Genomic DNA, 57,457 nt, shown 5'->3' with positions numbered 1-57,457 from the left:
TGGTTTTATGAACTACCCAATCCCCGCCCCCGGCCGACGCCTCCGCAGCCGGAGGCGCCGGGCCGCCGCAATTGCCACCGTTGCGCTGGCCCTCGCCGCCACTATGGCCACCGGCGTGCCCGCATCCTCCGTCGAATCTGAACCCGCCCCGTACACCGAGCAGTACCGGCCCCAGTTCCACTACACGCCGGAGAAGAACTGGATGAATGACCCCAACGGGATGGTGTTCTATGAGGGCGAGTACCACCTCTTCTACCAGCACAACCCGTCGGGCAACCAATGGGGGAACATGTCGTGGGGCCACGCGGTCAGTACGGACATGGTGCACTGGAATGAGCTGCCCGTCGCGATCCCACACGACGACGTTGAGATGGTTTTCTCGGGCAGCGCCGTCATCGACACCAACAACACCAGCGGGTTCGGCACCAAGGACAACCCGGCGATGGTGGCCGTGTACACACGTCTGGACAAGGCAACTGGCATCCAGTCGCAGGCATTGGCCTACAGCACCGACCGCGGGCGCACGTTCACGAAGTACGCCGACAACCCGGTCCTTGACATCGGTTCACGCGACTTCCGGGACCCGAAGGTGTTCTGGTATGAGCAGGGCCAGGAGTGGATCATGAGCGTGGCCCTGAGCGCCGAGCGCAAGGTTGCCTTCTACCGCTCGAGTGACCTGAAGACCTGGGAGCATCTCAGCAACTTCGGTCCGGCCGGCGCCACCGGCGGGGTCTGGGAGTGCCCGGACCTCTTCCCGCTTCCTGTGGACGGCGACAAGAAGAAGAGCAAATGGGTGCTGCTGGTCAACATTGGTTCGGGCGGCATCGCCGGCGGATCGGCTAACCAGTACTTCACCGGAACCTTCGACGGCAAGAACTTCGTCTCGGATGACAAACCATATGTCGCCCCGACCGGAATCGACGTCGGCAGTTTCGACGACGGCACGTACAGCGGATGGGCACCCGACGGCACTGCCTTCGGTACGGCGCCCGCCGCCGGGAACCTGCCCGGTCAGGGCGGCGTCTCCGACTGGGTCGGAGCCGGGCTGGCCAACAGCTTCAACAACTTCGACGGCGGTACCGGCACGCTGACCTCTCCCGAGTTCACTCTCAATGCCGGCTACCTCAACTTCAAAGTGGGCGGTGGCAAGCACCCCTATGTGCCCGGATCAACACTCAGCCCCTCGCCTCCTGCAGGAGAGGTCTTCGCCGACTTCGAGGGTAGCGGGTTCGGCGACGGGTGGGTGGCAACAGGTAACTTCGCCGGAACCGCCCCGGTGAAGGGGACTATCGGTGACCAGCAGCAAGTCACCGGCTACGTCGGCGATCAGCTGGTCAACACCTTCATCGACCACGACACGTCACAGGGAACCATCACATCCCCGGAATTCACCATCGCCAAGAGCCACATCAACCTGCTCGTCGGCGGAGGCAACCACCCCTATACCGCCGGCGAGCCGACCTCCGTTGACCTGCTCATCGACGGCGAGATCGTAAGGTCCGCCACAGGGGCCAACAATGAGGCCCTCAACTGGACGGGCTGGGACGTCTCGGAGTACGCCGGCAAGACTGCCACGATCCAGATCGTCGACAAGAGTTCAGGTGGCTGGGGACACATCAACGTTGACCACATCATGTTCTCCGACGAGGCGGCGGCAGCACGCGCCGTTGATACCTCCGTGCGCCTCGTCGTCGACGGCGAGGTGGTCAGGACGGCCACCGGCTCAGACAGCGAGGCGCTCGACTGGAATGGCTGGGATGTTCGGAACCTTCAAGGCAAGACCGCCCGGATCGTGGTGGCAGACAACAACACCGGTGGCTGGGGGCACATCTTGGCGGACCAGTTCAGCCTCTCGGACATACCAGCACTTTCCAGCGTCCAGCGGGCGCACTGGGTGGACTATGGCAAGGACAATTACGCCGGTGTGACGTTCGACGACGCCCCCTCTGACCGCCGCGTGATGATGGGCTGGATGAACAACTGGGACTACTCCGGCTCGATCCCGACCGACCCGTGGCGCAGTGCGATGACCGTGCCGCGCGAGCTGGGTCTCCGCAGCAGCGCTGAAGGTGTGCATCTGGTACAGCAGCCCGTCGCCGAGCTGCAGGACCTTCGCGGGGAAGCCGTGCTCAACGCCAAGAACCTGGCCGTTCCGGCAGGGTCCGCGCCGCTGCCGGCCACAGGCAAGTCATACGAGCTGACGGCAACGTTCGCAGCTGGTACGGCCAGCGAATTCGGTGTGAAGGTACGCACGGGCAACGGCCAGGAGACCCGGATCGGTTACGACCGGTCAGCCGGAGAGGTTTACGTCGACCGGACCAAATCGGGCGACGTAGGATTCAGCACCGATTTCGCCGGGGTACAACGTGCCCCTATGAAGGTTGGCTCCACCGGCGAGGTGACCCTGCGGGTTCTGGTCGACTGGTCCTCGGTGGAGGTCTTCGGCCAGGACGGCTCGGTGGCTATCACGGACCAGATCTTCCCCGACGCCGGCAGTGAGGGCCTCGAGGCCTTCGCCACTGACGGAGGTGCCGTCATCAAATCAGTGAAGGTAACGCCGCTGCGGTCCGTCTGGACCGAATAGGCGGAGAGCCAAAGAGTGGGGCGTCGGAACGATGTTTTGGCGCCCCCTCTGGAGGCCCCTTGTGGAGTCATCAACCTTGCAGTCCCCCACATGGTTGGCGGCGATGCAGGCCGAAGGCGGCTAATCCTGCAGCTGCCCAGGTTGTGGTCCGCCACTCTGCGTAAACAAGTGAACCACCTAAAAACTGCCCCTACGCCTGGTCCCGGCCGGACGTGCTGATATCAGGCCTGGACTGCAGCTCATAGGCGGCGCGGAGTCCGGCGCGGGCCCTGATAAGCAGTGCTGAGACAGCGTTCGGTTCTATGCCAAGCAGCGGGGCAATGTTTCTGGGCGGTTCGCCCATCACTTCGGCATGCCACAGCACAGTCCGCCACCGCTCAGGCAATGAGCGCATCGCCGCGGCAATGTTCTCATGCTCGAACACTGACAGAATCGTTTCCAAGGCAGGGTCCTCTACCGCCTCGGCATCCAAGTGGCTCAAACAGGAAGTACTCTCCTGCGCACGTTTAGTCCATAGGGAGTTTACGACTGACCGAACGCAGGTGCTCAGGTATGGCCCGAAGGTATCTGTGGGGCCAAACCCGTTCCGGATAGCGCTAACAGCCTTGGTGAAGGCTTCGTGCAGAATGTCCTCCGCATCCTCAGACGAGTTGAGGAGGGATCTGGCGAACTGGAGCCCCTGAACACGATGGCGCTCATAGAGCTGAGCCATTGCCGCAGGCTCCCCGCTCCTCACCCCCATAATCAGGCGGGCCTCGGAAACGCCCGGGATCAGCTTGTCAGTCTGCCTTGGAACCTTCCCGGCGGCGGCGATGACGCTCCCCAAATGAAAACGCGAACGGTCCTGCTGTGGCGCTTCCCAAGGCAGCACGGCCCCATAATTCTGCACAGTCATTCATCCCGTCGTTGGGCCCCAAACCGCTGGAGGCGATGAAGTTGCTTTGCTCTTATACGACCGAAATAGCAATTCCTGACGCTAAATCGGCAAACAGTTTTCTTGCCCTGCCCCCACCTGCCAATCCCCACCCGGAGGGGGCAGGGATTGGCAGGATGAAAACCGCAGTGGGGTGGACTAGTGCCTGGCCCGGTTGCCGGCAGCCCGCTTGCCTTCATGGCGGCGGTTCAGTGCCACGGCCAGAGCGCCGCCGAACATTAGAACGAGAGCGATGGCGACCATCCATGCACGGTCGAAGCCGGTCTCTGCGAGCTGATCTGATGAAGCGCTCTGCAGCGCTCCGGTGGTGGTTGGGGTGGACGATTCGGGTACAGAAGCAACTACCGGAGCCGTCGTGGATGACGTCGGGTCGGCCGATGACGTCGGGCCAACGGTTGCGGCCTGACCCGGACGGGTGACGGTGGGCTCAGGAGTGGACGACGGCGTAACGGTCACCTCAGGCGACGGCGTAACAGTCTCCTCAGGCGACGGTGTCACGGTCACCTCAGGCGACGGCGTAACCGATGCCGACGGTGTCACGGTCACCTCAGGCGACGGCGTAACCGATGCCGACGGTGTCACGGTCACCTCAGGCGACGGCGTAACCGATGCCGACGGTGTCACGGTCACCTCAGGCGACGGCGTAACCGATGCCGACGGCGTAACAGTCACCTCAGGCGACGGTGTCACGGTCACCTCGGTGCAAGCCGCCGCTGCATAGCTCCAGTGGTGGATCTCGCCTGCCGCGGTGATATTGATGCTTTCCGCAAGGATCTGGCCACGAAGCGGGTTGTTGCGGTTGTAGTCCAGCGCAGCGTCAGGGGCCAGCAGCATCCCGCTCATTTCTGTCGCGCCAACAAGGCGCAGGTTTTCCCAGCCCTCGAAGTTCCAAACGACCCAGGGGGCAAAGTATCGGTCCGAAACCGGATCGCCGTTGAACCTCACTCCTCCAACGTCCCTGGAACCGTCGGGTATGACGTTGATAACCAGCCGCGTATCATCGCTGGGAGTGGCTCCGTTGAAGTTCACTGCAGTGACACCAGCCAGACTGGCAGCGCTAACACTCCAGACATTGGTTTCTCCTTCTTGGAGTACCAGCTGGACCTCGCCGCTACCTGTAGTGGAAACCTGCGCGACGTCATCGCCCTCGGTCAGAGCTGCGTACTGAGTCGAGAGAGTGCGCAACCGGTCGAAGTAGTCGGCCGGAAAAGCTTCACTGTACGTCTCGGCGGCTGCCGTGTAGTCGGCGACGCTGCTCTGGCCGGCGCCGAACTGCGATTTCACATAGCGGTTGCCGTCATGCTGCACGAGCCTCCCATCGGCTGTAACACTCAGGCCGCTGGTGTCGGTGATCTTGCCGAATCCTGCATTCAGGTCAAGCTTCTGGCCGCTGCTGTAGTCGATAGTTCCTCCTACCAGGAGTTGGGTCGCAGAACTCCCAATCGTCGGCAGCGCGCCCCCGTCGGAGTTATCCAAAAGGTTGTACAGGCCAAAACTGACGTCGCCGCCAGCTGCCAGGCTTCCCTCGATTTCGCCGCCCGCGCCGGTTGAGCCGAGAGCAGCATTGTCTTCCACAATGACTGTGAAGTTGTGCGTTTTTGCGAGCGGGTTCAGGCAAGTCGGTGATCCTGATGTTGCGGAGGCGGCAACGGCGGATCCAACAGCAACGGCCATCAGGGCAGCGCCTCCCGCGACAACACGGGTGAAGCTTGAAGCGGCCAGGGGTCTCCGGGCGGCAAGGTTTCTAGATCTGAGCATCGTGGAGTGAACTTTCTTTTTGAGCGCGCCAATTCTCGGATGGAGGGCTGGCGGCTGTCTGTAGGGCCCGAATTCACGTTGATCGTGGTCAGGGCTGCCACCAAAAGAACACAGCGGCAATGAGAGGCTACTGACGCGTAACTGTCGAATTGTTCGAATCGACGGTTCCTGACTGGAAAAAGTCCCCTTTTTGAGCGAACCTTGATCGGATGTTGCGCTGGTCGTCACGTGGGGGACATGCAGTCGCAACTTACGTCAGGACGTTGCCGTCGTCCCAGAAACGTTCCCACTGCGAACTGACAAGTGCGAGAACGGTTAAACGCTCCTTGCGTGACTGAGATGCGGCCCATGCCATGATCCAAGAAGATCCAGACATGTACTACCGCCCTGACTGGGCACATCGATGGTTCCGCCTGCCCTTGCCCCTCCGACCAGCTTGGCGCGCGGAACCTGGATTTTGAGCAGAACGACTGCCAATTTGACGGTGCAGCTAGGGGAAGGACGTGACACATTCTCCAAATCCATAGTGAGGGCTGCAGCCGATGCGGAACTGAGGGCAGGGATTCGGCGCCAGTTCATTTGCCCCTTGTGCTTGACGATGCGCGGCAGTTTCAGGACGCACCCAGTGAACGGTTCCGTGACGGAACCCATTGGTTCGACAGTTCAAGATGCCGTCGTAAAGGGGTGCCAAGCAAGCCAGTCCCGTCACAGGGCTGTGAAGCGGGCCTCTGACCTAAAACCTCCAGCGGATGCTTTCGCCTCCCACAAGATGCAGGGACACGCTTGTCAGGCTGTTCCCGGCTTCGTTGAAGACCATAAAACATCCCTCATCTGCTTCCCCGGCAGAGAGCTTCTGGTTGCTGATCTGAGGACAAGGCTGAAGATCGCCACCCAATGGGATGCCCTGCAACGTTTCTCCTCCGGAGGAAACGGCTTCCCATTGGTCGACCGTTATTGGGAACGGTTCCCCTGAATGCAGTGAACCGGATGTGATCTTTGATCTGAACCAAATGTAATGAGGGATCTTATCCTGGTCTTCGGCGGGGATATCAAATCTGTTGAGGTCATCAATGGATCCTGGACGGACACTTGTAACCGCGATTCTGAGAGTCATTTTTTCCGATCCGGCTATCACCTGGACGTCTCGGGGAGTCCCTGCCTGACTTCCCAGGCTGTCCGCTGCCAGGGACTTGATGTAGTAGGCCCCAACCACAAGGATGCCGACCATCAGAGGTATCAGAACCAGCAAGCGCACCACCGCCGCCCTGTTGAGGGGCGAATCTGCTTTTACATGCATTGGCAACCCGATTTCATCATGGGACTGTATTGCTGGACCCGCAGGGTATCCAAACAGCGAGGTGACGGCAGATGAGACCACCTGCAGTCCCTGATTAGACGATCAACGGGACCGATCGTGACGGTGCGGTCCTGGCTGGCTGCTTGTCGTCACGACCCCGCAGGATTCTCGCCTATAAGGCAGATGGATACTTGGTTGTGTTTCCGTGACATGAACATGTGGTGGTGTGGGACGGGCGGTTCAGTTCTTCAGGATTACTGTTCCGCCCGTCCCTTTGGGCGGCAAGGAGTCTCACGTCTTGGCGCCCTGAGCGGGACTCTCACACTTCATCCGGGGGATTTGCATGAGAGATCCGGGCATCAACCGCCCGCACATGTGGTTAACCCGGGAGAATGCAATTCCTGACGCAGTTTCGCCGGGGAAATTCGCCAAGGCGAACGGCGTCTGGGAGCAGGGCGATACTGTCAGGCGGCAGTTTTAGTCCGGGCCGCTGTCTGGCGTCGTTGCGCCCGCAGGCGCCTGCTTGGGCCTGTCCGTGCCCCGATTGATCTTTCCAGGTCGTTCCCGGATCGTTCCTGGGGATAATTGGCCTTTCCCGCAGCGGCCTGGCGTAGTGCCTCCTCCATCGGCAGGACCGGCTCCAAGGCGTTCCTCCGCTTGCACTCCCCTCCTGGCGGCTTGTGCGGTGTGCGGCGTTTGATGAAGCGGACCCCAACAACGGTGAGCCATGCCGTCCCCAAGATTAGGAAGGCGCTAATGGCAATGAAGGCTGCCCCTGCGAGGAAGACCAGGAGCACTCCGGCGTAGGCGAGGTGATGGGCATCAATCATTGCCAGGCCTTTCCTGGGTCTACGGTGTGGTGCTCGGGGGGCTGCTCGATGGCGGAGAGGATAGTGCTGACGGACTGGAGGACGTCGCCGGTGAGTGCCAGGATCTTCACAGGGTCAAAGGGGCCTGCCAAGGCATGGCGGTATTCCGCGTAGGATCCGGCAAGGTCCTGAAGCAGCATCCCCTCGACGCCCACCATGTCCCTGGGAAAAAGACCTGCGCCCACGGGTCTCCCCTCGTATCCCTCAGTTGAGTCCACCACGGTCCAGGCCTCCCGGTTCTGTCATTGGGAGGGCCTGCCGTTCGTAGGCGGCGCGAAGCCCGGCACGGGCCCTGATCAGCAGCGATGAGACCGCATTGGCTTCGATGCCCAGCAAAGGGGCGATGTTCCTTGGCGGTTCGCCCATTACCTCGGAATGCCAGAGCACTATGCGCCACCGTTCCGGAAGAGTCCGCATTGCCGCCGCAACGTGCTCGTGCTCGAAAACACTCAACACTGTTTCCAAGCCAGGGTCTTCAACGGCGACGGCGAGAGGGTCCAGGTCTTCGAAGGGGGACGTCCTCTCCTTCGCCTGCCTCTTCCAGGCATTATTCGAGACCGAGCGCACACAGGTATTCAGGTAAGGCGCAAACGAGTCGCTGGGGCCGAAGCCGTTACGGATAGCACGAACAGCGTTCGCGAACGCCTCATGCAGAACATCTTCAGCATCCTCCGCCCGGGACATCAGCGACCGGGCAAACCTCAACGCCGGTTCGCGGTGCCGCTCATACAGGGCAGCCATCGCATCCGGATCCCCGTTCCGCACACCATCGATCAGGTCCGCCTCCGGCCCAAAGACGCCGGCGTCCTCGGGCACCAGTTCCCCCACTGTCTCCACGCATTCTTCCCATCACTCGCCCCAAACCCAGTAAACGATGACCACCGCTCTCCTCCTATACGCGGGCGGCTTCCGTTTTATGACGCGAAACTGCATGGGGCCGAAAAGAATCTTCTTGGGATGGATAGGCCATTGCGGTAAAAGCACAAAATCCCGACGGGCGGCTCTAAAGTGTTTCAATGGGACTGAGATATGATCACGCCGGCCTGGCTGCGGTCGTTATGACGCGAATTGCGGCCGAGGAATCCGAAGGACCGGGGCAGCTGACCGGCCGCATGACCGAGCTCGTCGAAGAGTTGGTGAGACGCAACGGCCCCAACTCCGCAACAGAGCTGGCCATCGCTCTCGCCCGGCAACACTTCACCATCCTGTCGGCGGCCGCCCAAGCCATCAACGTGCCTGTAACGGAGCTTCTCGCCGCCCTGGAACTGGAGCAGCTGGCTGGGCTTGAAGACGGCGGCTAGTCCGGGTCTGTTTTGGTTGGCATTGCTGCTGCTTTTGGTGCGCGGCCGGGTGCGCGTGTAGCAACGATTGGGAGTGTAGCTGCGACCAGAAGTGCCAGTGCCCACCAGGGAAAGCCGGGGTCAGTTGTCGTGCTGGGGAGGACGTGCTGGGTTGAGTCGATGACCGGCGGGTCGGTTCGTTCGCCACGCACGAGCAGCCTGTGACTGTTGATACCTTTGGGGGTGCACGTGATCAGGGTGATGTAGTCCTTGCCCTCCACTTTGCGAAGAGCCCTAGTGTCGTCGGGAAGCACCGTCAGGATTTGGTCGACCTTGTAGTGAAGGGTCTCGTCCAGCGTCGTAACGCTAAAAACGTCGCCTTCAGTGACTTGGTCCAAGTGGTCAAAAAGTGTGGCGCTGACGAACCCGGAGTGGCCGGTAAGGACGCTGTGGGTGCTGTCTCCCCCGACCGGCAGGGCGGAGCCGAACAGGTGCCCGATCCCTCTGGAGAGGGCGCCCTCATCTGTCCCATGAAGGATTGGCAGGTCTGCACGGATGGAGGGGATACTGATGCGTCCCATCATCCCGTCAGGTCCGACGCCAAGCATTTTCTTATACGCATCAGAGCCGGAACCGATGACAGTCTGCTCGCCGTTCTCGTTCAGGGCGAACGGATCCCGCAGCGGCCCGAAAGGCAGTTGCTTGTTGAATTGCCGGGCTTCGTTCAGAAGGCCTGTCTTCACGGACGGGGAGATGTTTTCAACGCTATCGATGTAGCCGCTGATTTCCGTGGCATGCACCCGGTCAGAGAACCACGCCGAAGCTGTTGGATAGACCAGAACCCCCACGCCGAGGACCGCAGCCAGAACGATGACGACACGTTGCTTGCTCCACTGCTGGCGAAGTCTCCGCCTAGGGCGGGTCCTATCGGGCGTCTGAGGCGGGGCGTGAATCGATTCTGGCTGTGTCATGAGGATCCTGGGAAAGTTAGCTGCGAACACAACGGCTGTAGCAGCGCTATCAGAGTGTTAGTTCTTTGCTGCCCGACGTGAACGCACGAGCAGCAGGGCTGCGCCAGCAACCAGGAGGGAACCGCCGGCGTAGAACAGGGCAGCACCAACACCACCGGTCAGCGGCAGCTCGAATCCGTTGTTGGACGGAACGTTGGTGATCTCAAGATCCACGCCCGCCGTGGTGGTCGCAGTGTTGATCAGGAATGAGACCGGTGCTGCGAGCAGCTCATGACCGGCCGGTGCCGCGGTTTCAACCAGGTAGTACGTGCGGTAGTCCGGGGATCCAGGGGAGACTGTTGCACCGTTGGCCCAGTCGGAGTACCGCAGACCGGAGATTGTCAGCGTTCCATCGGCGGCAACCGTGAAGACGCTCTGGCTGTTGAGCACGATCGGGTTGGCACCTGCCAGTGCGTCAGCTTCGTTAGCGTAGACCGAGAAGGAAGCACCGGCAAGGGCGGCACCGGTTGGGCCTACCTTCTGCAGAGTGATTTCGCCCCATTTGGTGACGACTGGCGGGGTGGGTACGCCAGTGCCGGTGAAGCTGCCCGCGTTCGGGAAGACCGTCGCGCTGTTCGCGATCTCACCGATGGTGTTCACCGTGGTGTTCACAACGACCTGAACTCGGGTGTCGTTGTGGGCTGCGAGCACCGCAAGACCTTCCGGGGTGAAGGTGACCGAAACAGTGTTCGTGGCAGCATCGAAGGCCACTGTGTAGTCGATGACCTCAGTGATAACCGTGCCATCGACCAATGTTGCGGTTGCGTTGATGTAGGTCAGCTTCGGATCCAGTGCATCAACCACTTTGTAGCCATCGAGAACGGCTTCGTTGGGGATATCACCGCTGATGGTGAAGTCGATCTGGTCGCCGAGGTTGATATCGGCAGCGTCGCTGACGGTCTTCGCGGCAGTCGTTACAGAATTCTTCGGGTAGACATGGACGTCGTAGAGCCAGTTGTCCGTGGTGTTCGGATCGGTCAGCGGCACAGAGACCAGGAACGGGGCCGACGGCGTCACGCTGGAGGGGTAGCTGGTCTCAGTGACCAGATACAGGCCCACGGGAAGACTGGTGAAGGATGCTGTACCGGCGGTATCAGTGACCTGGGTCAGTCCTGTTCCCAGGGTGAACCCTGCACCCGTAATGGACCCTTCAGGGTCCTCGGCGGAGAACACCGTGCTTAGGTTGTGCGCAGACTCCCAGCCAGCGTTGGTGGACAGGTCAAGGGCATTGACCTGCTGGATGGTGAAGCCGATGCCGGCCAGCGGAGTAAGGGCTGAAGTATCAACAGCGGTGCCGTCGTTCGGCAGGCCTGTGGGCGTGCTCGGACGCTCAAACTTGTGAATGGTAATGGAACCGGGCTGGTCGCCGTCGACCAAGGGGGCGGCGGACGCCGGAGCCACGGAGAAGGACATTGCCAGCACCGCCCCGGCAATGGTGGCGGCAGTGGTCTTCCAAATCCGCCCGGAGCTGTGATTACCCATTTGTATCTTCTTTCTTATTGATAGTGCAGATGCTTGGGAGTGAACATTTGTGGAGCCCCGGCCCTTCAGGAGTGGGCAGGACCGGGACCAGGTGTCAGGCCGCTTACTGATTCCGGCGTCGGATGTTAGCGGAGGCCAGGACAAAGGCGGCAAGCAGGAGGGCAGAGCCAGAGAAGACGAACGGCCAGTAGCTGGTGCCACCGGTGTCGGGCATCTTCAGGGAAGGCACATCCCTGACGGTGACGAGGAAAATATTGTCCTCATCCTCGTCGCTGCTAGTGACGACGCCGCTGCCATTGCCTTCGCCGACAGTGATGGCACCATCAGCCTCCACCGTGAACTGCACCGGCTCAGCCAGGAGATTGAAGCCATGAGGAGCAACTGTCTCTTCGAGCCAGTACACACCCGGGAGGATTCCTTCGACCTGGAATCGGCCCGTCTCAGTGGGTACGGCCGCGGCCTGATAGTCAGGGTTCACGGCCCCTGGGGTGCCATTCGAGTCGTCATGGATAGCCCAGGAGGACCCAGTCATCGGCACCCAGATCGAACCTGAAGACTCCCCGACCTTTTCGATCAGGAACTTCGCCGGGGTCGTGTGAGTGGTTGTGCAGCTCGGGTCAAGCGGTTCCTGTCCGGTAAAACAGCTGGTCGGCGGCGTCACGGTGCTGGTGCCGGTGACAACGTTAGTCAGCGTCCTGGACCATGCGTCTGCGTTTGAGGTCACCCGATAGACCAGCGTGGCGAGTTTTCCTGCCGGCAGTGTGAACGGCGCGGTAGTCAGCGTGATCGGCTGCGTGGAAGTATCCGGATCGGCCAGCGTGGCCGGGGCTCCGCCGTCGATCACCAACTGCGCGGAACCCGGCACGAACGCTGCATCATCCAGGACAGCGCTCAGATCATCGGTCAGCACCACACCCGGCAGGCTGGTGTTACCGGTATTCGTTGCAACAACGCTGTATGTGATGGTCTCACCAGGGTGCACGATCCCGCCCGCCGGCACTGCATCTGCGACAGTGGCGGACTTAGCCACCGTCCACGGTGAAGGGCTCATTGCGGTGTTCGTGATGGAGCAGGTGTAGTTTTCAACAACAGCCGGGGTGAAGGTCCATGAAGGTCCAGTCCCGGTCAGGGGAGGAGAAGTGCCAGAAGTGGCACCCACGCAAGAGGCCGTCTTCGTGTAGTTGCCGATATCCGTTCCCGCGGCCGGTGCGTCAGTCAGCGTGTATGTCGATCCCGTGCGGATATAAGCCAGGGCGCTGGTTGCCGAAGTGCCAGTACCGGATGTTGTGGCCGAAGTCAGAATGGTCGGAGTGCTGTCAGCAACACTGACAGTGAACTGGTCAGCGGACTCGAACCTGCTGGCAACCGTCTTAGTCACCTGCACCGAGGCGCACAACGCACTGGGCCGCATCTGCGCCATGAAGCCTTCCATGGGTCGCCCACTCTTGATCTGGATGATGATTGAGTTCAGGCCCGTCTGCCAGTTGTTTTTCAGAGTTGTCGAGGCTCTGGCAGAAGAGACAAACCCTGGGTAGAAGTACGGGTTATTGGTACCGCTGCTGGGTATACCGGTGATCTGGGAGCTTTGTGCAGTTCCATTGATGAAGATCTGAGAAACGCTGTTGTCGGCGTAGAAGTCCATCGACAGTGCGAAGGTGGATGCATCGACGGAGGGTGCCAGGGTGAAGTTATAGCGGTAGTACCAGTCACCAGCGAATAAGCCTTGATCGGGTGCCGCCGTGGTTTGCTGGGAAATCCACTGGGCGTTGCTGTAAGGGCTGGGTGCCCACCCTCCGGCCTGAGGTACAAGGTTCCCTACATTGGCGTCCGTCCATGTGGCCCCTCCGGGGGGCATAGAGCTGCCCATGTACGGTGCAGCGGTGTACTCAGCATCAGTCGCTGTAGTAAATGGTCCAGCCACGTCCCAGTTCGCGTCTTTTGCCAGGTTCGCAAGGACGCCGCCGGTTGCCACGTTATAACCGGTGTTGAACAGATTCGGGTTTGAGGTACAGGTGATAAGCGGCCCAGGGCAGCTGGTTGCTGACGAGGAGTTGTTCGTATCGCTCGAGTCAGCCTCGTTCGCCAGCACCGTGGCGGTGTTGGTGATGCAGGCAGTGGTGCCGCTCGGGACTTGAGCCGTGATGGTGTAGGTCTGTGTTGCTCCTACGGCGAGGGTACCGCCGACACACCGGACGTTGTTCCCCGTGACTGTGCAGGCGGCACTGTTGTTTGTGGTCACTGTGGTCAGAGGAGAAGGCACCGCGTCAGTGACGATGAAACCGGTTGAGACTCCGGCACCATTGTTGGTCACGGTGATGGTGTAGCTGATTGCTGTGCCTGGAGTAAATGCGGGCGAGGTGGTCTTGATGATCGACAGATCGGTTGGGATGCCTGGGGAGGATGTCCCGTCATTGTTGCCGTTCGGGGGCCCAGGGTTGGATGAGACCACGGTGAACGTTGGAACCCCTGGAGGTGTTGCGGTTGGGTTGGTAACCGCAATCTGGTAGATCCTGCCAGTTTCGTTGTTGGAGAACCCAAGGTTGCCGTTCCCGTAAGTCCATGCCGCTCCGTAGCCAATCGCGATCGGAACGAGCGGGTTGTATACAAGCACGGCGCCGTTTATAGGGTTGATCCGGACTGGCCGGCCGGTAGAGTTCTGGATGGCCCAGAAAAAGCCCCCCTTGTAGGTGAAGTCGGAAATAACAGGAGCCGACGTTAGGGTGACGGTTCCGGCTGGCGCACCGGTTGTTGTATTGATTTTTTGGATACTTGTTCCAGCGTTCCCGCTCATGACGTACATGAAGCCATCGGGGCTGAATGCACCTACGTTGGTTGCCGCACCGAAAGTCGCGGTACCTACCCTGGTGATATACCCGTCCTGGCCAATGCGGATGAGAGACCCGGCAGGGACGGCAGTCCCGTTGTTAGCGGTTCCTGCCGTGAGTGCTATGCCGTAAATGTAGTTGTCGGCCGGGTTGTAGGCGACCGCGTTGTACTGGAAATTGGAGGCGGAGCCGACCGGAGTGAAGCTCGTGGCACCTGAGCCATTAGTGGTAGTTGCAAACAACCCTGTCGGGACGCCCTGGGCCACATAGACCGTTGCCGCTGCAGAATTGAACGGGTCGCCAGGAGCTGCCTGCACCGGGGCCGCAGTCAGCATCGGAACAGTGAAAGCCATAAGTCCCAAAAAGACGGCAAGGACCAGAGATCCTGCAGTGCCTCGGCGGCGCATCATGGGGCGACCACTGCGCCCTCGGTTGTTCCTCATCGACTTCTTCCCCCATTTCGTCGATCCGGGACGTCAAGGCGCCGACGATGGAGCCGGCCTACGCAGCCCGCCCACAGGTTTTGTAAGTTGAGACCCGAAGTAAGACACACGGTGAATTTTCGTTCGGCACCTGACTCACCAATGACCTCCCCGATTCAATTTCGTGACGAAACCAATAACGCCGATCTCGATTGACGTTCCAATTTGCACACCGGACAACATGTTGAACATGTTCAAATTATGTGTAAGGGTGGCTATTGAACGTGTTCAAAAATATCTGGGGGCACCTGATGGCAGTGAAAAGTGAACGGACCCGAGAGATGTTGGCGAGTGTTGCCCTGGGGATGTTCCGAGAGATCGGTTTCGAGAAGACGACGATGCGTGCCATCGCCAATGAGGCTGGCGTTTCGGTGGGCAACGCCTACTATTACTTCGCCTCGAAGGATGATCTGGTGCTGGAACTCTATGAACAAGTCCAGAACGAGCATGCCGCCCACGCCTCCCACACAATTGAAGGACTTGAGGGTTTTGGAGACCGACTAAAGGCTGTCCTCCATGCGGGAGTCGATGTAATGGCCCCCTATCACGGCTTTGGCGGGGACTTCATCTCCACAGCCATCCGGCCGAGCTCCCCGGTCAACCCTTTCGGGGACCAATCCGCGCCAGCCCGTGAAGCGTCCCTTGCCCTCTTCCACGCAGTCGTTAAAGGGGCTTCCCCAGCTCTCCCCGAAAAGCTGCGCAACGATCTTCCCGAGCTGCTGTGGCTGGCCTACATGGGCACTACGTTGTTCTGGGTACACGACACCTCCGAGAACCAGCAACGGACACGGAGACTCATTGATGGTCTCGTCCCCCTCATAGCCAAGGGCATCTCACTGGCAAAAATCCCAGGAGTAAACAGGATCTTCGACGACGTCCTGAACCTCGCACGCAGTATCCGCGCCTGACACCAATTTGATCCCTCCACATCCGGCAGGAAGCCATGAGCACAAACACAGGATCTGACAACATGCCTCTCGCATTCGCCTGCCGGGAGCCTTCTGGTCCACGCCAGGGCCATATATGTCCGGGCTGATTCTGGTGGCGCCCTTGGCCCTGTGGAGCCGGACATATTTCGCTGCCCAGGCGATCGCCGGTTTGTCCTGGTGGATCGGGGTGTTCTTCTCCCCCGCAGTGCGTGAAGCTACCCTCGGCAGTCTCAACCCGACCGTCGTCGCGTTCTTCGACGTTCCCCTGTTCGTCGTTGCCTCGGCCCTGGCCGCAGTTGGTGTTCGGGCTGCCGCGGTGGTGACTGCCGGCTGGACCGGTCTCGTCGCCGTCGCTCTGGCGGTCTACGCCACCATCACAACCGAAGCGGGATGGGGCGTACTCAGCATGGGTATTGCCGCGGCAGGTTCGCTGATCGCGCTCTGCCTCGTCTTCCTGGGGCGCGTACCGACCACATGGATCCTGCGCGGTCCGTTCGCATTCCGCCAGGCGGACATCCGTCCGATCCGTGCAAACGTGGCTCATACGCTCGGGCAAATCGTCTTCTTCTGGGGGTTCTTCCTGGTGGCAATTCCGATTGCCATAACCGTCCTCGAACGGCGCTGGGAGGTAGGGCTGCCGTTTCCCGCAATGGCAGGACCTGTCGGCGTTGGCGTTCTCCTGCTTGCCAGCTCCCTTGGTATCTGGTCCGCAGCAGTCATGTCGAGGTTGGGAGATGGAACGCCGCTGCCATCAGCAATGCCCAACCGCCTGGTCATCGCGGGCCCCTATCGCTGGATCCGTAATCCGATGGCGATCGCCGGGATTGTCCAGGGCGCGGCGGTCGGACTGATCCTGGAGTCCTGGCTGGTGATCGTGTACGCCGTCGCAGGCTCCTTGGTGTGGGACTACGCCATCCGACCGCTCGAGGAGTCTGACTTACACGAACGGTTCGGCCATGAATTCGAGCAATACCGCGACGACGTGCGCTGCTGGATCCCTCAGATACCGAAAACTTACCGCCCTGCAGGGACGGTGACACCCGCAAAGCGAAGCCCGGGACCAGGCGGGTGCGGAGCTCCCATAGGCTTCTTCCATGCGAAACATCCCTCACGTCCTTGACCCTCAAGTGGTTTCCGGCGACTGCCGCTTCATCTTCGTGCGCCCGCGTGATCATTATCTGGTCAAAGGGAATGCCACAGTCACCGGCTGCGAAAGGCGTTGACCTTACGCCGCGGTCATTCACGCATGCAGGACGTAGGTTTGTTCCCCCGCTGTAACTTTCACGCCCCTGGGCATTGTCCATTTGAGTTAGGTTAGGCTGACCTTCTAGTGTGATGCGGGTGACTGTACAGCCAGAGCTGGCCGGTGTCTCATTCGCGGCCAAGCTTGCCCGCTTCGGGGACAGCACCGCCATCAAGACTAAAAACCAATCAGTGAGCTACCGCGAGCTGGCACGACGCGTCGAGGATATGACCCGCGCTTTCGGACCCGCGCGGCGCTTGATCGCCCTCGAGGCAGAGAACTCCCTGCCGTCTCTGGTGGCCTACCTCGCTGCCCTGTCCTCCGGCAATCCATTGCTCATCCTGCCGTCAGGCGGCGGAGCGGCCGCCGAGATGCTTGTCGCAGCCTACGATCCGGATATCGTGGTCCGAGCCTCAGCCGGTGAGGCGGTTCTGGACGTACTGCATGAAGAGACCAGCCATGAACTGCACCCTGAGCTGGCGCTCCTGCTGAGTACCTCGGGATCCACGGGTTCACCCAAACTCGTTCGCCTGTCCGCCGAATCAGTGCAAGCCAATGCCGCGGCGATAGCCGAGTACCTGCACCTGCGTCCCAGCGACACAGCTGCTACGACACTTCCCCTGTCGTACTGCTACGGGATGAGCGTGGTGAACAGCCACCTTCTGGTGGGCGCATCTTTGGCGCTGACGGACTTCTCTGTGGTGGACCCCTGTTTCTGGGAACTGGTCCGCACCGAAAACGTAACGTCGTTTGCAGCAGTTCCCTACACCTTCGACCTGCTGGAGCGGGTGGGGTTTGAGCATATGGACCTGCCCAGCCTGCGCTACATCACCCAGGCGGGAGGGCGTCTCGCCCCGGACCGGGTGCGTTCTTACGCCGAACTGGGCCGCAGGCAGGGCTGGGACCTGTTTGTCATGTACGGCCAGACGGAGGCCACGGCCAGGATGGCCTACCTGCCTCCTGACATGGCAGCAGAACATCCGCACGCCATTGGAGTGCCGGTGCCCGGCGGGTCCTTCCGGTTGGAGCCAGTGCCGGGCCTCGATGCCTCTGAGCTTGTCTACACGGGACCCAATGTGATGCTGGGGTACGCCGAAAAACCGGAGGACCTCGCCCTGGGACGGGTCATCACAGAGCTTCAGACCGGCGACCTGGCCAGGTGCAGTTCGAGCGGCCTTTACGAAATCGTTGGCCGTCGAAGCAGGTTCGTCAAGATCGTTGGCCTCCGCGTGGACCTGGGCCAGGTGGAACGTCTGCTGGCCGACCTCGGCCTGACCGCCGCGGCTGCAGGCTCTGACGAAGCAGTGGTGGCAGCGGTGGAAGGAAGCCATGACCTCGCCCTGATCGCCAAGTCCCTCGCACAAGATCTGGGCGTACCGCGCGCAGCCATCCAACTCCGTTCCGTTCAGGAGATTCCACGGCTGGCCAACGGAAAGCCTGACTACCCCGCAGTCCAGGCCCTGGCATTCCACGGAAAGGGCCGCGACCACGGCACTGCTCCAGCGGAGGAACGGGGAGAAACCCGGGTGGACGTCCGGAGGATTTTCGCCGAGGTCCTGGAACAGGAAAACATCGCAGACACGGACACATTCGTTTCCCTGGGCGGCGACTCCCTGTCATATGTGGCAGCATCCCTCCGGTTGGAGCGTGCCTTGGGCTATATCCCGCAGGGCTGGCACCTGATGCCGCTTTGCGAGCTTGTTCCCGCCCCGCACCGCCCGCAGAAACCCGCAGCAGCGCCGGCGACGGGCACTCCTGGATCCCGGCAACCGATGAGGGTCGGACGCACAGCCCGCGATGTGTACCTGCGGATGTTTGCCCCGATGGAGACGGGGATCGTGCTTCGGGCCATCGCCATCATCTTCATCGTCTCCACCCACATCGGGTTCTTCCACTGGGGCGGCACCGCCCACGTACTCATCGCCGTCGCCGGCTATAACTTTGCCCGGTTCCAGCTCACCGGCAGCCGCCGTGCCCGGCTCCGACGGCAACTGCGCAGCATTGCCCGGATCGTCGTGCCGAGCATTGCGTTCATCGGCTTCGCCTTCGCGGTGACCGATACCTACACCTGGGTCAATGTATTCCTGCTGAACCCCCTGCTTGGACCGGAAGGGTGGGGCAACCAATCCAGGTTCTGGTTTATCGAGATCCTCGTCCATATCCTGCTGGGCCTGGCGGCGCTCCTCGCCATACCGGCCGCGGACCGGGCCCAGCGCAGGTGGCCGTGGGCCTTCGCGCTGGCGTTGATAGCTGTGGATATGCCGCTGTTCTTCGGCTTGATTGACTCCGGCTATCCAGGCCAGGGCCCCGTTCTGTGGCTGTTCGGTCTAGGTTGGGCCGCCGCCGCATCGCGAACATTGTGGCAGCGGGCGGCCGTGACGGCGATTGCGCTCCTGACCATCCCGCTATCCTTCAGCGACCAGTACCGCACCGCAACAATGCTGGTGGGATTCCTCATTTTGCTCTGGGTGCCCACTCTGACGGTGCCCCGCGGACTTCACCGGCTTATCGCCCTGTTGGCCAGCGCGTCCCTCTATATCTACGTCACTCATTGGTTGGTATACCCGCTCGTCGAAGAATCGGGCAAAGGCCTCGCTGTCCTCGCTTCTCTGGCAGCTGGAGTCCTCTACTGGGGCGCGGCTACCAGAACTATGGGATGGGTGGAACGCCAACTTCGGCGGCGCAGGGCAAGAGCCCAAAGCAGGCGACACTACGAGGTCGCACCCGGCTGACCCCTGCCTCAATCCCCGGGATAGCGTGGTCCAAATGTGTTGATTCATCACGAATTGCCCGCGTCCTCGTTATGTATCCGTGCAGGCCAAGAGATACTTGTCTCTGGTCGTGGGGCCGTCTGGCTCGATGCAAATCCTAGGGGGAACAATGATTGAACTTCTGATCGGCGGGGGCGTGCTCGTCCTCCTGCTCATTGCCGGTTTCATGTACTACGTCATGAGCATCCGATTCGCTAAGCCGAACGAGGCAATGCTCATCACCGGCAAGAGCGACCCCAACCCAACAGAAGACATGTCCGAGGACCAGTCCCGCGTCGTGATCAACAACCGGGCCTTCGTCAACCCCATCACGGAACGCGTCAGTCACATCTCGTTGTCCTCGCGCCAGGTGGAAGTAACCATTGAAGCAATTTCCAATAACGGCATCCAACTCCGCCTGGCTGGCGTTGCCCAGGTTAAGGTCGGGGGAGACAAGGCCTCGGTCCGCAAGGCGGCCCAGCGCTTCCTCGACCAGCAGGACGCCATTGACCATTACACCCAGGAGACTCTCTCCGGATCATTGCGCTCGATTGTGGGTACGCTCAGCGTTGACGCCATTATCAAGGACCGCGCCCAGTTCGCTGCTTCGGTCAAGGAAGAGGCCGAACACTCGATGACCAACCAGGGTCTGGTCATCGACACGTTCCAGATCAAGTCCGTCGAGGATTCCAGCGGCTACCTCAAAAACCTTGGCCGCCCTGAGGCTGCTCTGGTGGCTCGCAATGCGAGTATCGCTGAAGCGAACTCCCAACGGGAAGCTGCGGAAGCAAAGGCCCTCGCGGACCAGAAGACCGCCGAAGCTGAACAGAAGCTGGCGCTCCGCCGCGCTGAACTCAAGCAGGAAACGGATGCCCGTCAAGCAGAAGCTGATGCGGCCGGCCCTCTGGCGCAGGCCGAGCAACAGCAGGCAATCATTCTCAAGAACCAGCAGGTGGTTGCACGTCAGGCTGAACTCCGCGAAAAGGAACTGGACATCGAGGTCCGGAAACCCGCTGACGCTGCCAAGTACAAGGTTGAAACCGAAGCGGCAGCCGATCTTGCGCGCCGCACACGCATCTCCGAAGCCACCAAGGTCGAAGCGGCTGCCGAACTCGAAACGCGCAAGCTGAAAGCAACCGGCAACGAGGTGGAAGCCCGGGCTCTCGCAGCAGCGAACACCGCCAAGGGCAACGCCGAAACCGAGATCAACAAGATCCGTGGCCTTGCTGAGGCCGAGGTCATCAAGTCCAAGGGTGTGGCGGAAGCTGATGTCATCGGGCTTCGCGGCAAGGCGGAAGCAGGAGCCATCGAAGCCCAGGCCAAGGCGTACAGCGAGTTCAACGAGGCTGCCATCCTGAACAAGGTCCTGGAGGTTTTGCCCGGCATCGCCAGGGAGATTGCCTCACCGATGGGGGCCATCAGCAACATGACGGTCATCTCCAACGACGGCGCAAGCCAGTTGAGTAAAAATGTTTCCTCGGGCGTTCAGGAGACAGCGCAGATGCTCAAGGACACCACAGGTTTCGACGTCATAGAGATGCTCTCCGGCTTCGGCAAGTCACGTCCGGCCGGCGAAGCCAAGAGCACCAACGATGGTGCCGTCGAGGAACCGGCGCGAACCGCCGTCGTCATTGACACGGCAAAGGACAAGTAACTCCCCAAAACAGGAGCACGACGCCGGGTGGCTAGCCGCGCCGCCCGGCGTCGTTGTCGACTCCGGGCACATTCTGATCAGAAATTACGGTGCCGGCCAACCGTTCCAGAGAACGGAGCAATGAACCGGTCCGCCGCATTGCCAGAACAGGATCCACCGGCCTCGCCGTCCGGGTTACGTCGAGATAAGCAGCCAAGGCTCCTTGAAGATTCTCGAATTCCCGGCGTCCGACAGAAACAGTGAGCCGCCTTCCTGATTTTTCAGGCATGTGCCACTCCTATTGATCCGATCAGTACTTGGCCTCAAGGGCGCGTGGGCAGCCTTCCGCGGGATGAGACTGTGGCCCGCCCCCAAAAATGCGCTGCGCATTGGCCACAGTACTAGCCTGGAACGGAATAAGCCATACGACCGGTATGCTTTTGCCACCAGCTCGTTGTGGAAGGGGGACCATGCATTTTGGTCGTGGGAGGCCCGGCAGCGGTGCGCCTGCTTGCGATGCAGGTGTCACGTTCAGCAGCACCGTTCCACGGGAGTTGGTGCACCGGTGGGGACTTTCCGAGGTATTTATGACTGATATCCGCAGAGTGGGCGACGGCCGCTACATTGCAGGCGCTCAATGGCCACGAATGCACACCTTTTACCATCCGATTCCTCGGGTCTACGACTCGGCGTTGATTGTGGAATCGCTTCGGCAGGCTACGATCCTCATAGCTCATTCGATGGAGGGCGTGCCCCTCGGTCAGGTCTTCCTCTTACCGGAGATGGCCGTTCAAGCCCTCGACGGGCACTCTCGCGATCCCAGCACACCGACAAACGTTCATATCAGTCTTGACGTGGATGTCCTGCAACGGACTCCCCGGGGACCCGCGAAATTACATGTCAAGGCACGGTTTTATGTGAACGGCGATTGCATCGCGACAGGGACAGCGGGTGCCCGCGTGGTCGACCCCTCCGCATATGCCCGCATGCGGCTCCGATCCGAAGCCGGAGATCCGCCCAGGCCTACCATCGCACTGCCGCCGGAGCAGGTGGGTCAGCGCCACCCCGGCCACGTGGTTATCGGCGAAAGCTCCCGCGATGGGACGTGGCCGCTGCACGTCGACAAGACGAATCCCATCATGTTTGACCATCCCCTGGACCACGTCCCCGGGGCTCTCCTGCTGGAAGCCATCCGCCAGGCGCTCCGGGCTCACACGAGGGAGCCTCACCTGGATTTTGTGAGCTTCGACGCCGCGTTCCTGAAAATCGTTGAGCTCAACGACAAAGCTGACGTTTCTATTTTGCCCAGCAAGAGCTATCACAACCGCACTAAAGCCACCGCCGAAATCAGGGTCGACGCGGATGTGCGCGTGGTGCTGACGTGCGAGTTTGAGCTCATGCCTGAGGGTTCGGATGGAACTCTGTGTCCGCGACACTCAGACGGACCAGCGTCAGGAACTCATCCCGTTTCGAGTCTGGCACCAGTGAGGGGAGCAGGATCGACCACATGTCCTCAATCCGCTCCAGCACATCCGCGCGTTCCGTGAGAATCGTGGACAGCATCTGCACTCCAGTGAATGACGCCACAAGGTACCGGGCGAAAGCAGCAGCGTCCACTGCATCTTTGATTTCACCTTTTGCCTGGCCCTGCCGGGTCAAGCTCTCCATGGTGCGGATCCAGTCATGATAAGGCTTAGTGACCTGCTGCCCGAAAGCGGACGCTTCGAGGGTCAATCGCACACCTGCACGGACTACTGGTTCCCTGACCAGCTGTCTGGCGAAACTTCCACAGATCATGACCATAGTAGACAAAGCATCGCGTCCATACGACGCCGTACGTCGGGCTTCTTTAGTAACAAGGGCATGCTGTGCCTCGATGACAGCAAGGGCCAGGTCTTCCTTGGAACTGAAGTGAAAGTACAGGGCACCCTTCGTCACACCTGCCCGTTCGGCTACAGTACTCAGGCTCGCACTGCCATAGCCTGCTTCTTCGAACACTGCAGCGGCCCCGGCCACTATGGAGCCCCTCGTCACCCTCGCACGTTCCTGCACAGGCATATATACAATTCCTCGTTGACTGGATGTGCCACCAAACTCCGGGCCTCGTCCCGCACAAGACCAAGAACTCTCCCCGCCTGGCAGAGCGAATCATGAAAAAAGGTTCGCGGAAGCCGATAGTTCTGCTCACAGGCGCATCCGGATTCATCGGCCGCAGCATCCTTGAAGCCATCACCGCTCGCGGCGAAAACGACCTTCGCATCTTGGCACGTCCGACGACAGTCCTCCCGGAGAGCCGTAAGGCCAGCATATACGTCGGGGACATTACCGACGTCGACAGCCTTAACAGTGCCATCGCTGGAGCCGACACAATTGTTAACGCTGCCACGTACACCGGCGCAGACGCCTTAACGGCAACTGAGGTCAACTCGGACGGCACCGGCAATCTTCTCGATGCCGCCGCCCGAAACAGTGTCTCGCGGTTCATACAGATCAGCACCACGTCTGTTTACGGAACAGGCCCACACAGAGGAGAGGGCACTTCTCTCCCCTATGCACCCGAATCCGCTGCAAGCCGCTCACGGGCGTCAGCTGAACGTCTGGTCCTGAATGCCGGAGGCAGCGTAATTCGCACTGGGCTGATCTACGGCCAGGGAGACAAATGGTTTATCCCGGCCCTGATTCGCATGGCTGCCGTCGTGGGTGGACCAGTTGGTGACGGCAGCTCAAAACTGTCCGTGATCGACGTAGGGCATCTGGGCCAGCTGATCTCAGCTCTGGTAGGTCCGGGCTTAGGCGCCGGGATTTCGGGGCCATTCCACGCCGCGGAACCAGAACCGGTGAGTGTGGAACGGCTACTGCTTGAGATCCAGGACAAGATCACCGGGCCACTGGGGTCAGCCTCGACGGATTTTGAACGCTCCCTTATCCTCCTTCTCCAAAGCGGATTCACCAGCCACCAGGCCGCACTGCTCTCGCAAGACCATTGGTATGAGTCGGACCGGTTGTGGGCCCTCACCGGCCTGAACCCCCCAGCCTTCACGATTTCTGCGGAAGCGGCCCTCTGGTACCGCCGTTTCACCAAGCGCTACTGACAGAGCCTTTCGGACTAAGCCCACTGCCTGTTAGATGGCTCGACGGCGTCCTGCGTCACGATTAGCCGTTTTCACGGTCTTAAGGAGTGTTCGGGCACAGGCATATCAGCTGCCCGCATGCATGAATCCGCCGAGGATCTGCAGTACGCCGGCGGAGGGGGATTCTGGCGGTGTAAGCGCTGGATTCCTGCGGCCGGTTGTGAAGCAGCCCGCAACCGGCCGCACCTGCCAGCACAGACTCTGAATAAAGGAATGACTTTATGGCAACAAAGATAGTGACCGAATTCGTCGATGATCTGGACGGAACCACGGCCGACAGAACCGTGTCTTTCATGATTGATGGGGCTCACTACGAAATCGATCTATCGGCCATGAATGCCGCTGCATTGAGGGAGCTGCTTACGCCCTACATGACAGCTGGGCGGAAGGTAACTGGCAGGAATCGCCGAGAAAACGCCGTCCGCCAAGCCCGACGAGTTCCGTCCAACGCGTCCAGCATTCGTGAATGGGCTGAACGAAATGGCTATGCAGCCAACAGCAGGGGAAGGCTACCCGCTGAGATCCTGGACGCCCACGAACTAGCCACTGCCTGACCTTAACAGGCAAAACCCCTGTCTTGTTGTACTGACCGGATACGTTGATTGAGTGGCTCACTCACCACGACCGTGTACGGGTCTGGCGTTCGCTGGGGGTTCTCCGACCTCGTGGATGGTGTGGCCGCTGCAGGCCGCCTTAGTTACGGTGGCCTGCTCGATGCGCGACACGGTAAACCATCGCATTGCGTCGCGCATTCGGCACCATCCAATCAGGTACCACTGGCCGTTCGTGGAGGCGAACAGCACGGGCTCGACGTCGCGGGTGGTCGTAGTCTCGTCTCTCGATGTGTAGCGAATACGGACTACTCGCTGCTCGGCCATCGCCTCCTCCAGTGCCGACTTGATTGCGCGCGAGGACGAGGGAAGCGCATTGACCCAGACGCGGTGGGCCAGCTTGTCGGCTCGTGCGCGGGTTTTGGGATCGAGGACGTCCAGAATCTTCTGAATACCTGCTGCTGCCAGATCGGCGTAGGGGGCATCGGGTGCAGCGGACACGGCTGCCATGAGCGCCACTGCCTGCCCTGAGGACAGGCTGACAGGTGGCAGGGACGCGCCGATAGCCAATCCGTAGCCACCGCCCGGACCTGGGCGCGACCATAGAGGCGCACCGCTGTTCTCCAGCGCATCGAGGTCTCTCTTGATTGTGCGCACGGACACCTCGAACTCTCTCGCCAACCGTTCGGCGGAGACCCCCCGCGCGCCGCTGCGGCGCAACATCTCTGATAGAGCATGGAGCCGTTCTGCTCGCTTCACTGCTCAGACCCAGACAAATTCATGACATAAATAGTGACATACCAATGTCCATAGGGCCTGCGAGAGTTGTGACATGACAACCGCTATGAGCAGTCCGACCATCATTCTCATCGCCGGCCACTGGCTGGGCGCTTGGGCGTGGGATGAAGTTCTTGAACACCTGAAAACCGACCACTCTCGTGCCATCGCGATGACACTGCCCGGTCTCGACGCGCACGATCCTGAGCGTGCGACTAAAACCCTCGACGCCCAGGCTGAGGCAATCCTGGGCGTCATTACTCAACACGGTAAACAGCCTGCAATTCTCGTCGCCCACAGTGGGGCCAACGCTCCCGTCAGCCTCGTCATGGACCGATACCCTGAGCTTGTCCACCGGGTAGTGTGGGTCGACTCCGGCCCTGTAGCGACGGGAAGTGTCTTCGCCCCAGACCTCCCGGAGGAGTTGGAGGAGCTTCCGCTGCCGCCCTTCGACGTCCTCGCACAGCAGGCGAGCCTCGAAGGACTGAGCGCAGAGGTGCTCGAGCAGTTTAGGGCCCGAGCCGTCCCTGAGCCCGGCCCCGTGCTTCGTCAGCCCATTGAGCTCACCAACGACGCCCGCCGCAAGGTCCGGACGACCCTGGTTTGTTGCTCAATCCCTAGTGCGCAGGTGCTGGAGCTGGCCCAAACCGGTCATCCCATGTTCACCGAAGTCGCGAACCTTGAACACCTCGACGTCATTGACCTCCCGACGGGCCATTGGCCTATGTGGAGCAGTCCCCGCGACCTCGCCAAGGCCATTCAGTCCGAGGCTTCCCGAACCAACTGAACTGCACGCACAACCTAAGGGGTCAGCCGAATTCCGGCTGGCCCCTTTCCGTTTCTGAGGGAATTCATGACCCACGCAAACGCTGCTCTCACACCGCTCCACCGGCTAAAGGCATCCCGGCTCCGTGATTCATGTAGATGTGATCCCCGACGGCGGAGGCTGGCGCTACGTCGGCCGCCGACAAGGCGAGAAGAACCGCGCCAAGACACCCGGCAAGCCGCGCAACAAACACAGTGTGAATTCAAGCACAAGCGCACCCGCCCGTATCGCCCACAGACGAACGGCAAGATCGAGCGCTTCCACCGACCCCCACCGCATGCGGCAGCCAGCCCCCCTTCCACGATTGATCATCGTATCCGGTCAGTACAGCTGGTCCTCTAGTGGTGGATTTACTACCCCTTGGCTCTCTTCGAACAGCATGTTAGCGTAGGCATCCCGTAGTCCGGCGCGCGCCCGTCTTACTAAGGCGGACACCGCGTTGGGTTTTATGCCCAGGGCAGGTCCAATCCGCCGAGGCGGCTCCTGCAGGACATCGGCATACCAGAGTGCGCTCTGCCATCGCGCAGGCAAGGACTGCAAAGCAGCCAGGACCCGCTCATTGCCATCATGGTCGAAAACCCGGTGCAGCCGGTCGTCGTGGGTAGGGCCGTGCGTTGCATCCAGCACGCCGGCTTCCACCGGCACTTCCCTCGAATTCTTACTCCACCACTCAGCGGCACAGCTCTTGATTGCCGTAAAGAGGTAGCCCGGGAAATTCTCAAGCGGACCGTTTCCGTTGGCCACTGCACTGATGGTTTTGGCGAAGGCCTCCTGCACAAGATCCTTCGCGTCATGCTCGGTCCGAACCAGTCCCCGGGCAAATGACAGTGCAGCTGCGGCATGCCGCCGATACAACACATCTGCCGCTTCCGTGCTCCCAGCCCTCAGTGCCGTTAGCAGCACGGGATCCCCCATCCCAACTGTTCCAAGCGGCGGTTCGCCTGAAGTCCCCTGTAAAGCCAACCTGTTTGTTCCGTTCGTTCATCGGCACAGGCCGGACGCCACCTACCAAGCAGTTAGAACTGACGAGTGGAAATTCATGACGTGATCTAGTCATTCATCCACATGCTGGGCAGACAGATTCCGCATAGTGGTCGTTTTAGGCGGGTCAATATCCGCCCGGACGTCGATTCTCAATCGATCCAACATTTCCGTCGCGTCACGATTCGCTTCCCCGGGAGTCAATCAGGGCATGAGTGAAGAACACCTCCAGCTGAAGAACGTTCAGGAGGCAGCCACGGTGACAGCAACGGTGGGTGCCCGGCAATTTGGAAAGCTGACGCACGAATGGTCCGAATACTGTTCCATCACAGACCCGCTAAATGGACCCATTGATCCCGTTGAGGCCCTGCACCGGACAGGAACTCTCCTCCACGCCGTCGGTGATGTAATTGCTTCCGCCAGATCCACAAATCAGGGTCCTTCATAAGTCCACTGGCCTCATGACGAACCAGCGCCGTCACGAAAAGCCGGCATCGAGGTTATACAGCTGTGCAGGGAGTGGGCTCCGTAGCCCTTGTACTGCAGTAAGTCCCCCTTACTGCAGATTGCACTGCACCGAGGCGGAGCAGCACAAAATGCTTCCGCAAGGGGCTGGCGGTATCCGCAAACCTTGAGACGTGATCGGATACCGCCTGCCCCTGGCCCAGATCAGGCCAGGCCTGACCCTCATACGGTCAGCCCGGGCTGAGCCTTTCCATTCTCGGGGACAATGCCCGCGCCTGGCGCACGCAGAGGCACACTGGCAAAGGCCACCCGAAGGGCTGCGCGCGCATCTTTAAGGACGGCTGAAAACAGCTCCGGACTTATCTGCAGTAGTGGTCCGGCCTCGGCCGGAGTCAAGCCCTGCATATCGGAATACCAGAGGGCCCGGCGCCAATCTTCCGGAATGGTGGCAAATGCCCCGATCACGTAAGTACCCGCTGCCTGCCTATGGCAAACCCCAGCCCTCTCCGTCACGGACGGCGCTGATGGGAAAGGATCGATTCTGGACATTCGGGCTCCGCAGGATTGGGGTCCCGAGCAACTCGGAACAGGGAATGCCCTAACGCAACCACCCGCAGATCAATCGGGAGACGTTTGGTCATAAAGAACATGGAAAAGTCACCGGATGACGCAGGGCTTTAGATTTATGTCCGTTGCGGGGCGTCCTCGCCATTGGATCCGCCCAACCTGGTTCCTGGCTCCAGCGTGCTCATCAGCTGCTCCAGGGCGCGGAGAACAGCCCCTGTCCGTTGCATCGCCAGGACCGGGTCGACCGCTTCGAGGCTCTCGGTTGCTTGGAGATAAGAAGCCCATGCACCCGCGAGTTCTTCGAACTCCCGACGGCCCACAGACAAGGTGAGCCGCCCTCCTGATTCGCCAGGCATGCCTAGTCTCCTCAAATTAATACGTATGCTGATTAATTCCCAATACTACCGGTTTGAAGCGCTGGTCCTTCTGCGGAAGCGCCGGTATCGCCCTGACGTCAGGACCCTCCTCCGGTTGCCGTGTAACTCATGGAGCCTGGCCTTGATGGCGACGGCTCCTAAATGATGAAACACAAATCAAAAATGATGGGGCAGTTTGGTTCACGCGGGGGGTCAGTAGGCGTAACGGTCGGAGTCGGGGTGGGGGTCGGAGTCGGAGTCGGAGTCGGGGTGGGGGTCGGAGTTGGAGTCGGAGTCGGGGTGGGGGTCGGAGTTGGGGTGGGGGTCGGAGTCGAAGTCCGTGGTGGCCTAGGGGTTGGCGTCGCTGTCACCGATGGGGAGGCAACAGCGGTGGGCGCCGGTGTCGGAGTCGAGATGGGAGACGCCGTCGGCCTGGCCGGAACACCTCCCCCGGCACTACGCGGGCCAGCGGCAGGAACTGGCGGCCAAGGCCCCACAGGTGCCATTCCATGAAAGGCGCCGGTGTCAGGTTCAGCGAAGAGGGACCCTGCCGGGTAATCCGAGCCCGGTGAGCCAGGGTCCTCCGCAGGCAAGGGCCCGGAGGTGGGGGGCGGCGCCGTGTTGGTGATTGCGGGAGGCAGCTCCGGACTTGCAGGAACTGCTCGGCTCAACTCAGTTTCATGCGGGGGCGGCGCAGCGCTCGGTCCGCTGCTGAAAAAACCACCCGCTACAGCGACGGCGGCCACAGCTCCGACCGCCAGAGTCACCACGCCCGCGGCAGCCGCCGTTGCTGTCCAACGCGGAGGGAAATGGTCTTGCAGAGAGAAGCGGGCGCCGCCCAGGGCAGGGCCGAGGAGCACAAAGGGGGCAACGATGCCCCTCATTGTCGCTCCGACGTCGGTCAGCTGAGCCAGGACCTTGGCGCAGTCTTCACAGTCGCGGATGTGTTCGTGCACCTTCCTCCGATCACGAGCAGAGCTGGTCCCCAGCACCGTCGCGGCAAGGTAGGGAAAAGTCGGCTCGCAGTCTGAGCGCAGAGGGGCCTCCGCATAGGCGCTGAGATAGGCCTCACGAAGCCCTTTCCTTGCCCGTAAGAGCAGTGCCGAAACAGCCCCGGGTTCCATGCCGAGGACTGGGGCGATCTTGCGGGGTGGTTCCCGTTCCACTTCCGCATGCCAGAGGACAGTCATCCACCGCAATGGGAGTGACTGGAATGCTTTCATGACCAATTCGGGGTCATCCCGCTGAAACAGGGAGGCCAGCGAGGCGTCCTCCACCGGGGTATCACCGGCGTTTTCCGTGGGTGTCTCCTTGGCCTGGTTCTCCCAGTGGTCAGCGGCGACGGTGCGCACTGCCCTCAGAAAGTACGGCCTGAATGCAGTTTCCGGCCCGTTGCCGCGCTCCATGGCCGAGACGACTTTGAGGAACGCTTCCTGGGTGACGTCTTCGGCGTCTGCCTTGTTGCCCGTTAGCCGCCGCGCGAACTTTAGACCGGCGTCGTGATGCCTGTTGTAGAGGACCTCCAAGGCAGTGCGGTCGCCCTCGCGGCCGGAACGGATGAGATCCTCGTCCGCAACGTCCGTTGCTTTCTGCATTGTCCTGGCACCGCCTATCAGTTCTTTCGACCCGCGGTTTTCGCGTGAAACTCCCCGCCACCCAACTCCGGGCTCATACTTAACCCACTCCTCACGAAATCGTGACGCCGATGCCGGCTCGGGTTCCTAAAACGTTGCCCAAGGAGCCGAGGAGGCCTCGGGAACTGTGCCATTGGGGCCTGCTCACCAAAGATGGCCCGGCGCTTCCCAGCGCCGGGCCATCTCCCCCGTTTGGCTATGCTCCGGTCCGCCACAGAGGTGAACCGGAAACCGGATCACTGCGGCGTTACGTACGCTCCCGAGATTCCGCCGTCCACCAGGAATGTGGAGGCCGTCATGAAGGATGAGTCGTCACTGGCCAAGAAGGCCACTGCGGCGGCAAGTTCCTCGGGTTCGGCGAACCTGCCCAAGGGAATATGGACCAGGCGCCTGGCCGCCTTTTCCGGGTCCTTTGCGAACAGCTCCTTCAGGAGCGGAGTGTTGACAGGTCCCGGGCAGAGGGCATTGACCCGGATGCCCTGGCGGGCGAATTCGACGCCGAGTTCCCGGCTCATGGCCAGGACTCCGCCTTTGGAGGCACTGTAGGAGATCTGCGAGGTTGCTGCCCCCAGCACCGCGACGAAGGAGGCCGTATTGATGATGGACCCCTTGCCTTGTGCCTGCATGTACGGCAGGGCGTATTTGCAGCAGTAGAAAACCGACGTCAGGTTCACTTCCTGGACCTTGCGCCAGGCGTCGATGCCTGTGTCCAGGATGGAAGCGTCATCCGGCGGGGAGATGCCGGCGTTGTTGAAGGCAATATCAACACTTCCGTAGGTTTCGTTGGTCACGGCATAGAGGTTCTTGACGTCCTCTTCGCTGGTGACGTCCACTTTGACGAAAAGGCCGCTTACCTCTTCCGCAGCGCGCAATCCGGCGGTGGGGTCGACGTCGGCGATGACTACCTTGGCACCTTCAGAAGCGAGGCGGCGGGCTGTGGCCAGGCCGATTCCGCTGGCCCCACCGGTGATGACGGCGCTGCGGTCCTTGAGACGGTTTGAGATTACTTCGATCATTGCTGGCATCCTTGCTCTTGCTTGGGCGTTAAGCCCGGGTGGAAATAAAGACGTTCTTCGTCTCGGTGAAGGCGTTCAATGCATCCGGTCCGAGCTCGCGTCCGAGGCCGGACTGTTTGAACCCGCCGAACGGGGTTGAATATCTGACCGAAGAGTGCGAATTCACGGAAAGATTCCCCGATTCCAGGCCGCGAGCCATCCGCAAGGCGCGCCCGACGTCCCGGGTCCAGATAGAGCCCGAGAGCCCATAAATCGAATCGTTCGCCAGCCGCAGGGCGTCCGCTTCGTCGTCGAACGGTACGACGGCGACGACGGGGCCGAAGATCTCCTCGTACATAACCCTGTCGCCGGGGGACGGAGTGAGAACCGTGGGAGGAAACCAGAAACCCTTCCCGGCCGGAGCCGAACCGCGGAACGCGACAGGTGCCCCCTCCGGGACGTACCCGGAAACCGTCCGGTGCTGGGCGGCAGAAATCAGCGGACCCATAAACGAGGACTCATCCCCCGGGTCCCCCACGTTCAAGGCCTCAACAATCGGCTGCAGGAGTCCGAGGAACTCTTCATACACGCTCCGCTGGACCAGGATCCGGGAACGGGCGCAGCAGTCCTGGCCGGCGTTGTCGAAGGCCCCGCCGGGTGCAGCGGCAGCCGCTTCTTGCAGATCCGCATCCGCAAAGATGATGTTGGCACTCTTGCCGCCCAGTTCGAGCGTGACAGGTTTCACCTGGTCTGCGCAGCCCGCCATAATGCGCTTGCCCACTGCTGTGGATCCAGTGAAAACCACCTTCCGCACTGCCGGATGCGTGACAAACCGCTCCCCTACCACCGAGCCCTTGCCCGGGATGATGGTCAGCACGCCGTCCGGGATGCCGGCCTCGCGGGCGAGCTCGCCAATCCGAACTGCAGTCATCGGTGTCAGCTCGGCCGGTTTGAGGACAACGGTGTTGCCCGCGGCGAGCGCGGGGGCGAAACCCCACGCTGCGATGGGCATGGGAAAGTTCCAAGGAACGATGACACCCACGACGCCGAGAGGTTCGTTGAAAGTGACGTTGATTCCCCCGTCCACGGGGATCTGCTGGCCGAGGTGCCTCTCCGGTGCGGCAGCGTAGTAGGACAGAACGTCCCGGACGTTGCCCGCTTCCCAGCGGGCGTTGCCGATGGTGTGGCCAGCGTTGAGCACTTCCAGCTGAGCCAGATTCTCCAGGTCGGAGTCGACGGCGGCGGCAAAGCGGCGCAGCAGCAATGCCCTGTCTGCGGGTGCGACGTGACGCCAGCTTTCAAACGCCCGGGCGGCTTTTTGTATGGCCGTGTCTGTCTCCTCCAGGGTCGCCAGTTCCAAGGTGTGGATGACTTCCTCGGTGGCTGGATTTAGTACCTCATACGTACTGCTGGACATCAGCAGAACCCTCCATTCGATGTGTTCTGTAACGGCGTGCTTCCTCGATGAACCCGCGGAACAGCCGCAGGTCATCCGCGTTTTGTTCAGGATGGAACTGGACGCCGAGAACCCAGCCGCCGGATGTCGTTTCGACTGCTTCTACCGTGCCGTCCAACGCCTCCGCGGTGACGCGAAGACCGTGTGCCACCTCATCGATGGCCTGATGGTGATAGCAGGGAGCGCTTGCTCGTGAGCCCAGAAGCCGTTCGCTGATACTCCCGGTGACGGTGGTGAATTCGACGCTGCCGAATACCCCGGGCGCCGGTTGATAATCTGCCTCAGGATTCACATCCGGAATGTGCTGGATCAGGGTTCCGCCCAACGCAACGTTGAGGATCTGGGCCCCACGGCAAATTGCGAAGAGCGGCAACTGGTACTCCAATGCGGCGCTGGTCAGCGCGATGTCATGGTGGTCCCGGTTGGCCTGGGAGCGAGTCAGCGAGTGAGACTGTGCCCCGTAGTGTTCAGGGCCGACGTCGGATCCCCCTGAGATGATCAGCCCGTCGAGCAGCTCAACAATCGAAGGATCTGTCCCTACCGGCGGCAGCAGGACCGGAGTTCCTCCGGCCGCCGCGACCGCCTGGACATACGTTCCGGGCAGGATGGCAGCTTCTGAGGTCCAGACACCCCAGGAGGCCTCCTGGTAGTAGGTGGTCAGCCCGATACGCGGACGGTACGAACCAGAATCAGAGGCGCTCAAAGACACGCTTGCGCTCCCAGTCCGTCACTGCACTGTCAAAGGCCTTCAACTCGACGTCGGCGGCGTGGACGTAGTGGTCCACCACCTCATCCCCGAAGGACTTGCGCGCAATCTCGCTGCCGGCGAGCAATGCCCGGGAATCACGGAGGTTGCCGGGGATCCTGGCCGCATCGGAGAGGTAGGCGTTGCCGGTCATGATCGGTTCGAGCGTGAGTTCATTTTCAATGCCGTGTATCGCTGCGGCAATCAGCGATGCTGCAGCCAAGTACGGGTTGACGTCTCCTCCGCCTACCCGGTTTTCGACCCGCATCCCCCGGCCGCGACCCACCACGCGCAGGGCGCAGCTGCGATTGTCCAGGCCCCACGCGATGGCAGTAGGCGCAAAACTGCCCTCAACGAAGCGCTTGTAGGAATTGATATTTGGCGCCTGGAAGTAGGCCAGCTCCTGCAGCGCAGCGAGCTGTCCCGCGATGAAGTGCTCCATGAGAGGGCTGAAACCATGCTCGCCATCCCCCGGCAGTACCGGGTTTCCGTCAAGGTCCGTCAGGCTGAAGTGGATGTGGCAGGAGCTGCCCTCGCGTTCGTTGTACTTCGCCATGAACGTGATGCTCTTACCGTGCTGATCGGCGATTTCCTTGGCGCCGTTCTTGTAGAAAGCATGGTTGTCGCACGCGGTCAGCGCCTCGGCGTAGCGGAAGGTGATTTCCTGCTGGCCGTAGTTGCACTCCCCTTTGGAAGATTCGACGACGAGTCCCGCTTTTTCCATGTTCGTCCGGATGTTGCGGATCACAGGTTCCAGCCGTGCGGTGGCAAGCAGAGAGTAATCCACGTTATAGCTCGTGGACGGGGTAAGGGCTTCGTACTTCTTGTCCCATGCTTCGGCGTAACTGTCATCGAACATGATGAACTCGAGTTCGGTGCCAATGTGCGCCCGGTAACCCAGCTTCTCCAGCCGATCGATCTGTCCCCGCAGGATCTGCCGCGGAGACTGCGCGACTGGGCTCCCGTCGAGCCAGAGGATGTCGCACTGGATCATGGCGGTACCCTCCAGCCAGGGAACCAGGCGCAGGGTGGAGACATCGGGCCTCATCACCATGTCCCCATACCCGTTCTCCCATGACGACATGCTGTAGCCGTCAATCGTGTTCATCTCCACGTCTACGGACAGGAGGTAATTGCAGCCCTCTGCTCCGTGGCCCAGGACGTCTTCAAGGAAGGATCTGGCACCGCATCGCTTTCCCTGCAGCCGGCCAAGGGAGTCGGTAATGGCAACCACCACTGTGTCGATTGTTCCGGCAGCCACCATCTCCCTGAGTGCGTCGACACTCAAGGGGGCATTTGATGCGGTTCCATTTGATTGCTGTGTCATTTTTTTCCGTAACCTTGTCTTCCTTAGGGGACCGGGAACCTGGGCCCACGGTCTCACCCGAGTTGTCAGTGCTGAAGTTCGGCCTCCGCCGCTGCCAGATGTGCGAACTCTTCTTCGGGGGCACCGGCGACGATGTGGTGGCGGCTGTAGAACCAGTAGTAGAGCAGTGCCGCCCCGAAAATTGCTGCGGTAATGGTTGCGGCAAAGACGTCGACGACGAACGTGGCCACGACCGCCACAAGCGCCAGCACCAACGCGACCGAGGTGGTCCAGATGCCACCTGGGGTGCGGTAGCCGCGCTGCAGGTCAGGTTCCTTTATGCGCAGCACTATGTGGGACAGGTTCAGCAGCACGTAGGAGACTGTGGCGCCGAAGACTGCAATGTTGATCAGCAGGGCGCCGTTGCCGGTGGCTGCTGCCAGAGTGAAGCCGATGGTACCCGGCACAATGAGCGCCAGGTAGGGTGTGTGCCTCTTGCCTGTCAGGGATAGCCACTTCGGCAAATAGCCAGCCCTTGAGAGTGCGAACATCTGCCGAGAATAGGCGTAGATGATGGAGAAGAAGCTGGCCACCAGCCCGGCGAGGCCTGCATAGTTCACGAAGTCGGCCAGGAACGTGTTACCGCCGTACGCAAGGCGAAGAGCCTCCGGCAGCGGATTGTTTGATGTGCTCATGGCCGTGGAACCGGCGGCGCCAGGGACAAGCACCAACATCAGGGCACCGAAGACCACCAGGATCGCCATTGCCGCAATGATTCCGCGGGGCATGTCCTTCTTCGGGTCCGCGGTTTCCTCTGCTGCCAGCGGGACGCCCTCGACAGCCAGGAAGAACCAGATCCCGTAAACCAGTGCACCAACAATTCCGCTGATTCCCATCGGCAGGAAGGCGCTGGACGCCGGTGAGCCATTGGGAACAATGTCAAAGAGGTTAGCTGCGTCGAAGTGCGGGATGAGACCAACCACCACTGCGAAGAGGGCCACCACCGCTACAGCCGTGATGCCGAAGATCAGCTTCAGGGCCTCGCCAACACCCCGGAGATGGATGCCCACGAAGATCGCATACGTCACGAGATACACGGGCCAGGAGTTGGTAAGGCCGAAGAGCCCCAGCGCCTCCACATAGCCGCCGATAAAGATCGCGATGGCGGCAGGAGCCACGGCGTACTCAATCAGCACTGCCATTCCGGTCGCGAAGCCTCCCAGCGGACCCAATGCCCTGCGGGCGAAGCCATAGCCGGCGCCGGCGGTGGGGAGGGTGGAGGACAGTTCGGCCAAGCCGAAGACCATGCACCCGTACATGATTCCCATCAGTACGAATGCGATGAGGAGGCCACCCCACCCGCCTTGGGCCAACCCAAGGTTCCAGCCAGCGAAGTCCCCCGAAATCACGTAGGCGACGCCGAGCCCCGCCAAGAGAATCCAGCCCGCTGCACCCCGTTTCAGCTGCCTGTGTTTCAGGTACCCGTCGTCGTCCTTAAGTGAATCCGCGCTGGAGGCTGGCATCCTGTTTCCTTCTTTCGAGGGACCATGGTTTCAATGGACTATTTTTAGTCCACTGGCTCCTGCCCAAGTGTGGTAGAGGTCACCGCGGGAGTCAAGCTTTTTCTTTTTTTCCCATTGTGCCGGGCGTCGGCGCCGCCGCTTATTGGTACTTTTCCCATCAGTTTAGGATGGAGGAATGGAACAGGTGCCGTTCGACAACCCAGCGTCCCTGCTTCGGCCTGTCAGGCATGGAAACGCCTTTGAAGAAACCATCGAACGACTCCTTCAAACCATCAAACTGGGCCTGTTTGCCGCCGGCGACAAACTGCCTGCTGAGCGTGAGCTTTCCGAGCAGCTCGGTGTTTCCCGTGCAACTCTGCGTGAGGCTCTGGCCGAACTCCAAAAGGCCGGGTACGTGGAGGTTCAGCGCGGCCGCTACGGCGGGACTTATGTTGCCCTGAAACTGCCCGCCGGTCGCGGCGAGGGCACCGCCCTGGACCCGGCCGAAGTGGACGATGCCCTCGCTTTCAGAACCGTACTGGAACCGGCCGCGGCTTCACTTGCTGCCAGAGCCAAGCTCTCCCCGCGGGAACGCCGGCATCTGCTGGACTCTTTGGCGGACGTAGCCACCGCCCCAGCCGAGCTTTACAGGCCCAAGGATGCGCGCTTCCACGTCGCTGTAGCCGAACTCGCCGGGTCCCCGAGCCTGGCAGCCGCGGTGGCCGATGTACGTGCCCGGATCAATGACCTGTTGGACCGCATCCCTTTTCTGGAGCCTAACCTGGAACACTCCAACCGCCAGCACCAGCGGATTGTGGACGCCATCCTGCGCGGTGATGATGAGGAAGCGCGGCGGGCCATGGAAGACCACCTGCTGGGCACGGCTTCCCTGCTGCACGGATTCCTGGGCCCAGGGGAAGAATAAAGCGGGCTGCTACTTGGCGGGGTTATGCGTTCCGATGGGAACCAGGGTCAGCCCGGGAAGGTTCTTCTCGATCCGCCGGAGCGCCCAGACGTCGTTGAACAAGGCGAGGTATTCGCCGTCGGAACGCAGCAGCACCTCAGCGCCGGGGACGTTGGCCAGCGCAGGCATGGCATCCGCCGTCGAGATCCTGGCTATTGAATACGGAAGCCGTTCAAGGCGCATGGGTGCACTGAAGTCATGCGCCATGCGGTCCTCCACCACTTCAAACTGCATGGGGCCGACGGCGGCCAGCACCGGCGCCTGGTCCCCGCGGATGTCGGAACGCAACACCTGGATGACGCCCTCGTGTTCAAGCTGCTCGATGCCCCGCCGGAACTGTTTGAAGCGGCTGGGATCCTTGGACCTGGCAACCTGGAAGTGCTCGGGCGCAAACAGCGGGATGGCGGGGAACTCGACGGGCTGCTCCAGGAACAGGCTGTCTCCCACCCGCAGCGATGACGCGTTTACAAGACCAACAACATCGCCCGGGTAGGCCTCGTCAATCACTTCGCGTTCCCGGCCGAACACCTGCTGGGCGTACTTCGTCGCGAATGATTTGCCCGTACGCGTCTGCGTGACCACCATTCCGCGCTCAAAGACCCCCGAGCACACCCGGATGAAGGCAACGTGGTCCCGATGCGCCTTGTTCATGCCGGCCTGGACTTTGAAAACGAAGCCTGCGAAAGGAGCGTCAACGGCCCGGGGCGCACCGTCCACGTCCGGACGCGGCGCTGCCGGAGGAGCGAAGTCCACGAGGGCGTCGAGGATTTCCTTGACGCCGAAGTTGAGCGCGGCCGAGCTGAAGAGGATGGGGGTTGCCTTGCCCGCGTGGAAGCTGTCGACGTCGAACTCCAGGTTCGATTCGATCACGAGACCCGCCTCATCCACGGCGTTGTCCCAGTCGTTGCCTTGGCTGGCAGCGGCCTCTTCCGGGGTGAAGTATTCGGTGAGGGCGATATTCGCGCCGGCGTTGTTGCGCTTGAACTGCGCGAACCGGTCGTTGCGGAGATCCCACACCCCACGGAAGTCGCCGGAGATGCCTACAGCCCACGTCAGGGGCATGGGAAGCAGCCCTGTACGTTCGGTGATTTCGTCCATCAGGGCCAAGGCATCCAGGCCCGGACGGTCCCATTTGTTGATAACCGTGATGATGGGCAGGTTGCGCTGCTTGCAGACCTCAAAGAGTTTCATGGTTTGCGTTTCCAGGCCCTTCGCCGCGTCAATGAGCATCACAGCGCAGTCGACGGCGGCCAAAACCCGGTAGGTGTCTTCGGAGAAGTCGGCGTGGCCGGGGGTGTCCAGGAGATTGATGACCGTGTCCCGGTAGGAGAACTGGAGGGCTGCGGAGCTGATGGAAATACCGCGGTCCTTCTCCATCTGCATCCAGTCCGAGACCGTTTCCTTGCGGTTGGCCTTGCCGCTGGAGGCCCCGGCGGTTCCGATTACTTTGGCATGCAGGGCAAGCGCCTCGGTGAGCGTCGACTTGCCGGCGTCGGGGTGGGAAATAACAGCGAACGTCCGACGCCGGGCCGCCTGCTTGTGAATCTCGTGGACTCTGGCGGGGCTGAGGACTTCTTGGGACACGGTGCTACTTTCGCTGCAGTCAAGGGGAACGCGGAGGGGATCTGGGAGCCGGGTGCGTGGTGCACACGGTGGTGCAGTCCGGTTCCCAAGTTTATCGCAGCCCACCCGGGGACGCTGATGGGCGGTCTAAAACGGCCCTGAGTGAAGTGTCCCCGGATGCACCTGCCTGGCCGTTTCCGACGAGAGTAAATGAGGCACTTTAAGGCTTGCCTGTGCGGATATTGGTCGGCTTTACCTTTATCATGGTGCTTGCGGGAAAACGAGTACTTTTTATCCTGTCGGAGCTCGTCGAAAACCGGCATACCTGCGGGCAGCGGCCCGCACCTTTGAAGGGAAAAATCTATGGCTCGGAGCCCTGAAGATTCACTCAAGGCGACTCTGGGCAGAGTGGCTCCCGGAACAGCGCTGCGGGACGGACTCGAACGCATCCTGCGCGGACGCACGGGCGCCCTCATCGTTTTGGGCTCTGACAGGACCATCGAATCCATCTGCTCAGGCGGTTTCGATATCGGCATCGACTTTTCCCCCACCCGCCTGCGGGAGCTGGCCAAGATGGACGGCGCAATCATTTGCGATAAGGATGCAGGCAACATCCTCCGCGCCGCCGTCCAGCTTGTTCCGGATTCCAGTATCGAAACCCAGGAATCGGGCACCCGACACAGGACCGCCGAGCGCGTGGCCATCCAGACCGGTGTTCCCGTCATTTCGGTCAGCCAGTCCATGCAGATCATTGCCCTGTACGTGAACGGCCTGCGCCATGTCCTGGAAGGCTCAGAGAAGGTCCTGGCCCGCGCCAACCAGGCCCTGGCAACCCTGGAGCGGTACCGTTCCCGTTTGGACCAGGTCACCAGTTCACTGTCCGCCCTGGAGATTGAAGCCATGGTCACGGTCAGGGACGTTGCCGTTACGCTGCAGCGCCAGGAAATGGTACGGCGCATCTCTGAGGAGATCTCGCAGTATGTGCTGGAGTTGGGCGAAGACGGCCGTCTGCTGTCCCTCCAGCTCGATGAACTCACCGTGGGCCGCGGTCCGGGCAGTGACGTGATTATCCGCGATTACGCGGGGCCGGACGCTTCGCCTGAAGACATTGACGGTGCCGTCAACGCCCTGGTCAGTCTTGGGCCCACTGAACTGATCGATCTGGGTAAGATCGCCCACATCATCGGCTTTGCCGGTGGTGTGGAAACGCTCGACGCCGTCGTCCAGCCCCGTGGTTACCGGCTCCTTTCGGGACTGAAAGCTGTCCCGAAAGCGGTGGCAGACCGACTGGTGGACCACTTCGGCGGGCTCCAGAACCTGATGGCTGCCACCATCGACGACCTCATGACCGTGGACGGTATTGGCGATCAGCGTGCCCGGACAGTGCGCGAGGGCTTGAGCCGCATGGCAGAAGCCAGCCTGCTGGACCGCTTCCTGTAAATAACGCCACCGCTCCTTGCCTTCGGCCTCCCGGTCTGCGGCGTGCGCAGCAGGTAGGGTGTCTTTGCCCTCCCCATGCTTGTAGAAAGACAGAACAATCGCACACCGCACTGCTAAAGCCCTGACCTTGCTGACCGCTGTTCTGTTGAGCGGAGGGCTCGCGGGATGCGGCGCGGTTAACACCGCCGTCGCCGATGCGGTGGAGGAGATTCAGGAAGCGGGGCCTTCAACCCAGGCCGGGGCCACTCACGGACCTTCAGCGGCCGGCGAGGCTGCCGCCGCACTTGAGCAACTCGCAACCATCCCGGTAAAGGGCCGCGCCCCCAAAACCGGCTACAGCCGGGAGGAGTTCGGTGCCGCATGGGCCGACGTCGACCATAACGGCTGTGATACCCGCAACGATATCCTCGCAAGGGACCTCGAAGGTGAGACGTTCAAGCCAGGCACGCACAACTGCATAGTGCTGACCGGAAAGCTTGCGGACAAGTACACCGGCACCACCATCAGCTTCGTCCGCGGTGCCGACACCAGCTCCGAAGTCCAGATCGACCACATCATTCCGCTGTCCCTGGCCTGGCAGACAGGAGCCCAGCAGATCGGCGAAGAACAGCGACGGCAGTTCGCCAACGATCCACTGAACCTCATGGCCGCCGATGGCACCGCGAACATGAGCAAGGGCGATAAAGACGCCGCCAGCTGGCTGCCAGGCAACAAGGCGTTCCGTTGTGAGTACGTGGCGCGCCAGACGGCTGTGAAGGCCAAGTACCAGCTGTGGGTCACCCAGCCGGAACGCGACGCTATCGCCGGAATTCTCGCCGCCTGCAGGTAGCAGCTGGCAATGCCGCCCCTTATCGGTGAGATAACTGGCCCGTCCCCACCTCTCCGTTCGGGGGTCCAGAATGGAGAAAAGAAAGTGGCGAAAGAGGAGAATTTTGAACGACCCTCAACAGTGGAAAGGCGTGCTGTCCGTCCTCGCCAATGACAACCTGCGGCTGGCCGCCGCGGAACTCATTGTCGAAGAAGCGGCCCGATCAGGCCGTTCCCTTACCGAGGGACAGCGAAGGAAAGCACGGGACCGCCTTGTGAAATCAGGCCTGTTTCGGAGCGAGAACGAAGCCTTCAACTCTTCCTTTTTGAAGGACATTCTCGATTCGGCTAGAGAACCCGGCGGCGCTACCGGAGTGGAGCGCTTTCTCGCCAAGGGCAGGATAGAAACGTTTCCCACCAGAGCGAGGCATCGGGATGAAGTGCTTGCCTGGGCCTGCTCAAAGGTCATCAGCGGCGGGGAAGTCCTGAGCGAAAAGGCAATCAACGAGCGGTTGAAGGAAATCGCGGACGACTACGTCCTGCTGCGGCGATACCTCGTCGACGGCGGCTGGCTCGTCCGGACAGCGTCAGGCTCCGAGTATTCCTTGGCCCCAACGCCTCCCGGCGACCAAGATTAGCGGCCCGAGCTGGGCAGTACACCTAGCCCAGCTGGAAAACTGCCTTGGGGCTGGTCCTGGCCCCGAGCTTGGCGGTGAAGACGTAGTAGGCGCCACCGGCACCGGGCTTAGCCGAGACAGCCGAACAGCCCGGCACACTGCGGTTACGTGGCCAGGGGAAGTTGGCGGTTTCGCTCTTCCCGGGAGCGATGGTCTTTATCAGGTCCTCGCTGTTGGCCTGGCAGTCAAGGGAGGAGAAGATCCGGTCCGAACCACTGGTCACCAGGAACTCCATCTGCGAAGTTCCGATGTTGACGTCGCAGGGCAGCTCACCGCCATTGGTGACTTTCAGGCTCAGCAACGGGTTTTCGCCATCGCCATACACGGGCTTGTCAGTTGAGGCCGTAACTGTCACCAGGCTCTCGTCGCAACTCGGAGTCGCAGGCGGGGAGCCGGGCGCTGCGGCGGAATTGTCCCGACCGGCGGTTGGCTGCGGAGAGGCATCTGATCCGCCATCAGCGTTGCCGCCATCCGTGGAAGAAACATGCTCCTGGTCTCCGTTCAGCATCCCTGACACTGCTGCAAAACCTCCGAAGCCCATGGCCAGCACCATAAGCAAAGTGACCCCAACGAACAGACGGCGACGGCGGTACACGGCACTGACAGACTTGCCCCCGGACCTGCCGCGAGACGGTCCCGCCGACCTTCCCCTGGAAGCGCCGTTTGAACTGCTCGTGGGTTTCCTGCCGGAGGACGTCGCCTGCCTTGAACCGTTGTTTCCTGTGCTGCCTTGCCTGACCATATCTTCTAGGCTAGAGAACCAACGGCACGGATGAGGACCCACCACGCCGCCCGCCCGTCCCTTTCCGGCACCGGGCCGCCATCCACTAAAGTATGGGAATCAAAGCTCCAACAGATCCCTCCGCCATTCCGCCGCTCATTCCTCCTGGCCCGGCCCTCAAAAAGCTCCACAGGGCGCTGGACGACTGGTTCGAGGAGACAGCGCGCACACTCCCGTGGCGAGATCCCGCCTGCAGTCCCTGGGGTGTCCTGGTCAGCGAGATCATGCTGCAGCAGACTCCGGTGGTCCGGGTTTTGCCAGTCTGGAAAGAATGGCTCGACCGTTGGCCCTCGCCGGCGGACCTGGCAAGAGATGCTGCCGGTGAAGCGGTCAGGCACTGGGGACGCCTTGGTTACCCCCGGCGGGCACTCAGGCTCCACGCGGCCGCCGTCGACATAACCCACAATCATGGGGGAAGCGTGCCTCGGACGTACGCTGAGCTCCTCGAACTTCCGGGGGTGGGCAGCTATACAGCCGCTGCGGTGGCGGCGTTTGCCTTCGGGAAGCGGGAGACCGTGGTGGATACCAATATCCGCCGCGTTCACGCCCGGCTCGTTTCCGGTGCAGCCTTGCCATCGCCCGCTTTGACCGCCGCGGAGATGAGGCTTGCCGAACAGCTGCTTCCAACCGACGACGACGCATCCGTCCGCTGGAACGCCTCGGTAATGGAACTGGGCGCCCTCGTCTGCACAGCCCGTTCACCCAGGTGCAGTGATTGTCCCGTCCGCGAATCCTGTGAGTGGCTGGCGGCAGGTGAGCCGCCGCCGTCGTACATCCCCAAGGGCCAGTCCTGGCACGGGACAGACCGGCAGGTCCGGGGCGCAGTCATGGCCGTCCTCCGGGCCGCGGATGCTCCAGTGGCCCCCGAATTCTTTTCGCAGGCTCCTGCCGATCTGGGGTTCGAACCGGATGGAATAGGAGTCCCGCTTGCTGCCCTTCATCGCCTCAACTGTGCACCTGAGCAGTTGGAGCGTGCACTGGCGGGGCTTCTCAATGACGGTCTCGCTGAGCTCCACCCGGCCGGCTTCCAGCTCCCGGGCTGAGTGAGCGGGCTGAGTCGGAAGGCTGAGGCATTCGGAAGGTAACGATGTAGGTCCCACTTCGTCCGCTTCCGTATGCTCCCTGCATCCGCAGATTTACCCTGAAGTATGCGCATCCTGTACGGGTTCCTTGCTCTCGGGGCGACGGCAGTTCTGACCTCGGGCTGCCACTTTTATGAGCAGCCGTGCCCGGCGATCGCTCAGGCGTCGGCTGTCTCCCTTAGGGTAGAGCGCAGCTATGTGCCCTCAGTGAAAAGCGTCCATCTCAAAGCTTGCCAGGACGGCGTCTGCAAGGAAGCGGACCTCGAACTCATGCCGGGAACTGTCTCCGTTGATCAGGGCTGCACGGGCGATGGGCCGGACGATTCCTGCTCGGCCACTTCAGTGCCTGACGGCACCCTGGTGGGAATGCTCATGCTGGACGTTCTGACGGAGTCCCCGATTGACGCTTCCCTGACCGGAACATCCCCCAATGGTGCTCCGTTGCCCCAGCGCTCTCTGACGTTCACCCCGACTAGTGACTATCCCTTTGGCCAGCAGTGCGGAAAGTTCCTCGGTGCTTCCCTCATTCTCGACGCCGATGGCCTGCGCCAGTCGGGCCTGAACCAGAGCATCGAGCCGGACATACCTGCCGGCTGACAGCCACTCAGTCCAGGGGGAGCCAGTCCGGGAACGCAGCCCTTGAGATCAGTCCAGCGGGAGCGTGATGGTGACCTTGGTGCCGGCACCCGGATTGGAGTCCACTACGCTGCTGCCGCCTGCCCCCGTCACTGCGGCGCACATCAGGCGCAGCCCGAATCCGTGCAGCCTGCCCCGGACCGCCTTTTTGCAGTCGAAGCCGGTCCCGTTATCTGAGATGACCAGCCGGATACCGTGGTACACAGCGTCAAGCCGGATGGTGACATCCGTTGCGTGGGCATATTTGTAAGTGTTGCTCAGAGTTTCCTGGGCGGCCCGGTAGAGCAGCGACGCAGAACGGGCATCGATCTCAACTCCGTGGTGAGGTGTTTCCCAGTGCAGCCTGGTTCCCTGCCCCCGCAGTGGAGTTGCCAGTCTGTCAATGCACCCTGCGAGACCAAGGGCTTGAAAATCCAGCGGCCGCGGGTCGGTGAGAACACCGTGCACGGCTTTGATTTCTTCTTCCGATGTAGTGGTCATGGCGTCGGCCCCCCGCTGCTCTGGTCCTTTGGCGGCCTTTGGGGCCGGCCCCCTCGCCGGGCCCCAAAGGCTCATATCCCCAGACTGCGCCGGGACACTCAAGAACCGGGTCGGCTTATGGCAGGAGTTCCGCAAATTCTCCTCAAGAGTGCAAGTATTCAGGATTCGCCGAACCCGGACTGCACCAGCCCCTGTATATAGCGCACAGCTTTAGCCGCATCCGGACCATTGGCCTCGACGCGAAGCACCGAACCTTTGCCCGCCGCGAGGGTCATCAGGCCGGTCATGGAAGCGCCGTCGACGCCGTTGATGGTGACGTCGGCATCCATCCCGGCGAGACCGCCGGCGATCTTGGCAGCGGGCCTTGCGTGCAGCCCCGCTTCGTTGACGAGCTCAAAACTCTCACTGACCTCCGGTTGCCAGTCCGCCGCGTGCTGGGTGCGGGACTCTTCATTGACGCTTACAGGCTCGTCCCGTCCCTGCCCGAGAGCACCCCGGACAGCTTCCGCAGCCTTCTGCACCGTCCGCAGATCGGCACCTGTCTGGGCAGCCACAGCGGCGGCGATGAGCCCCTCGATCAGCGGCGCATCGGCAAGCACCACTGAATCGGGGTCACCGGAAAACTCGATGGCCGCCTCAGCAGTCATCACGGCCGAGCCCAGGTCCGTGAGGATCACAATGCCGTCGCCGTCTGCGGCTTCGGCGAGTGCCGCCATCACCTTTTCCATGCTCGTTCCGATCCGGCCGTCATCAGTTCCCCCGGCGGGGAGAATAACGACGTCGGGAGCCATTTGAGCGGCAAGCTCCACCGCGCCGTCGGCAATTTTTTCGCTATGGGACACCACGACCAGCCGGACAGTCACGCCGCGGCCCCTGCCGCCGCACGAAGAATCAGGGCAGTGGAAACGGCTCCCGGATCGCGGTGGCCGATGCTGCGTTCTCCCAGATAGCTGGCCCGGCCCTTCCTCGCAATCAGCGGATCTGTTGCCGCAGCACCTTCCTCCGCAGCCTCGGCTGCGGCCACCAGAACAGCGAGAACGTTGGCGCCAGCGGCCGAGGCTGCCCCCGCTGCCTCGACGGCGGGTGTCCAGGCGTCCACCATGGTCTTGTCTCCGGGCTCTGCCTTCCCGCGTGCCACTACGCCGTCCCGTGCCGCTTCCAGCGCCTGCGCGAGAGCCGCAGGGCTGATGTCAGGAGCGTCCCCCAAAGTTGTTGCGGCGCGAAGGAACGCGGTCCCGTAAAGGGGCCCCGCTGCCCCACCCACTTTTGACATCAGGGACATCGCAGTCAGTTTCAGGGCGGCGCCGGGCGTCTCCGGCTGGGATTCAGCCAGCTTGTCCAGAACGGCCTGGAACCCCCTGTCCATGTTCTCGCCGTGATCGGAATCGCCGATGGCGCGGTCCAGTTCGATCAGCTCGAGCCGGTGCTCGGCCATCGCCTGTGCGCACATGGTCAGCCATTTCACAGCCCACGTGACGTCCAGGGCCATCAGATCCCCCACCGCAAGGCTGCCGTGTGGACGGGTGCGTCCCAGAGCGCCGTCATTTCATCGTCAAGGCGGAGCACCGACACGGAGCAGCCCTGCATTTCCAGCGAAGTGATGTAGTTGCCAACCAGGGAGCGTTCCACCATGATCCCGCGCTCCTTCAGGACCTGGACTGCCCGCCGGTACACGATGTAAAGCTCGCTTTGGGGGGTGCCGCCCATCCCATTGACGAACAACAGGACCCGCTCCCCGGCATCGAGACCCAAATCAGAGAGGATTGGTTCAAGCAACCTGTCCGTGATGCCATCCGCGTTTTCCATGGGAATCTTGTGCCTGCCGGGTTCGCCGTGGATGCCGATGCCGATCTCGATCTCATTCTCTTCGAGATCGAAGCTCGGACCTCCCGCGTGAGGCACCGTACATGCAGTCAAAGCCACTCCCATGCTGCGGACGTTGCTGTTGACGCGCTGGCCGATGGCAGCGACGGCCTCGAGGTTGTCACCGCGTTCGGCAGCCGCTCCGGCAATCTTTTCCACGAGGACTGTGCCGCCGACGCCCCTGCGCCCTGCCGTGTACAACGAATCTTCGACGGCGACGTCATCGTTGACCAGCACCGTTCGAACCTCCACGCCTTCGACCTGCGCCATCTCCGCTGCAGTTTCGAAGTTGAGGAGGTCCCCGGTGTAGTTCTTCACAATATGGACGACGCCGGCGCCGGAGTTGGCTGCCAGCGTTGCCGGAATAATCTGGTCGGGTGTCGGCGACGTAAATACAGCCCCCGGAACTGCGGCGTCGAGCATGCCGAGTCCCACGAAACCGCCATGCAGGGGTTCATGGCCGCTGCCTCCGCCGGAGACGAGTCCCACCTTGCCGGCAACGGGAGCGTCCCTGCGTGTAATGAACTTCGGTTCGGTCGAGACGGCTACGATGTCAGCGTGCGCCAGGCCGAATCCCTCTACGGATTCGTCCACGACTGCACGGGGATCGTTGATGAGCTTTTTCATGGCTGTGCTCCTTAGATGGATCTGCCGGTTCGCTCTGACCCTACTACCGGGGAGCGGTCCCGCGGTAGCACTTGCGCCGTGGCTAGAGAACCTTGATCATCCGGGTGTTGCCGAGGGTATTGGGCTTAACCCGGGCAAGGTCCAGGAATTCTGCGACACCTTCGTCATGCGAGCGCAGGAGTTCGGAATAAACGACGGGATCGACAGCCGTCTGGTCGGGCATGACCTCGAAACCATGGCGTTTGAAGAAATCCACTTCGAACGTGAGGCAAAAAACCCTGGAGACACCCAGTGCCTTCGCATCCTCCAGCAGGGTCTCCACCAGAACGTGGCCCACTCCCCTGCCACGCCAGGCGTCGGAGGCCGCAAGAGTGCGCACTTCCGCCAGATCCTCCCACATCACGTGCAAGGCACCGCAGCCAATCACCTGGCCTCCGTCTGACTCGGCGATCCGGAACTCCTGGAGGCTCTCGTAGTAAGCCACGGTCTCCTTTGCCATGAGGATCCGCTGATCCGCCAGAGGCGCCACAAGCTGTTTGATGGCAGCGACATCGCTGGTGCGGGCAGGGCGGATGCGGAAGGACTCGGTCACAGCCCTAATCTTACGGCGGCCAACTCATGCCCTTGTGACGCCCCTCTGCAGGACGGATGGCACGAAGGACCAAAAACCCCTTGCCGGGATGGGCACGGGATCCTATGGTTTGATCTAGGCAGCCAACTTAGCTTTTTGTGGCGCTTGAGAAGCAGTGCCGCGGGCTGGGGCGCGGAAAATGAAGTTTGCAGACTGGTCTCATAAGCGGGTCCGCTAAGCGGCGGACCGGAGAGGTCGGCATGCGCATAGGACTAATCGGAAACCCGTGGATTCCAGTGCCACCACGAACATACGGCGGGATCGAACGGGTTGTGGACTACCTCGCCCGCGGCCTGACGGCTGCGGGGCATGAGGTATTGCTGGCTGCACCCTCGGATAGTGAATGTCCTGTTCCCCTCGCCCCGGGAATGACTGAATCCGAGCCAGGCGATATGGGAGCCACGCTGTCTGAACTGAGCCATGTGGCAAGGGCTTATGACGCAATGCAAGGCATGGACCTCATTCACGACCACACAATGGCAGGCCCGCTGTATCTCCACCGTGCGCCGCATATTCCCTTAGTCACCACTATCCACGGCCCCCTTGTGCCTCATGCCGTGGACATATACCGGGCCATGGAGAAGAACACCAGCATTGTGGCTATTTCCCAGGATCAGGCAGCCCAGGCTCCGGATGTGCACGTGACCCGCGTCATCCACCATGGGCTGGATTACTCCAGTGTCCCGCTGGGACGGGGCAGAGGTGGCTACGCCTGTTTCGTAGGCAGGATCTGCCCGGACAAGGGCGTCCTGGAGGCCATCAAAATTGCCCGGGAGGCGGGTATCCCCTTGCATATCGCCGCCAAGATGCGCGAAAAGGACGAAATCAGGTACTTCCGCGACGTCATCGAGCCGATCCTGGGAAGCAACGAAGAGTACATCGGCGAAATCGGGGATGCCGAAAAATACGAGCTTATGGGAAACGCAGTTGCCTTGCTGAATCCCATTCAATGGCACGAACCCTTCGGCTTGGTGATGATTGAAGCCATGGCGACAGGCACGCCGGTGGTGGGAACGCCCATAGGGTCAGCACCAGAGATCGTGGAGCACGGGGTTACCGGCTATCTGGCGCCTACCGAAGAGCTTTCGTCTCTGTTGCTCCTGGCAGAAGAGCTGGACCGAGCCGCGTGCAGGGCGGCGGTCGAGGCCAATTTCAGCGCAGAACGTATGGTGGCTGATCATTTGAGCCTGTACGGGCAGATCCTCCAAAAGGACCTGAGCGCTCGGAACCTGATGGGGCCGGCCTGGCACGAGAATCTTAGGCAGGGCCCGCTGGCGCACGCCTAAACCCACGTGGTAGTGCACGAAGTCCAGGGGCAGGGGCGCATCCGCCGCAGCGACTCGACAACGAACAGGCCCCGCCGTCACCTTGCGGTGAGGACGGGGCCTGTTGTTGGAGCGGTGTGCGCCTAGACGCTGGGGGCGATCTCCGGGATGCGCGGCTTGGCGTTGCCGGCGAAGGTGAACTTGGCGTCGTCGCCTTCGCCGTCCACATCCACCACCACGATGTCCCCGGCGTGGATCTCGCCGAACAGGATCTTCTCGGAAAGCTGGTCCTCGATCTCGCGCTGGATGGTCCGGCGCAGCGGCCGGGCGCCCATAGCGGGATCGTAACCGCGGGTTGCAAGGAGGACCTTGGCCGCCGGCGTAAGCTCGATGCCCATGTCCTTGTCCTTGAGCCGCTTCTCCAGACGTCCAACGAACATGTCCACGATCTCGATGATCTCGTCCTGGGTCAGCTGCGGGAACACCACAACGTCATCCACACGGTTCAGGAACTCGGGACGGAAGTGCTGCTTCAGCTCCTCGGTAACACGGGCACGCATGCGGTTGTAGCCCGTCTGCGTATCTGTGCCCGACTGGAAGCCCGTTGCGACGCTCTTGGAAATGTCGCGGGTACCCAGGTTGGTGGTCATGATGATCACCGTGTTCTTGAAGTCCACCACGCGGCCCTGTGAGTCGGTCAACCGGCCATCCTCCAGGATCTGCAGGAGGGAGTTGAAGAGGTCCGCGTGGGCCTTTTCAACTTCGTCGAACAGCACTACGGAGAACGGACGACGGCGGACCTTTTCAGTCAGCTGCCCACCCTCTTCGTAGCCGACGTAGCCGGGAGGTGCACCGAAGAGACGAGACACTGTGTGCTTCTCCGAGTACTCGGACATGTCCAGCGTGATGAGGGCGTCCTCCTCGCCGAAGAGGAATTCAGCGAGGGCCTTGGCGAGCTCCGTCTTTCCGACGCCCGTGGGGCCGGCGAAGATGAACGAGCCGCCCGGGCGCTTCGGGTCCTTCAGACCCGCACGGGTCCGGCGGATGGCCTGGGACAGGGCCTTGATGGCCTCGTTCTGGCCGACAACGCGCTTGTGGAGCTCGTCTTCCATCTTCAGCAGGCGCGAGGACTCTTCCTCGGTCAGCTTGAAGACCGGGATGCCGGTGGAGTTGGCCAGCACCTCGGCGATGAGATCCTCATCCACCTCGGAGATGTCGTCCATCCCGCCGGTCTTCCAGTGGCGTTCCTTCTCGGCCCGCTCGGCAATGAGCTTTTGCTCCTTGTCGCGCAGTGAAGCGGCGCCCTCGAAGTCCTGGGCGTCGATGGCAGACTCTTTTTCCATCTTGAGTTCTGCAATGCGCTCGTCCATGGCCTTGAGCTCCGGCGGAGCGGTCATCCGGCGAATACGGAGGCGTGCACCGGCTTCGTCGATAAGGTCGATCGCCTTGTCCGGAAGGAAGCGGTCCGAAATGTAGCGTTCGGCGAGGCTCGCTGCCGACGCGAGGGCGCCGTCGGTGATGGTGACCCTGTGGTGGGCTTCGTAGCGGTCCCGCAGGCCTTTGAGGATTTCGATTGCATGTGCAACCGAGGGCTCCTTGACCTGGATTGGCTGGAAGCGGCGCTCAAGGGCGGCGTCCTTCTCGATGTGCTTGCGGTATTCATCCAACGTGGTGGCACCGATGGTCTGGAGCTCACCGCGGGCCAGCATTGGCTTCAGGATGGAAGCGGCGTCAATCGCGCCCTCGGCGGCACCGGCACCTACAAGGGTGTGGATCTCGTCGATGAACAGGATGATGTCGCCACGGGTGCGGATTTCCTTGAGGACCTTCTTCAGGCGCTCTTCGAAGTCACCACGGTAACGGGAACCGGCAACGAGGGAGCCAAGGTCCAGCGTGTAAAGCTGCTTGTCCTTGATGGTCTCAGGCACATCCCCGCGGACAATCGCCTGAGCCAGGCCTTCGACGACGGCGGTCTTGCCAACGCCCGGTTCACCGATCAGCACAGGGTTGTTCTTGGTGCGGCGGGAAAGGACCTGCATAACGCGTTCCATTTCCTGTTCGCGCCCGATCACGGGGTCAAGCTTGTTCTCGCGGGCAGCCTGCGTCAGGTTCCGGCCGAACTGGTCCAGAACCACCGAGCCTGCCGGGGTTCCCTCAGCCTGGCCTGGGCCAACACCGGCACCGGTAGTCTCTTTGCCCTGGTAACCCGAGAGCAGTTGGATGACCTGCTGGCGGACACGGTTGAGGTCAGCACCGAGCTTGACCAGCACCTGGGCGGCAACACCTTCACCCTCACGGATGAGTCCCAGGAGGATGTGCTCCGTCCCGATGTAGTTGTGGCCCAGCTGCAGTGCTTCACGCAGGGACAGCTCCAGTACCTTCTTGGCACGAGGGGTGAAGGGGATGTGGCCGGAAGGAGCCTGCTGGCCCTGGCCGATGATCTCCTGCACCTGCTCGCGTACGCCGTCGAGCGAAATGCTCAAGGACTCAAGAGCTTTGGCGGCAACGCCCTCACCTTCATGGATCAAACCCAAGAGGATGTGTTCGGTACCAATGTAATTGTGGTTCAGCATGCGTGCCTCTTCTTGGGCAAGCACAACTACGCGACGGGCACGGTCCGTAAATCGCTCAAACATTTCGCCACACTCCTAGCTACGACGTACTTTGATGCTACGTGGAGGAGGCCCACTTTTGGAGCTTGTTCGCCACGGGGGAAACCCGGAGGCAACTTTGCGGTGGACCGGAGCAACCATCGGGTGGGCCGGCAGCTCGCCCAGCAGGCGTCAAACACTAACGGTGCGGGGCTCTGAAGTGCTGCTGCCCGGACGGTATGTGGCTTGCTTCGTGCCATGAGGAAAGGCGCTTGACTTTCACCTGGACAGCCGAAGGTCAAACTCCCCGCCTTTTCCCGATAAAGTCCGGCAACGGGTTTCGACCTGGAAAACTGCGGCGGAAAAAGCGGGGTAGACAGTAAAGGCAAGCAAAAAAGTCGAAGCCCCCTCCAACCGGCGGGGGCTTCGACTTTTGCAACGCATAGATACTTCAACTCTAGGAATTGGCCCTTTGGTACGCTTCCTGAATTTCGGCTTGGATACGGCCGCGGCTGTTAACCGCATAGCCGTTCTCCCGTGCCCACTGACGGATCTGTGCAGAGTCCTGATTCCGGCCGGTTGAGACCTTTGTGCGCGTTGCGCGGCCGGTGGACGTCTTGCGGGCGCCGGAAATAAAGCGCTCCAGTGCGGAGCGCAGTTCCGACGCATTGTCTGATGACAGGTCAATTTCGTAACTGACGCCATCAAGACCAAAACGGACAGTTTCGTCCGCGGTTCCCCCATCCAGGTCATCCACAAGGATGATTTTTACTTTCTGTGCCATGGAAATTCTCTCTTTTGGAAAGGACGGGTATTCAGAAAAGCAGGATGTTACAAATAAAGTATCCCCCGGTTTATGGCAACGCGTCAAAACAGAAAAAGGTTCCTGTGGAAAGTGCCCGCTCAAGCACGCACATTTGTTTTGCCCAACTGTCATTGAAGACATTCAGGGCAGATGGAACTAAGAGTTAGCCTGGGTTCCGGCAGGGGGATCTTCCCGTTTGGGAGCAGGGGGCGTGGCGTCTGCTTCGGCCTGGGCCCGGGCCTCGGCCTGCCGCTCCGCCTTGTCCGCGTTAAAAATGGACTTCATGGCGAACCAGAAGAGGAGGCCCACCACAACGGATGGAAGCAATACGGCCACATACTCCATGACTCAGTGGCCTTCCGGCTTCAGGAGCGGGAACAGAATCGTTTCGCGGATACCGGCTCCGGTGAAGAGCATCACCAGGCGGTCAATTCCCAGGCCGAGGCCACCCATGGGCGGAGCGCCGTATTCGAGGGCCCGGAGGAAGTCCTCATCCAGTTGCATGGCCTCGTCGTCGCCGGCGGCCGCGCGCCGTGACTGTTCGGTGAGCCGTTCCCGCTGGATCACCGGGTCTATGAGCTCGGAGAATGCTGTGCCGCGTTCCATGCCGCCGATGATCAGGTCCCAGGCCTCGATCAGCCTGGGGTTTTCGCGGTGTTGACGGGCCAGCGGCTGGGCGGAAGGCGGGTAATCGTAAACAAACGTCGGGTTGATGAGGGTCGGCTCCACAATTTCGCCGAAGAGTTCCACGGCCAGCTTTTCCGCATCCCAAACAGTGTCGAACTTGATCTCATGCTGTTTCGCGAGCGCCTGCAGTTCCTCCACGGAAGTGTCAGGAGTGACCTCCTGCCCCACGGCCTCAGAGAGGCCAGGGTAAACCGAGAGCCAGGCCCAGTCGCCGTCGAGGTTAACCTCCCCCGCCGGTGTCTGGATTACCCGCCCCACGCCTGCTGCGTCAGCAGCGTCAAGAATGATTTCCTTGATGCGATCGGCCATTACAAACTGGTCAGCCCAGGCCTCGTAGGCCTCCAGCGTGGTGAACTCCGGGCTGTGGGTGGAATCGACGCCTTCATTACGGAAAACGCGGCCCATGTCATACACACGGTCGATGCCGCCAACGACTGCCCGCTTCAGGTAGAGCTCAGTGGCGATGCGCAGGGTCATCTTCTGGTCGAACGCATTCATGTGGGTTTCAAACGGGCGGGCGGTGGCGCCGCCATGCACCAGTTGCAGCATGGGGGTCTCCACCTCAACATAGTTGCGGCGGTTCAGGCTCTCCCTGATGGACCGGGTGATGGCCGCACGGGTGTAGACCATTTCGCGGGCCTCGTCACGGACCATGAGGTCCACGTAACGCTGCCGGACGCGGGTTTCCTCGTTGAGGTCGGCGTGCAGGACAGGCAACGGCCGCAGGGACTTGGAAGCCATCGACCAGGACTCAGCCATAACCGACAATTCGCCGCGACGCGAAGAGATAACTTCGCCCTTGATGAAGACGTGGTCGCCAAGGTCCACCAGGGCCTTCCATTCTGCAAGGGCTTCCTCCCCGACGTTGGCGAGGCTGAGCATGGCCTGCAGCCGGGTGGCAGTACCGTCCACGCCGCCTTCCTGCAGAGTGGCAAAGCAAAGCTTTCCGGTGTTCCGGACAAAAACCACCCGGCCGGTGACTCCTACGACGTCCCCGGTGGTGTCGTCTGCCTCAAGATGGGCGTACTTTTCCCTGATCTCGCTGAGGGAGTGTGTGCGCTCCACTCCCACCGGGTACGCCTCCACGCCGCGCTCAATCAGCTTGGCGCGCTTTTCCATGCGGATGCGCATCTGTTCGCTGGCGTCTGCAGGCTGGACGGCGTTGTTGGGGGCGGGGTTGTTTTGGGAAGTCACAATCCCCAAGTTTACCGTCGAATTCCACAGCAGCCTTCCCCCCATAACTCCGTCGTAACGCATCGCTGTATTCCCCCAGGAAGCCACGTGTTTGGTGCACGCGTGCAGCGGCCTCGGTTAGGCTCGGATTATGACCCGCGAGAACATCAGAACCCCCGACGGCGGCACCCTCGAGCTCTTCAGCACGGGGGCCGAATTGGCGGGCCACGGTTCAGGAGTCGTTGTAGTGCACCCCTCAATGGTCACGGCGGCCGACTACACCCGTTTCGCCCAGAAACTCAGTGCAGCGCTGGAGCGTCCCGTGCACACGTTCAACCGCCGCGGGCGCGGACAATCGTCATCTCAGGCGGAGGACTACACGCTGGACTCTGACATCCGGGACCTGGAGGCAGTGATGAAACACACCGCCAGCACTGACGTCTTCGGTCACAGCTTCGGCGGCGCGGTTGCACTTCACGCTGCCCGCTCGCTTCCCGTTGAGCGGCTGGCAGTCTACGACCCCGCCGTTTCCGTCAACCACAGCGTCAAGGCTGACTGGACTGAGGAATATGAACGGGCGACGGCGGCCGGAGACGATGACCGTGCCCTCGCCGTCATGATCAGGGGGATGGAGACGGGCGGCGCCTTTGCCAGGATGCCGCTGAGCATGTTGACGCTGGCAAACAAGCTCACAGCGGGTACTCCGCTCGGTAAGCAGAACCGGGAATTGATGAAGACCGGTGTTCGCGAAATCAAGGCCATCATCGCCGCCGACATGCCGGCGGAGCCCTTCCTGGAATTGCCGCTTGAAACGCTCATCGTGGTGGGCGAAAAGAGCCCGGCTTACTTCGGTGTCGCGTGCGGGCAGATCCACGATGTGCTGTCGGGTTCCAGCTACACCATCCTGCCGGGCTATGGACACGACGGCGTCAACCGGGCCCCGGACAAACTCATCACGGAGCTGAGCGACTTCTTCTCAGGCTGATCCGCAGACGCCCCCAGAAATTGCGTAACTTTTGATGTCGGCGCCCTGGCCTAGTGTCCGTGGGCGCTTTCTGCGCCAGGCGTCTTGCGCATCATGAGGGACAGTACGACGGCGGCAACGGCCAGCGCGGCGGCAGTCAGGAACGCTGCCTGCATACCCGCGACCACACCTGAACCGATGGATACTGCCGCGAAAACGGATACCAGCAAGGCCGTGCCGGCAGCTCCGGCCACTTGCTGGAGCGTGCTCATGATGGCCGAGCCATGCGAATAAAGGTGCGGCGGCAGCGGGTTGAGGCCTGTTGTGAATGCCGGCGTGAAAAGGAGCGCAAGGCCAAGGCTCAGGCCCACGTGCAGGGCAACGATCCATGCCACGGCCGATTCCGCATTCAGCATCGAGAACTGCCACAGGGCCAGCACCATCATGATCGAGCCGGTAACTGTCAGCGGAAGTGGCCCCACCTTGTCAAAGAGCCGTCCAATGAACGGACCCAGGAGTCCCATGGCCAGCCCGCCCGGCAACAATGCCAGCCCGGTTTCCAACGACTTAAGCCCGCGGATCTCCTGCAGGTAAAGCGGCAGGAGAATGACGGCGCCGAACAGGGCAATCATGGCCACCACCAGCAGCAGGACCGAGATGGTGAACATGCGGAAGTTGAAGGCGCGGAGATCCAGCAGCGGAGCGTCGGCTTTCTGCAACTGCAGCTGCCGGAGTACAAATGCCAGCAGGCTCACCACGCCAATCACCAGGGCGGCAATGGCGGCAGCACCCGGGCCGGCCTGGCCGCCATGGCCACCGCCGATCTGGCTCAGGCCGTAGACCAGCCCACCGAAGGCCGGGATTGTCAGCAGCACCGACAGGAAATCAAGGCGGTTCTTCTCCTTCTCGCCGACGTTGGTCAGGTACTTTGCACCAATGGCAAAAGCGGCAACGGCGATGGGCAGCACAAACACGAACATGAAGCGCCAGGAGAAGTGCTCAAGGATGAAACCGGAGACTGTGGGGCCGAGCGCCGGGGCCACCGAGATGGCGATGCTGACGTTGCCCATCACAGCACCACGCCGCTGCAGCGGCACGAGGGTAAGGATGGTGGTCATCAGGAGCGGAAGCATGATGGCCGTGCCGCCCGCCTGGATAATTCTCGCGAAAAGCAGGACCACGAACCCCGGCGCCAGTGCGGCCAGTAGTGTGCCTCCCGAGAAGAGGCCCATCGCCAGCATGAAGACCGCACGCGTCGAGAGCCGCTGGAGGATGAAGCCGGTGGTGGGGATAACCACGGCCATGGTGAGCATAAAGCCCGTCGAGAGCCACTGAACGGTGGGGGCGTCCACCCGCAGGTCCACCATGAGGCGCTGCAGAGCAACGTTCATGATGGTTTCATTCAGGATCACCACGAAGGTGGCAACCAGTAAGGTCGCGATGATCGTGACTGATTCACGCGACATTTTTGCGGGCGAAGACGCGGCAGAACCGGTTGAAGCAGAAGAGGTGGCAGAACCGGTTGAAGCAGAAGGCGCGGCTATAGGGGCAGGGTCAGCAAAGGCAGCCTCGGCCCGAGCCTGTTGAGAATCGCTTTGCACGTTATCGCCCGCGTTCGAAGTAAGGTCTGTGGACATGAAAATTCCCCCAAGGAAATGTGGCGTGAGATCGGGCGAGCATCGTCGCTGCAGAGTTCAACAGTCTAGCCTGCACACCAATTCCCTGTAATGGAAAATCCCTGAGAAAAAACTCCTCCAAAATTAGCCACTCCATTTCGGGGGGCCGGAGCGAGCCTGCGAGGGTCAGGAATTCAGCGGAACATTGTCGATCAGGCGGACCGGGCCCACCCGCGCCGCGATGATTGCCAGGCCCTCACCACGGAACGGCGTCTCCCGGCAGTTCTCGGCGAGGGGTTCCAACGTGCCTGGATCAACCACCTCGAAGTAGTCCAGTTTGACCAGCGGCTGCGACTCCACCAGCGCCACGGCGGAATCGAGATCCAGCGGCTGGTGTGCGTTGGCACGTTCCTCGACCAGCCGCAACGCCCGCGATA

At 61.4% G+C, this 57,457-nt stretch carries 51 protein-coding genes and 2 pseudogenes (1 of these 53 running past the window's edge); 20 read left to right on the top strand and 33 right to left on the bottom strand.

Annotation, left to right across the window (positions count from 1 at the left end):
- The first annotated feature begins 7 nt into the window (after window positions 1–7).
- A complete protein-coding gene (locus RIN13_RS04165) occupies window positions 8–2,584 on the top strand; it encodes a GH32 C-terminal domain-containing protein (protein ID WP_309106072.1) in 2,577 nt (858 codons plus the stop codon).
- A gap of 190 nt (window positions 2,585–2,774) precedes the next feature.
- Here RIN13_RS04165 and RIN13_RS04160 read toward each other — a convergent pair whose 3' ends face one another.
- The 6 genes from RIN13_RS04160 to RIN13_RS04135 form a co-directional block, all read right to left on the bottom strand.
- A complete protein-coding gene (locus RIN13_RS04160; protein ID WP_309106071.1) occupies window positions 2,775–3,479 on the bottom strand; it encodes a sigma-70 family RNA polymerase sigma factor in 705 nt (234 codons plus the stop codon).
- A 177-nt stretch (window positions 3,480–3,656) separates the two neighbouring features.
- Window positions 3,657–5,276 carry a collagen-binding domain-containing protein gene (locus tag RIN13_RS04155; RefSeq protein WP_309106070.1) on the bottom strand — a complete coding sequence of 540 codons (1,620 nt, stop codon included), beginning with the start codon at window positions 5,274–5,276 and terminating at the stop codon, window positions 3,657–3,659.
- Window positions 5,277–6,009: 733 nt separating this feature from the next.
- On the bottom strand, window positions 6,010–6,573 hold the full coding sequence (locus RIN13_RS04150; RefSeq protein WP_309106069.1) for a hypothetical protein: 564 nt from the start codon (window positions 6,571–6,573) through the stop codon (window positions 6,010–6,012).
- A gap of 464 nt (window positions 6,574–7,037) precedes the next feature.
- A complete protein-coding gene (locus tag RIN13_RS04145; RefSeq protein ID WP_309106068.1) occupies window positions 7,038–7,403 on the bottom strand; it encodes a hypothetical protein in 366 nt (121 codons plus the stop codon).
- Window positions 7,400–7,627, bottom strand: a complete 228-nt coding sequence (locus RIN13_RS04140) for a hypothetical protein (RefSeq protein ID WP_309106067.1) — start codon at window positions 7,625–7,627, stop codon at window positions 7,400–7,402. Before RIN13_RS04140 ends, RIN13_RS04145 begins: the two co-directional genes overlap by 4 nt.
- A 19-nt stretch (window positions 7,628–7,646) precedes the next feature.
- Window positions 7,647–8,279, bottom strand: coding sequence for a sigma-70 family RNA polymerase sigma factor (locus tag RIN13_RS04135; RefSeq protein WP_309106066.1), 633 nt, complete (start codon window positions 8,277–8,279; stop codon window positions 7,647–7,649).
- Window positions 8,280–8,458: 179 nt separating this feature from the next.
- Here RIN13_RS04135 and RIN13_RS04130 point away from each other — a divergent pair, with 179 nt between their 5' ends.
- The gene (locus tag RIN13_RS04130) at window positions 8,459–8,743 is read left to right on the top strand and encodes a hypothetical protein (protein ID WP_309106065.1); all 285 of its coding nucleotides are present in this window, start codon (window positions 8,459–8,461) and stop codon (window positions 8,741–8,743) included.
- On the opposite strand, the gene RIN13_RS04125 is transcribed toward RIN13_RS04130, so the two are convergent.
- From RIN13_RS04125 to RIN13_RS04115, 3 genes are all read right to left on the bottom strand, one after another.
- The gene (locus RIN13_RS04125; RefSeq protein ID WP_309106064.1) at window positions 8,740–9,693 is read right to left on the bottom strand and encodes a class C sortase; all 954 of its coding nucleotides are present in this window, start codon (window positions 9,691–9,693) and stop codon (window positions 8,740–8,742) included. The two genes, RIN13_RS04130 and RIN13_RS04125, sit on opposite strands and share 4 nt — an antisense overlap.
- 57 nt (window positions 9,694–9,750) lie before the next feature.
- The gene (locus tag RIN13_RS04120; protein WP_309106063.1) at window positions 9,751–11,214 is read right to left on the bottom strand and encodes a SpaH/EbpB family LPXTG-anchored major pilin; all 1,464 of its coding nucleotides are present in this window, start codon (window positions 11,212–11,214) and stop codon (window positions 9,751–9,753) included.
- A 103-nt stretch (window positions 11,215–11,317) separates the two neighbouring features.
- A complete protein-coding gene (locus tag RIN13_RS04115) occupies window positions 11,318–14,482 on the bottom strand; it encodes a DUF6923 family protein (RefSeq protein ID WP_309106062.1) in 3,165 nt (1,054 codons plus the stop codon).
- 290 nt (window positions 14,483–14,772) lie between these two features.
- On the opposite strand from RIN13_RS04115, the gene RIN13_RS04110 reads away from it, so the two are divergent.
- The 4 genes from RIN13_RS04110 to RIN13_RS04095 all read left to right on the top strand — a co-directional run bounded on the left by RIN13_RS04110 (window position 14,773) and on the right by RIN13_RS04095 (window position 21,097).
- Window positions 14,773–15,429, top strand: a complete 657-nt coding sequence (locus RIN13_RS04110) for a TetR family transcriptional regulator (protein ID WP_309106061.1) — start codon at window positions 14,773–14,775, stop codon at window positions 15,427–15,429.
- A 115-nt stretch (window positions 15,430–15,544) separates the two neighbouring features.
- Complete coding sequence (locus tag RIN13_RS04105; protein ID WP_309106060.1) at window positions 15,545–16,570, top strand: isoprenylcysteine carboxylmethyltransferase family protein; 1,026 nt, start codon at window positions 15,545–15,547, stop codon at window positions 16,568–16,570.
- A gap of 215 nt (window positions 16,571–16,785) precedes the next feature.
- Window positions 16,786–19,425, top strand: a complete 2,640-nt coding sequence (locus RIN13_RS04100) for an AMP-binding protein (protein WP_309106059.1) — start codon at window positions 16,786–16,788, stop codon at window positions 19,423–19,425.
- Window positions 19,426–19,573: 148 nt separating this feature from the next.
- Window positions 19,574–21,097: an SPFH domain-containing protein gene (locus RIN13_RS04095; protein WP_309106058.1), complete on the top strand. Its 1,524-nt coding sequence runs from the start codon at window positions 19,574–19,576 to the stop codon at window positions 21,095–21,097.
- Window positions 21,098–21,128: 31 nt separating this feature from the next.
- Here the strand turns inward: RIN13_RS04095 and RIN13_RS04090 are convergent, their stop codons facing one another.
- A complete protein-coding gene (locus RIN13_RS04090) occupies window positions 21,129–21,365 on the bottom strand; it encodes a hypothetical protein (protein WP_309106057.1) in 237 nt (78 codons plus the stop codon).
- 88 nt (window positions 21,366–21,453) lie between these two features.
- Between RIN13_RS04090 and RIN13_RS20475 the strand changes: the two are divergent.
- Window positions 21,454–22,455 (top strand): annotated as a pseudogene (locus tag RIN13_RS20475) (ScbA/BarX family gamma-butyrolactone biosynthesis protein); the annotation flags it as partial.
- 16 nt (window positions 22,456–22,471) lie between these two features.
- Here RIN13_RS20475 and RIN13_RS04085 read toward each other — a convergent pair.
- On the bottom strand, window positions 22,472–23,134 hold the full coding sequence (locus RIN13_RS04085; RefSeq protein ID WP_309106056.1) for a ScbR family autoregulator-binding transcription factor: 663 nt from the start codon (window positions 23,132–23,134) through the stop codon (window positions 22,472–22,474).
- Window positions 23,135–23,226: 92 nt separating this feature from the next.
- On the opposite strand from RIN13_RS04085, the gene RIN13_RS04080 reads away from it, so the two are divergent.
- A complete protein-coding gene (locus RIN13_RS04080; protein ID WP_309106055.1) occupies window positions 23,227–24,168 on the top strand; it encodes an NAD(P)-dependent oxidoreductase in 942 nt (313 codons plus the stop codon).
- Window positions 24,169–24,428: 260 nt separating this feature from the next.
- Window positions 24,429–24,761, top strand: a complete 333-nt coding sequence (locus RIN13_RS04075; protein WP_309106054.1) for an Lsr2 family protein — start codon at window positions 24,429–24,431, stop codon at window positions 24,759–24,761.
- A gap of 57 nt (window positions 24,762–24,818) precedes the next feature.
- On the opposite strand, the gene RIN13_RS04070 is transcribed toward RIN13_RS04075, so the two are convergent.
- Entirely contained in the window at window positions 24,819–25,517 is a 699-nt protein-coding gene (locus RIN13_RS04070; protein ID WP_309106053.1) for a YafY family protein, read from the bottom strand.
- Between the two features lie 73 nt (window positions 25,518–25,590).
- Between RIN13_RS04070 and RIN13_RS04065 the strand changes: the two genes are divergently transcribed.
- Window positions 25,591–26,322 carry an alpha/beta hydrolase gene (locus tag RIN13_RS04065; RefSeq protein WP_309106052.1) on the top strand — a complete coding sequence of 244 codons (732 nt, stop codon included), beginning with the start codon at window positions 25,591–25,593 and terminating at the stop codon, window positions 26,320–26,322.
- Between the two features lie 112 nt (window positions 26,323–26,434).
- Window positions 26,435–26,554 (top strand): annotated as a pseudogene (locus RIN13_RS04060) (IS481 family transposase); the annotation flags it as partial.
- 128 nt (window positions 26,555–26,682) lie between these two features.
- Here RIN13_RS04060 and RIN13_RS04055 read toward each other — a convergent pair.
- A complete protein-coding gene (locus RIN13_RS04055) occupies window positions 26,683–27,264 on the bottom strand; it encodes a sigma-70 family RNA polymerase sigma factor (protein ID WP_309106051.1) in 582 nt (193 codons plus the stop codon).
- A 289-nt stretch (window positions 27,265–27,553) separates the two neighbouring features.
- Here RIN13_RS04055 and RIN13_RS04050 point away from each other — a divergent pair, with 289 nt between their 5' ends.
- The gene (locus RIN13_RS04050) at window positions 27,554–27,790 is read left to right on the top strand and encodes a hypothetical protein (protein ID WP_309106050.1); all 237 of its coding nucleotides are present in this window, start codon (window positions 27,554–27,556) and stop codon (window positions 27,788–27,790) included.
- 700 nt (window positions 27,791–28,490) lie between these two features.
- Here RIN13_RS04050 and RIN13_RS04045 read toward each other — a convergent pair.
- From RIN13_RS04045 to eat, 7 genes are all read right to left on the bottom strand, one after another.
- The gene (locus RIN13_RS04045) at window positions 28,491–28,730 is read right to left on the bottom strand and encodes a hypothetical protein (RefSeq protein ID WP_309106049.1); all 240 of its coding nucleotides are present in this window, start codon (window positions 28,728–28,730) and stop codon (window positions 28,491–28,493) included.
- A gap of 158 nt (window positions 28,731–28,888) precedes the next feature.
- Entirely contained in the window at window positions 28,889–30,325 is a 1,437-nt protein-coding gene (locus RIN13_RS04040; RefSeq protein ID WP_309106048.1) for a sigma-70 family RNA polymerase sigma factor, read from the bottom strand.
- 275 nt (window positions 30,326–30,600) lie between these two features.
- Window positions 30,601–31,380: a 3-oxoacyl-ACP reductase gene (locus tag RIN13_RS04035; protein ID WP_375164682.1), complete on the bottom strand. Its 780-nt coding sequence runs from the start codon at window positions 31,378–31,380 to the stop codon at window positions 30,601–30,603.
- 28 nt (window positions 31,381–31,408) lie between these two features.
- Window positions 31,409–32,776, bottom strand: a complete 1,368-nt coding sequence (locus tag RIN13_RS04030) for an aldehyde dehydrogenase family protein (protein ID WP_309106047.1) — start codon at window positions 32,774–32,776, stop codon at window positions 31,409–31,411.
- Window positions 32,757–33,524: a gamma-glutamyl-gamma-aminobutyrate hydrolase family protein gene (locus RIN13_RS04025; protein ID WP_309106046.1), complete on the bottom strand. Its 768-nt coding sequence runs from the start codon at window positions 33,522–33,524 to the stop codon at window positions 32,757–32,759. Before RIN13_RS04025 ends, RIN13_RS04030 begins: the two co-directional genes overlap by 20 nt.
- A complete protein-coding gene (locus tag RIN13_RS04020) occupies window positions 33,505–34,887 on the bottom strand; it encodes a glutamine synthetase family protein (protein WP_309106045.1) in 1,383 nt (460 codons plus the stop codon). Before RIN13_RS04020 ends, RIN13_RS04025 begins: the two co-directional genes overlap by 20 nt.
- 65 nt (window positions 34,888–34,952) lie before the next feature.
- Entirely contained in the window at window positions 34,953–36,389 is a 1,437-nt protein-coding gene (eat, locus tag RIN13_RS04015) for an ethanolamine permease (protein WP_309106044.1), read from the bottom strand.
- Between the two features lie 175 nt (window positions 36,390–36,564).
- Between eat and RIN13_RS04010 the strand changes: the two genes are divergently transcribed.
- The gene (locus tag RIN13_RS04010; RefSeq protein ID WP_309106043.1) at window positions 36,565–37,293 is read left to right on the top strand and encodes a GntR family transcriptional regulator; all 729 of its coding nucleotides are present in this window, start codon (window positions 36,565–36,567) and stop codon (window positions 37,291–37,293) included.
- 9 nt (window positions 37,294–37,302) lie between these two features.
- Here the strand turns inward: RIN13_RS04010 and RIN13_RS04005 are convergent, their stop codons facing one another.
- A complete protein-coding gene (locus RIN13_RS04005) occupies window positions 37,303–38,916 on the bottom strand; it encodes a peptide chain release factor 3 (RefSeq protein ID WP_309106042.1) in 1,614 nt (537 codons plus the stop codon).
- A gap of 342 nt (window positions 38,917–39,258) precedes the next feature.
- Between RIN13_RS04005 and disA the strand changes: the two genes are divergently transcribed.
- The 3 genes from disA (at window position 39,259) to RIN13_RS03990 (ending at window position 41,780) form a co-directional block, all read left to right on the top strand.
- Window positions 39,259–40,335, top strand: coding sequence for a DNA integrity scanning diadenylate cyclase DisA (gene disA / locus RIN13_RS04000; RefSeq protein ID WP_247041202.1), 1,077 nt, complete (start codon window positions 39,259–39,261; stop codon window positions 40,333–40,335).
- Between the two features lie 127 nt (window positions 40,336–40,462).
- A complete protein-coding gene (locus RIN13_RS03995) occupies window positions 40,463–41,164 on the top strand; it encodes an HNH endonuclease family protein (RefSeq protein ID WP_309106041.1) in 702 nt (233 codons plus the stop codon).
- A 103-nt stretch (window positions 41,165–41,267) separates the two neighbouring features.
- Window positions 41,268–41,780 carry a DUF2087 domain-containing protein gene (locus RIN13_RS03990; RefSeq protein WP_309106040.1) on the top strand — a complete coding sequence of 171 codons (513 nt, stop codon included), beginning with the start codon at window positions 41,268–41,270 and terminating at the stop codon, window positions 41,778–41,780.
- Between the two features lie 22 nt (window positions 41,781–41,802).
- Here RIN13_RS03990 and RIN13_RS03985 read toward each other — a convergent pair whose 3' ends face one another.
- Window positions 41,803–42,561 carry a hypothetical protein gene (locus tag RIN13_RS03985; protein ID WP_309106039.1) on the bottom strand — a complete coding sequence of 253 codons (759 nt, stop codon included), beginning with the start codon at window positions 42,559–42,561 and terminating at the stop codon, window positions 41,803–41,805.
- A gap of 92 nt (window positions 42,562–42,653) precedes the next feature.
- Here RIN13_RS03985 and RIN13_RS03980 point away from each other — a divergent pair, with 92 nt between their 5' ends.
- Both RIN13_RS03980 and RIN13_RS03975 read left to right on the top strand, forming a co-directional pair.
- Window positions 42,654–43,643, top strand: coding sequence for an A/G-specific adenine glycosylase (locus tag RIN13_RS03980; protein ID WP_309106038.1), 990 nt, complete (start codon window positions 42,654–42,656; stop codon window positions 43,641–43,643).
- Between the two features lie 105 nt (window positions 43,644–43,748).
- Window positions 43,749–44,279 carry a hypothetical protein gene (locus RIN13_RS03975; protein ID WP_309106037.1) on the top strand — a complete coding sequence of 177 codons (531 nt, stop codon included), beginning with the start codon at window positions 43,749–43,751 and terminating at the stop codon, window positions 44,277–44,279.
- A gap of 48 nt (window positions 44,280–44,327) precedes the next feature.
- On the opposite strand, the gene RIN13_RS03970 is transcribed toward RIN13_RS03975, so the two are convergent.
- The 5 genes from RIN13_RS03970 to RIN13_RS03950 all read right to left on the bottom strand — a co-directional run bounded on the left by RIN13_RS03970 (window position 44,328) and on the right by RIN13_RS03950 (window position 47,880).
- Window positions 44,328–44,798, bottom strand: coding sequence for an ATP-binding protein (locus RIN13_RS03970; RefSeq protein ID WP_309106036.1), 471 nt, complete (start codon window positions 44,796–44,798; stop codon window positions 44,328–44,330).
- Between the two features lie 158 nt (window positions 44,799–44,956).
- A complete protein-coding gene (gene dhaM, locus RIN13_RS03965; protein WP_309106035.1) occupies window positions 44,957–45,661 on the bottom strand; it encodes a dihydroxyacetone kinase phosphoryl donor subunit DhaM in 705 nt (234 codons plus the stop codon).
- Entirely contained in the window at window positions 45,658–46,287 is a 630-nt protein-coding gene (gene dhaL / locus RIN13_RS03960; protein ID WP_309106034.1) for a dihydroxyacetone kinase subunit DhaL, read from the bottom strand. The genes dhaM and dhaL overlap by 4 nt, the downstream gene beginning before the upstream one ends.
- On the bottom strand, window positions 46,287–47,288 hold the full coding sequence (gene dhaK, locus RIN13_RS03955; protein WP_309106033.1) for a dihydroxyacetone kinase subunit DhaK: 1,002 nt from the start codon (window positions 47,286–47,288) through the stop codon (window positions 46,287–46,289). The genes dhaL and dhaK overlap by 1 nt, the downstream gene beginning before the upstream one ends.
- An 82-nt stretch (window positions 47,289–47,370) precedes the next feature.
- Window positions 47,371–47,880 carry an amino-acid N-acetyltransferase gene (locus RIN13_RS03950; RefSeq protein ID WP_309106032.1) on the bottom strand — a complete coding sequence of 170 codons (510 nt, stop codon included), beginning with the start codon at window positions 47,878–47,880 and terminating at the stop codon, window positions 47,371–47,373.
- Window positions 47,881–48,119: 239 nt separating this feature from the next.
- Between RIN13_RS03950 and RIN13_RS03945 the strand changes: the two genes are divergently transcribed.
- A complete protein-coding gene (locus RIN13_RS03945) occupies window positions 48,120–49,205 on the top strand; it encodes a glycosyltransferase family 4 protein (RefSeq protein ID WP_309106031.1) in 1,086 nt (361 codons plus the stop codon).
- A 122-nt stretch (window positions 49,206–49,327) separates the two neighbouring features.
- On the opposite strand, the gene RIN13_RS03940 is transcribed toward RIN13_RS03945, so the two are convergent.
- From RIN13_RS03940 to lysS, 4 genes are all read right to left on the bottom strand, one after another.
- Window positions 49,328–51,820: an ATP-dependent Clp protease ATP-binding subunit gene (locus tag RIN13_RS03940; protein ID WP_309106030.1), complete on the bottom strand. Its 2,493-nt coding sequence runs from the start codon at window positions 51,818–51,820 to the stop codon at window positions 49,328–49,330.
- A 412-nt stretch (window positions 51,821–52,232) separates the two neighbouring features.
- Window positions 52,233–52,559, bottom strand: a complete 327-nt coding sequence (locus RIN13_RS03935) for an Lsr2 family protein (protein ID WP_309106029.1) — start codon at window positions 52,557–52,559, stop codon at window positions 52,233–52,235.
- 177 nt (window positions 52,560–52,736) lie between these two features.
- On the bottom strand, window positions 52,737–52,925 hold the full coding sequence (locus RIN13_RS03930) for a hypothetical protein (protein WP_309106028.1): 189 nt from the start codon (window positions 52,923–52,925) through the stop codon (window positions 52,737–52,739).
- A 3-nt stretch (window positions 52,926–52,928) separates the two neighbouring features.
- A complete protein-coding gene (lysS, locus tag RIN13_RS03925) occupies window positions 52,929–54,461 on the bottom strand; it encodes a lysine--tRNA ligase (RefSeq protein WP_309106027.1) in 1,533 nt (510 codons plus the stop codon).
- A gap of 130 nt (window positions 54,462–54,591) precedes the next feature.
- On the opposite strand from lysS, the gene RIN13_RS03920 reads away from it, so the two are divergent.
- On the top strand, window positions 54,592–55,425 hold the full coding sequence (locus tag RIN13_RS03920) for an alpha/beta hydrolase (RefSeq protein ID WP_309106026.1): 834 nt from the start codon (window positions 54,592–54,594) through the stop codon (window positions 55,423–55,425).
- Between the two features lie 50 nt (window positions 55,426–55,475).
- On the opposite strand, the gene RIN13_RS03915 is transcribed toward RIN13_RS03920, so the two are convergent.
- Both RIN13_RS03915 and panC read right to left on the bottom strand, forming a co-directional pair.
- On the bottom strand, window positions 55,476–57,041 hold the full coding sequence (locus RIN13_RS03915; protein ID WP_375164674.1) for a DHA2 family efflux MFS transporter permease subunit: 1,566 nt from the start codon (window positions 57,039–57,041) through the stop codon (window positions 55,476–55,478).
- Between the two features lie 165 nt (window positions 57,042–57,206).
- A protein-coding gene (gene panC / locus RIN13_RS03910) for a pantoate--beta-alanine ligase (protein WP_309106025.1) crosses the window boundary here: on the bottom strand, window positions 57,207–57,457 show its final stretch. The gene runs 652 nt beyond the window's last position; only the last 251 of its 903 coding nucleotides appear in the window; its start codon lies beyond the right edge, outside the window — the gene reads right to left on this strand; it ends in the stop codon at window positions 57,207–57,209.

The organism is Arthrobacter sp., from assembly GCF_031179985.1.
Lineage (GTDB): Bacteria > Actinomycetota > Actinomycetes > Actinomycetales > Micrococcaceae > Arthrobacter.
The sequence above is the reverse complement of the archived record's forward strand: the minus strand, read 5'-3'. Positions and strand labels throughout refer to the sequence as shown.

Coding starts and splice junctions, on each gene's coding strand:
- RIN13_RS04120 (WP_309106063.1), bottom strand. CDS start 11,214: ATGGGTAATCACAGCTCCGGGCGGATTTGGAAGACCACTGCCGCCACC.
- RIN13_RS03915 (WP_375164674.1), bottom strand. CDS start 57,041: ATGTCCACAGACCTTACTTCGAACGCGGGCGATAACGTGCAAAGCGAT.
- RIN13_RS04035 (WP_375164682.1), bottom strand. CDS start 31,380: ATGATCGAAGTAATCTCAAACCGTCTCAAGGACCGCAGCGCCGTCATC.
- RIN13_RS03975 (WP_309106037.1), top strand. CDS start 43,749: ATGCGCATCCTGTACGGGTTCCTTGCTCTCGGGGCGACGGCAGTTCTG.
- RIN13_RS04150 (WP_309106069.1), bottom strand. CDS start 6,573: ATGCATGTAAAAGCAGATTCGCCCCTCAACAGGGCGGCGGTGGTGCGC.
- dhaL (WP_309106034.1), bottom strand. CDS start 46,287: ATGGCCCTGGACGTCACGTGGGCTGTGAAATGGCTGACCATGTGCGCA.
- eat (WP_309106044.1), bottom strand. CDS start 36,389: ATGCCAGCCTCCAGCGCGGATTCACTTAAGGACGACGACGGGTACCTG.
- RIN13_RS03940 (WP_309106030.1), bottom strand. CDS start 51,820: ATGTTTGAGCGATTTACGGACCGTGCCCGTCGCGTAGTTGTGCTTGCC.
- dhaK (WP_309106033.1), bottom strand. CDS start 47,288: ATGAAAAAGCTCATCAACGATCCCCGTGCAGTCGTGGACGAATCCGTA.
- RIN13_RS04145 (WP_309106068.1), bottom strand. CDS start 7,403: ATGATTGATGCCCATCACCTCGCCTACGCCGGAGTGCTCCTGGTCTTC.
- RIN13_RS04065 (WP_309106052.1), top strand. CDS start 25,591: ATGACAACCGCTATGAGCAGTCCGACCATCATTCTCATCGCCGGCCAC.
- RIN13_RS04030 (WP_309106047.1), bottom strand. CDS start 32,776: ATGTCCAGCAGTACGTATGAGGTACTAAATCCAGCCACCGAGGAAGTC.
- RIN13_RS04155 (WP_309106070.1), bottom strand. CDS start 5,276: ATGCTCAGATCTAGAAACCTTGCCGCCCGGAGACCCCTGGCCGCTTCA.
- RIN13_RS04050 (WP_309106050.1), top strand. CDS start 27,554: ATGAGTGAAGAACACCTCCAGCTGAAGAACGTTCAGGAGGCAGCCACG.
- RIN13_RS04105 (WP_309106060.1), top strand. CDS start 15,545: ATGTCCGGGCTGATTCTGGTGGCGCCCTTGGCCCTGTGGAGCCGGACA.
- RIN13_RS03920 (WP_309106026.1), top strand. CDS start 54,592: ATGACCCGCGAGAACATCAGAACCCCCGACGGCGGCACCCTCGAGCTC.
- RIN13_RS04115 (WP_309106062.1), bottom strand. CDS start 14,482: ATGAGGAACAACCGAGGGCGCAGTGGTCGCCCCATGATGCGCCGCCGA.
- RIN13_RS04160 (WP_309106071.1), bottom strand. CDS start 3,479: ATGACTGTGCAGAATTATGGGGCCGTGCTGCCTTGGGAAGCGCCACAG.
- RIN13_RS04010 (WP_309106043.1), top strand. CDS start 36,565: ATGGAACAGGTGCCGTTCGACAACCCAGCGTCCCTGCTTCGGCCTGTC.
- RIN13_RS04130 (WP_309106065.1), top strand. CDS start 8,459: ATGGGACTGAGATATGATCACGCCGGCCTGGCTGCGGTCGTTATGACG.
- RIN13_RS04125 (WP_309106064.1), bottom strand. CDS start 9,693: ATGACACAGCCAGAATCGATTCACGCCCCGCCTCAGACGCCCGATAGG.
- RIN13_RS04090 (WP_309106057.1), bottom strand. CDS start 21,365: ATGCCTGAAAAATCAGGAAGGCGGCTCACTGTTTCTGTCGGACGCCGG.
- RIN13_RS04045 (WP_309106049.1), bottom strand. CDS start 28,730: ATGCCTGGCGAATCAGGAGGGCGGCTCACCTTGTCTGTGGGCCGTCGG.
- RIN13_RS04085 (WP_309106056.1), bottom strand. CDS start 23,134: ATGCCTGTGCAGGAACGTGCGAGGGTGACGAGGGGCTCCATAGTGGCC.
- RIN13_RS03935 (WP_309106029.1), bottom strand. CDS start 52,559: ATGGCACAGAAAGTAAAAATCATCCTTGTGGATGACCTGGATGGGGGA.
- disA (WP_247041202.1), top strand. CDS start 39,259: ATGGCTCGGAGCCCTGAAGATTCACTCAAGGCGACTCTGGGCAGAGTG.
- RIN13_RS03985 (WP_309106039.1), bottom strand. CDS start 42,561: ATGGTCAGGCAAGGCAGCACAGGAAACAACGGTTCAAGGCAGGCGACG.
- RIN13_RS04100 (WP_309106059.1), top strand. CDS start 16,786: ATGCGGGTGACTGTACAGCCAGAGCTGGCCGGTGTCTCATTCGCGGCC.
- RIN13_RS04080 (WP_309106055.1), top strand. CDS start 23,227: ATGAAAAAAGGTTCGCGGAAGCCGATAGTTCTGCTCACAGGCGCATCC.
- RIN13_RS04165 (WP_309106072.1), top strand. CDS start 8: ATGAACTACCCAATCCCCGCCCCCGGCCGACGCCTCCGCAGCCGGAGG.
- RIN13_RS03930 (WP_309106028.1), bottom strand. CDS start 52,925: ATGGAGTATGTGGCCGTATTGCTTCCATCCGTTGTGGTGGGCCTCCTC.
- RIN13_RS04110 (WP_309106061.1), top strand. CDS start 14,773: ATGGCAGTGAAAAGTGAACGGACCCGAGAGATGTTGGCGAGTGTTGCC.
- RIN13_RS04040 (WP_309106048.1), bottom strand. CDS start 30,325: ATGCAGAAAGCAACGGACGTTGCGGACGAGGATCTCATCCGTTCCGGC.
- RIN13_RS04095 (WP_309106058.1), top strand. CDS start 19,574: ATGATTGAACTTCTGATCGGCGGGGGCGTGCTCGTCCTCCTGCTCATT.
- RIN13_RS03945 (WP_309106031.1), top strand. CDS start 48,120: ATGCGCATAGGACTAATCGGAAACCCGTGGATTCCAGTGCCACCACGA.
- RIN13_RS04075 (WP_309106054.1), top strand. CDS start 24,429: ATGGCAACAAAGATAGTGACCGAATTCGTCGATGATCTGGACGGAACC.
- RIN13_RS03980 (WP_309106038.1), top strand. CDS start 42,654: ATGGGAATCAAAGCTCCAACAGATCCCTCCGCCATTCCGCCGCTCATT.
- RIN13_RS04020 (WP_309106045.1), bottom strand. CDS start 34,887: ATGACACAGCAATCAAATGGAACCGCATCAAATGCCCCCTTGAGTGTC.
- RIN13_RS03970 (WP_309106036.1), bottom strand. CDS start 44,798: ATGACCACTACATCGGAAGAAGAAATCAAAGCCGTGCACGGTGTTCTC.